This is a genomic window from Streptomyces sp. NBC_00820 (assembly GCF_036347055.1).
In the GTDB taxonomy this organism is placed as follows: Bacteria; Actinomycetota; Actinomycetes; order Streptomycetales; family Streptomycetaceae; genus Streptomyces.
In genome coordinates, this window is the sequence record NZ_CP108882.1 from 1,489,221 (window position 1) to 1,546,524 (window position 57,304).

The 57,304-nt window shown below is 72.6% G+C and carries 47 protein-coding genes, 1 pseudogene and 1 riboswitch (2 of these 49 only partly in view); of the genes and pseudogenes, 21 read left to right on the forward strand and 27 right to left on the reverse strand.

The annotated features are described in order from the left end of the window. The 5 genes from solA to OIB37_RS06860 form a co-directional block, all read left to right on the forward strand. Window positions 1–478: the final stretch of an N-methyl-L-tryptophan oxidase gene (solA, locus tag OIB37_RS06840; RefSeq protein WP_330456625.1), read on the forward strand. It extends 695 nt beyond the left edge of the window; the window shows 478 of its 1,173 coding nt (coding positions 696–1,173); its start codon lies beyond the left edge, outside the window; its stop codon occupies window positions 476–478. Continuing rightward, entirely contained in the window at window positions 475–1,623 is a 1,149-nt protein-coding gene (locus tag OIB37_RS06845) for an aromatic ring-hydroxylating oxygenase subunit alpha (RefSeq protein WP_330456626.1), read from the forward strand. Before solA ends, OIB37_RS06845 begins: the two co-directional genes overlap by 4 nt. Continuing rightward, window positions 1,616–3,082 (forward strand): aldehyde dehydrogenase family protein, encoded by a 1,467-nt coding sequence (locus OIB37_RS06850; RefSeq protein WP_330456627.1) that lies wholly within the window; start codon window positions 1,616–1,618, stop codon window positions 3,080–3,082. Before OIB37_RS06845 ends, OIB37_RS06850 begins: the two co-directional genes overlap by 8 nt. A gap of 91 nt (window positions 3,083–3,173) precedes the next feature. Beyond that, window positions 3,174–4,748, forward strand: a complete 1,575-nt coding sequence (locus OIB37_RS06855) for an APC family permease (RefSeq protein WP_330456628.1) — start codon at window positions 3,174–3,176, stop codon at window positions 4,746–4,748. 26 nt (window positions 4,749–4,774) lie between these two features. Beyond that, entirely contained in the window at window positions 4,775–6,352 is a 1,578-nt protein-coding gene (locus tag OIB37_RS06860) for a GMC family oxidoreductase (RefSeq protein WP_330456629.1), read from the forward strand. Window positions 6,353–6,464: 112 nt separating this feature from the next. On the opposite strand, the gene OIB37_RS06865 is transcribed toward OIB37_RS06860, so the two are convergent. From OIB37_RS06865 to OIB37_RS06880, 4 genes are all read right to left on the reverse strand, one after another. Next, entirely contained in the window at window positions 6,465–11,138 is a 4,674-nt protein-coding gene (locus OIB37_RS06865; RefSeq protein WP_330456630.1) for a hypothetical protein, read from the reverse strand. An 85-nt stretch (window positions 11,139–11,223) separates the two neighbouring features. Beyond that, entirely contained in the window at window positions 11,224–12,102 is an 879-nt protein-coding gene (locus OIB37_RS06870; RefSeq protein ID WP_330456631.1) for a hypothetical protein, read from the reverse strand. 133 nt (window positions 12,103–12,235) lie between these two features. Beyond that, a complete protein-coding gene (locus tag OIB37_RS06875) occupies window positions 12,236–13,762 on the reverse strand; it encodes a hypothetical protein (RefSeq protein WP_330456632.1) in 1,527 nt (508 codons plus the stop codon). Between the two features lie 123 nt (window positions 13,763–13,885). Next, window positions 13,886–14,593 (reverse strand): GntR family transcriptional regulator, encoded by a 708-nt coding sequence (locus OIB37_RS06880; protein ID WP_330456633.1) that lies wholly within the window; start codon window positions 14,591–14,593, stop codon window positions 13,886–13,888. Window positions 14,594–14,728: 135 nt separating this feature from the next. On the opposite strand from OIB37_RS06880, the gene OIB37_RS06885 reads away from it, so the two are divergent. From OIB37_RS06885 to OIB37_RS06905, 5 genes are all read left to right on the forward strand, one after another. Then, on the forward strand, window positions 14,729–16,048 hold the full coding sequence (locus OIB37_RS06885; RefSeq protein WP_330456634.1) for an MFS transporter: 1,320 nt from the start codon (window positions 14,729–14,731) through the stop codon (window positions 16,046–16,048). Then, entirely contained in the window at window positions 16,045–16,884 is an 840-nt protein-coding gene (locus OIB37_RS06890; protein WP_330456635.1) for a putative hydro-lyase, read from the forward strand. The genes OIB37_RS06885 and OIB37_RS06890 overlap by 4 nt, the downstream gene beginning before the upstream one ends. A 148-nt stretch (window positions 16,885–17,032) precedes the next feature. Beyond that, complete coding sequence (locus OIB37_RS06895; RefSeq protein ID WP_330456636.1) at window positions 17,033–17,791, forward strand: LamB/YcsF family protein; 759 nt, start codon at window positions 17,033–17,035, stop codon at window positions 17,789–17,791. Next, window positions 17,788–18,405 carry a 5-oxoprolinase subunit B family protein gene (locus OIB37_RS06900; RefSeq protein ID WP_330456637.1) on the forward strand — a complete coding sequence of 206 codons (618 nt, stop codon included), beginning with the start codon at window positions 17,788–17,790 and terminating at the stop codon, window positions 18,403–18,405. The genes OIB37_RS06895 and OIB37_RS06900 overlap by 4 nt, the downstream gene beginning before the upstream one ends. Before the next feature lie 217 nt (window positions 18,406–18,622). Then, window positions 18,623–19,492 (forward strand): biotin-dependent carboxyltransferase family protein, encoded by an 870-nt coding sequence (locus tag OIB37_RS06905; RefSeq protein ID WP_330456638.1) that lies wholly within the window; start codon window positions 18,623–18,625, stop codon window positions 19,490–19,492. A 130-nt stretch (window positions 19,493–19,622) separates the two neighbouring features. Here OIB37_RS06905 and OIB37_RS06910 read toward each other — a convergent pair. From OIB37_RS06910 to OIB37_RS06920, 3 genes and pseudogenes are all read right to left on the reverse strand, one after another. Next, window positions 19,623–20,232, reverse strand: a pseudogene (locus OIB37_RS06910) (glycosyltransferase). A 277-nt stretch (window positions 20,233–20,509) separates the two neighbouring features. Next, window positions 20,510–21,928, reverse strand: a complete 1,419-nt coding sequence (locus OIB37_RS06915; protein ID WP_330456639.1) for a HEAT repeat domain-containing protein — start codon at window positions 21,926–21,928, stop codon at window positions 20,510–20,512. Between the two features lie 321 nt (window positions 21,929–22,249). Continuing rightward, window positions 22,250–22,642, reverse strand: a complete 393-nt coding sequence (locus OIB37_RS06920) for an ankyrin repeat domain-containing protein (RefSeq protein WP_330456640.1) — start codon at window positions 22,640–22,642, stop codon at window positions 22,250–22,252. Window positions 22,643–22,906: 264 nt separating this feature from the next. Between OIB37_RS06920 and OIB37_RS06925 the strand changes: the two genes are divergently transcribed. Together OIB37_RS06925 and OIB37_RS06930 are read left to right on the forward strand one after the other, a co-directional pair. Further along, on the forward strand, window positions 22,907–23,101 hold the full coding sequence (locus tag OIB37_RS06925) for a hypothetical protein (protein ID WP_100825097.1): 195 nt from the start codon (window positions 22,907–22,909) through the stop codon (window positions 23,099–23,101). 91 nt (window positions 23,102–23,192) lie between these two features. Continuing rightward, a complete protein-coding gene (locus OIB37_RS06930) occupies window positions 23,193–24,824 on the forward strand; it encodes a hypothetical protein (RefSeq protein ID WP_330461783.1) in 1,632 nt (543 codons plus the stop codon). A gap of 217 nt (window positions 24,825–25,041) precedes the next feature. Here OIB37_RS06930 and OIB37_RS06935 read toward each other — a convergent pair whose 3' ends face one another. Continuing rightward, the gene (locus OIB37_RS06935) at window positions 25,042–26,550 is read right to left on the reverse strand and encodes an SCO1417 family MocR-like transcription factor (RefSeq protein ID WP_330456641.1); all 1,509 of its coding nucleotides are present in this window, start codon (window positions 26,548–26,550) and stop codon (window positions 25,042–25,044) included. A 101-nt stretch (window positions 26,551–26,651) separates the two neighbouring features. Here OIB37_RS06935 and yczE point away from each other — a divergent pair, with 101 nt between their 5' ends. The 4 genes from yczE (at window position 26,652) to OIB37_RS06955 (ending at window position 30,135) form a co-directional block, all read left to right on the forward strand. Continuing rightward, window positions 26,652–27,305, forward strand: a complete 654-nt coding sequence (yczE, locus tag OIB37_RS06940; RefSeq protein WP_330456642.1) for a membrane protein YczE — start codon at window positions 26,652–26,654, stop codon at window positions 27,303–27,305. A 5-nt stretch (window positions 27,306–27,310) separates the two neighbouring features. After that, on the forward strand, window positions 27,311–28,078 hold the full coding sequence (locus OIB37_RS06945) for a glycerophosphodiester phosphodiesterase (RefSeq protein WP_330456643.1): 768 nt from the start codon (window positions 27,311–27,313) through the stop codon (window positions 28,076–28,078). A 59-nt stretch (window positions 28,079–28,137) separates the two neighbouring features. Then, window positions 28,138–29,505 (forward strand): MFS transporter, encoded by a 1,368-nt coding sequence (locus tag OIB37_RS06950; protein ID WP_330456644.1) that lies wholly within the window; start codon window positions 28,138–28,140, stop codon window positions 29,503–29,505. 255 nt (window positions 29,506–29,760) lie between these two features. Then, window positions 29,761–30,135 (forward strand): RNA polymerase-binding protein RbpA, encoded by a 375-nt coding sequence (locus OIB37_RS06955; RefSeq protein WP_009187548.1) that lies wholly within the window; start codon window positions 29,761–29,763, stop codon window positions 30,133–30,135. A 172-nt stretch (window positions 30,136–30,307) separates the two neighbouring features. Here OIB37_RS06955 and fxsA read toward each other — a convergent pair whose 3' ends face one another. The 4 genes from fxsA to OIB37_RS06975 all read right to left on the reverse strand — a co-directional run bounded on the left by fxsA (window position 30,308) and on the right by OIB37_RS06975 (window position 34,430). After that, window positions 30,308–30,871, reverse strand: coding sequence for an FxsA family membrane protein (gene fxsA, locus OIB37_RS06960; protein ID WP_330456645.1), 564 nt, complete (start codon window positions 30,869–30,871; stop codon window positions 30,308–30,310). Between the two features lie 80 nt (window positions 30,872–30,951). Next, window positions 30,952–31,782 (reverse strand): polyprenol monophosphomannose synthase, encoded by an 831-nt coding sequence (locus tag OIB37_RS06965; RefSeq protein WP_330456646.1) that lies wholly within the window; start codon window positions 31,780–31,782, stop codon window positions 30,952–30,954. A gap of 497 nt (window positions 31,783–32,279) precedes the next feature. Further along, a complete protein-coding gene (locus tag OIB37_RS06970) occupies window positions 32,280–33,893 on the reverse strand; it encodes an amidohydrolase (protein WP_330456647.1) in 1,614 nt (537 codons plus the stop codon). Between the two features lie 96 nt (window positions 33,894–33,989). Further along, window positions 33,990–34,430, reverse strand: coding sequence for an Lrp/AsnC family transcriptional regulator (locus OIB37_RS06975; protein WP_076092236.1), 441 nt, complete (start codon window positions 34,428–34,430; stop codon window positions 33,990–33,992). Window positions 34,431–34,767: 337 nt separating this feature from the next. Here OIB37_RS06975 and OIB37_RS06980 point away from each other — a divergent pair, with 337 nt between their 5' ends. Beyond that, the gene (locus OIB37_RS06980) at window positions 34,768–35,214 is read left to right on the forward strand and encodes a hypothetical protein (RefSeq protein ID WP_330456648.1); all 447 of its coding nucleotides are present in this window, start codon (window positions 34,768–34,770) and stop codon (window positions 35,212–35,214) included. 564 nt (window positions 35,215–35,778) lie between these two features. Here OIB37_RS06980 and OIB37_RS06985 read toward each other — a convergent pair. The 5 genes from OIB37_RS06985 to OIB37_RS07005 form a co-directional block, all read right to left on the reverse strand. After that, entirely contained in the window at window positions 35,779–36,951 is a 1,173-nt protein-coding gene (locus tag OIB37_RS06985) for an acyl-CoA dehydrogenase (RefSeq protein WP_330456649.1), read from the reverse strand. Window positions 36,952–37,440: 489 nt separating this feature from the next. Further along, the gene (locus tag OIB37_RS06990) at window positions 37,441–38,094 is read right to left on the reverse strand and encodes a TetR/AcrR family transcriptional regulator (RefSeq protein WP_330456650.1); all 654 of its coding nucleotides are present in this window, start codon (window positions 38,092–38,094) and stop codon (window positions 37,441–37,443) included. Window positions 38,095–38,260: 166 nt separating this feature from the next. Continuing rightward, entirely contained in the window at window positions 38,261–39,628 is a 1,368-nt protein-coding gene (locus OIB37_RS06995) for a peptidase C39 family protein (RefSeq protein WP_330456651.1), read from the reverse strand. A gap of 349 nt (window positions 39,629–39,977) precedes the next feature. Next, a complete protein-coding gene (locus OIB37_RS07000) occupies window positions 39,978–41,519 on the reverse strand; it encodes an amino acid permease (RefSeq protein ID WP_330456652.1) in 1,542 nt (513 codons plus the stop codon). Window positions 41,520–41,559: 40 nt separating this feature from the next. Beyond that, window positions 41,560–42,516: a hypothetical protein gene (locus tag OIB37_RS07005; protein ID WP_330456653.1), complete on the reverse strand. Its 957-nt coding sequence runs from the start codon at window positions 42,514–42,516 to the stop codon at window positions 41,560–41,562. Window positions 42,517–42,720: 204 nt separating this feature from the next. Between OIB37_RS07005 and OIB37_RS07010 the strand changes: the two genes are divergently transcribed. Together OIB37_RS07010 and OIB37_RS07015 are read left to right on the forward strand one after the other, a co-directional pair. Beyond that, window positions 42,721–43,389 carry a uridine kinase family protein gene (locus OIB37_RS07010; protein ID WP_443058256.1) on the forward strand — a complete coding sequence of 223 codons (669 nt, stop codon included), beginning with the start codon at window positions 42,721–42,723 and terminating at the stop codon, window positions 43,387–43,389. Between the two features lie 432 nt (window positions 43,390–43,821). Next, window positions 43,822–45,690 carry an AAA family ATPase gene (locus tag OIB37_RS07015; protein ID WP_330456654.1) on the forward strand — a complete coding sequence of 623 codons (1,869 nt, stop codon included), beginning with the start codon at window positions 43,822–43,824 and terminating at the stop codon, window positions 45,688–45,690. Between the two features lie 177 nt (window positions 45,691–45,867). On the opposite strand, the gene OIB37_RS07020 is transcribed toward OIB37_RS07015, so the two are convergent. The 9 genes from OIB37_RS07020 to OIB37_RS07060 all read right to left on the reverse strand — a co-directional run bounded on the left by OIB37_RS07020 (window position 45,868) and on the right by OIB37_RS07060 (window position 53,460). Continuing rightward, window positions 45,868–46,953, reverse strand: coding sequence for a hemolysin family protein (locus tag OIB37_RS07020; protein WP_330456655.1), 1,086 nt, complete (start codon window positions 46,951–46,953; stop codon window positions 45,868–45,870). Then, window positions 46,950–48,284: a hemolysin family protein gene (locus OIB37_RS07025; RefSeq protein ID WP_330456656.1), complete on the reverse strand. Its 1,335-nt coding sequence runs from the start codon at window positions 48,282–48,284 to the stop codon at window positions 46,950–46,952. The genes OIB37_RS07020 and OIB37_RS07025 overlap by 4 nt, the downstream gene beginning before the upstream one ends. A 273-nt stretch (window positions 48,285–48,557) precedes the next feature. Further along, entirely contained in the window at window positions 48,558–49,040 is a 483-nt protein-coding gene (locus tag OIB37_RS07030) for a PH domain-containing protein (protein WP_330456657.1), read from the reverse strand. A gap of 15 nt (window positions 49,041–49,055) precedes the next feature. Further along, entirely contained in the window at window positions 49,056–49,913 is an 858-nt protein-coding gene (hisG, locus tag OIB37_RS07035; RefSeq protein WP_330456658.1) for an ATP phosphoribosyltransferase, read from the reverse strand. Between the two features lie 54 nt (window positions 49,914–49,967). Continuing rightward, the gene (locus OIB37_RS07040; RefSeq protein WP_031486114.1) at window positions 49,968–50,240 is read right to left on the reverse strand and encodes a phosphoribosyl-ATP diphosphatase; all 273 of its coding nucleotides are present in this window, start codon (window positions 50,238–50,240) and stop codon (window positions 49,968–49,970) included. A 33-nt stretch (window positions 50,241–50,273) separates the two neighbouring features. Further along, complete coding sequence (gene ribH / locus OIB37_RS07045) at window positions 50,274–50,759, reverse strand: 6,7-dimethyl-8-ribityllumazine synthase (RefSeq protein ID WP_330456659.1); 486 nt, start codon at window positions 50,757–50,759, stop codon at window positions 50,274–50,276. Between the two features lie 48 nt (window positions 50,760–50,807). Then, window positions 50,808–52,220, reverse strand: coding sequence for a bifunctional 3,4-dihydroxy-2-butanone-4-phosphate synthase/GTP cyclohydrolase II (locus OIB37_RS07050; protein WP_330456660.1), 1,413 nt, complete (start codon window positions 52,218–52,220; stop codon window positions 50,808–50,810). After that, window positions 52,217–52,858 (reverse strand): nicotinamide mononucleotide transporter family protein, encoded by a 642-nt coding sequence (locus OIB37_RS07055; RefSeq protein ID WP_330456661.1) that lies wholly within the window; start codon window positions 52,856–52,858, stop codon window positions 52,217–52,219. The genes OIB37_RS07050 and OIB37_RS07055 overlap by 4 nt, the downstream gene beginning before the upstream one ends. After that, complete coding sequence (locus OIB37_RS07060) at window positions 52,855–53,460, reverse strand: riboflavin synthase (protein WP_330456662.1); 606 nt, start codon at window positions 53,458–53,460, stop codon at window positions 52,855–52,857. The genes OIB37_RS07055 and OIB37_RS07060 overlap by 4 nt, the downstream gene beginning before the upstream one ends. Window positions 53,461–53,615: 155 nt before the next feature. Then, a riboswitch (FMN riboswitch) is annotated at window positions 53,616–53,746 on the reverse strand. Window positions 53,747–54,092: 346 nt separating this feature from the next. Between OIB37_RS07060 and OIB37_RS07065 the strand changes: the two genes are divergently transcribed. Next, the gene (locus OIB37_RS07065) at window positions 54,093–54,836 is read left to right on the forward strand and encodes an SDR family oxidoreductase (protein ID WP_330456663.1); all 744 of its coding nucleotides are present in this window, start codon (window positions 54,093–54,095) and stop codon (window positions 54,834–54,836) included. Window positions 54,837–54,928: 92 nt separating this feature from the next. Here the strand turns inward: OIB37_RS07065 and OIB37_RS07070 are convergent, their stop codons facing one another. After that, window positions 54,929–56,314 carry an ROK family transcriptional regulator gene (locus OIB37_RS07070; protein WP_330456664.1) on the reverse strand — a complete coding sequence of 462 codons (1,386 nt, stop codon included), beginning with the start codon at window positions 56,312–56,314 and terminating at the stop codon, window positions 54,929–54,931. A gap of 121 nt (window positions 56,315–56,435) precedes the next feature. On the opposite strand from OIB37_RS07070, the gene OIB37_RS07075 reads away from it, so the two are divergent. Then, window positions 56,436–57,304, forward strand: partial view of an MFS transporter gene (locus tag OIB37_RS07075; protein WP_330456665.1) — the 5' portion only. The gene runs 346 nt beyond the window's last position; 869 of the gene's 1,215 nt are visible here — the first part of the coding sequence; it begins with the start codon at window positions 56,436–56,438; the stop codon falls past the right edge of the window.

A 57,304-nucleotide genomic window follows, 5' to 3' on the forward strand; every position in this document is an offset into this window, starting at 1 on the left:
GGAGCCGTTCGAGCCGCGCAACCACCCGATCTATGTCTGGGAGGACGCCCGGGGCGTGCAGGTGTACGGCTTCCCGGCCATCGACGGCCCCGAACTGGGCGCCAAGGTCGCCTTCTTCCGCAAGGGTCAGGTCACCACCCCGGAGACCATCGACCGGACCGTGCACCCGCACGAGGTCCAGGCCATGGCGGACCACATGTCGCACTGCATCCCGGACCTGCCCGGCACCTTCCTCAAGGCCGCCACCTGCATGTACTCCAACACCCCTGACGAGCACTTCGTGATCTCCCGGCATCCCGCGCACCCGGAGTCGGTCACCGTGGCCTGCGGGTTCTCCGGGCACGGTTTCAAGTTCGTGCCCGTCGTCGGCGAGATTCTGGCCGACCTCGCGCTGACCGGTTCCTCCGCGCACCCGATCGGCCTGTTCGACCCCGCCCGCCCCACCGCCGCCGCGTCCGCCCGAGGAGCACGCCCGTGACGACGCACCCGATCTCCCCGGCGACCCCGCTCTCCCCCAGCCTGATCGCCACCCTCCCCGGTCACTACTACACCGACCCGGACGTCTTCCGGCGGGAGCAGGAGAAGCTCTTCGAGACGATGTGGTTCTGCGCCGTGCGCAGCGCCGACCTGGCCGGGCCGGGCGCGTTCCGCACGGTGCGGGTCGGCCGCGAGAGCGTCGTCGTCACCCGTGGCCGTACCGGCGAGCTGCGCGCGTTCCTCAACGTGTGCCGGCACCGCGGGGCACAGCTGTGCACCGAGGAGTCGGGCGAGGTGCGCCGCAGCCTGCAGTGCCCGTATCACGCGTGGACGTACGACCTCGACGGCAGGTTGATCGCCGCACCCAACTTGATCAAGATGCCGGACGTCGACCGGGTCGCGTACGGGTTGATCAAGGTGGCCCTGCGTGAATGGCTCGGCTACGCCTGGGTGTGCCTCGCCGACGAACCGCCCTCCTTCGAGGACACGGTGATGCACGCTGCCGTCGAACGGCTCGGCGACGCGGCCGCCATCGAGCACTACGGGACCGAGAGGCTGGCACTCGGCAGGCGCGTCACCTACGACGTACGGGCCAACTGGAAGCTGATCGTCGAGAACTTCATGGAGTGCTACCACTGCGCGACGATCCACCCCGAGCTCACCGAGGTGCTGCCGGAGTTCGCGGACGGGTACGCGGCCCAGTACTACGTGGGCCACGGAGCGGAGTTCGGGCAGGAGATCGAGGGCTTCACGGTCGACGGGAGCCCGGGCTTCCCGCGCCTCCCCGAGGTGAGCGCCGACCAGGACCGCCGCTACTACGCCATCACGGTCAAGCCGACCGTGTTCGTCAACCTCGTACCGGACCACGTCATCCTGCACCGCATGTTCCCGCTGGCCGAGGACCGCACGGTCGTGGAGTGCGACTGGCTGTACGCGCCGGAGGTGGTGGCCTCGGGGGCGGACGTGTCGAAGTCCGTGGAGCTGTTCCACCGCGTCAACGTCCAGGACTTCGAGGCCTGTGAGCGCACGCAGCCGGCGATGTCCTCGCGCGCGTACCGCGAGGGCGGCGTGCTGGTCCCGAACGAACACCACATCGCGCTCTTCCACGAGTGGCTCCTGGAGAGGCTGGGGGACGGCCATGCCTGACCTGTTCATCGACGGACGATGGCGGGGCGCCCTGGACGGACGCACCCGCGAGATCCGCTGTCCCGCCGACGGCTCACTGGTCGGCGTCGTGGACGAGGCGGGCGGCAAGGACACGGCGGAGGCGGTCGCCGCGGCCCGTCGCGCCTTCGACACGGGCCCCTGGCCGGGTACGGCCGCGCAGGAGCGCGGCGATCTGCTCCTGCGGGTGGCCGGCCTGCTGGCCCGCGACAAGGACGCCCTGGCCCGCGCCGAGTCCCTGGACACGGGGAAGCGGCTGGTGGAGAGCGCGTACGACATCGACGACGTCGTGAACTGCTTCCGCTACTTCGGGCGGCTGGTCGCGGGCGAGGCCGGGCGGGTGGTCGACACCGGCCGGAAGGACGTCGACAGCAGGGTGGTGCACGAACCGCTCGGTGTGTGCGCCCTGATCACCCCCTGGAACTACCCCCTGCTGCAGACCGCGTGGAAGGTCGCGCCGGCCCTCGCGGCGGGCGACACCTTCGTCCTGAAGCCGAGCGAGCTGACCCCGCACACCGCGATCCACCTGGTCCGGCTGCTGGCGGAGGCGGGTCTTCCACCGGGCGTGGCCAACCTGGTGCTGGGCGCCGGTCCGGAGGCGGGCGCCCCGCTGGCCGACCACCCCGACGTCGATCTGGTCTCCTTCACCGGCGGCCTCCACACGGGCCGCCGGCTGATGGCCGCCGCCGCCGGCACGGTGAAGAAGGTCGCGCTGGAACTCGGCGGGAAGAACCCGAACATCGTCTTCGCGGACGCCGATTTCGACACGGCCGTCGACATGGCCCTGACGGCCGTGTTCCTGCACTCCGGGCAGGTGTGCTCGGCCGGGGCCCGGCTGCTGGTCGAGGACGCGCTGCACGACCGGTTCGTGGACGAGGTCGTACGGCGGGCCACGCTGATCAGGCTCGGTGGCCCCTTCGACGAGCGGGCGCAGACCGGGCCGCTGATCTCGGCGGCGCACCGGGCGAAGATCGAGGCCCATGTCGCCAAGGGCCTGGCGGAGGGCGCGGTGCTGCGCTGCGGCGGAGCCCGGCCCTCCGGACCCGGCTACGACGAGGGCTTCTACTACCTGCCGACGGTCCTGGACGAGTGCGCGAGCGGCATGTCCGTGGTCCGGGAGGAGTCCTTCGGGCCGGTGCTGACCGTCGAGCGGTTCACGGCCGAGGAGGAGGCCGTCCGGCTCGCCAACGACACCGTGTACGGGCTCGCCGGTGCCGTGTGGACGCGCGACGAGGCCAGGGCAGCCCGCGTCGCGGCCCGGCTGCGGCTCGGCACCGTATGGATCAACGACTACCACCCGTACGTGCCGCAGGCCGAATGGGGTGGTTACAAGCAGTCCGGGTTCGGCCGCGAACTCGGGCTCTCGGGGCTCGCCGAGTACCGGGAGACGAAGCACATCTGGCGCAACACCGCGCCGGCACCGCAGGGTTGGTTCGACTGAGACCGCTCCACCCCGTCCGATGTCCTTGGCCCCCGGCACCCGCACGAGCAAGCCACTCCCTTCCCTCCGCAGGCCCACGAGGAGTCAGCTCATGACGACCACCGAGCAATCGCCAGGCCCGCACCACCCACGCGACGACGCCGAACTCGCCGAGTTCGGCTACAGGCCCGAACTCAAGCGCACGCTCGGCAACTTCCACACCTTCGCCGCCGGGATCAGCTACATCTCGATCCTGACCGGCACCTTCCAGCTGTTCTACTTCGGTTACGGCAGCGGCGGCCCCGCCTACTGGTGGTCCTGGCCGCTGGTGTTCGCCGGCCAGTTCGCGGTGGCCCTGTGCTTCGCCGAGCTGGCCGCCCGCTATCCGGTGGCGGGCTCGGTCTACAACTGGTCGAAGAAGATCGGCAATCCGCATCTCGGCTGGCTGGCCGGGTGGATGATGTTGATCGCGTCGATCGTGTCCATCTCGGCGGTCGCGCTCGCCTACCAGTTGACGCTGCCGCAGATCTCCTCCTTCTTCCAGTTCGTCGGTGACGGCACCGGCAAGTACGACGTGGCGACCAACGCCGTCGTCCTGGCGACCGTACTGATCCTGTTCACCACTCTGGTCAACGCGTTCGGCGTCAAGCTCATGGCCACGATCAACACAGCCGGCGTCTTCATCGAGCTGATCGCGACGGTTGTACTGATCACCCTGTTCGCCGTCCACATCACCCGTGGCCCTCAGGTCGTCATGCAGACGAACGGCACCGGATCCGGACACGGCACGGGGTACCTGGGCGCCTTCCTGGTGGCCTCGCTGGCGTCGGCGTACGTCATGTACGGCTTCGACACCGCGGCCTCGCTCGGCGAGGAGTCCCTGGACCCCTCCCGCAACGCCCCGCGCGCCATCGTCCGCGCGATCGCCGCCTCCTTCGTCCTGGGCGGACTGGTGCTGCTGCTGGGGCTGATGAGCGTCTCCAGCCTCAAGGGCGACAAGCTGTCCACGGACGGTCTGCAGTACATCGTGCTCGACGTCCTCGGCCCGACGGCCGGCAAGGCGATGCTGTGGTGCGTGCTGATCGCGGTGACGGTGTGCGCGCTGGCCGTGCACACGGCGGCGATCCGGCTGGCGTTCGCGATGGCGCGGGACAACAACCTGCCCGCCTCCTCGCTGATCGCCCGGGTCAGCCCGCGCTTCCGGACCCCCGTGCTGCCGGCCGTGATCATCGGTGTGCTGGCGCTGGCGATCCTCGTGGTCAACATCCGCCAGCCGCAGATCTTCACGGTCGTCACCAGTATCGGCATCATCATGATCTACCTCGCCTACCTGGGTGTCACCGCGCCCATGCTGGTGGCGCGGCTGCGCGGCACGTGGCGGCCGGCGGGCGACGGCAGGTTCTCGCTGGGCCGCTGGGGGCTGCCCGTCAACGTCGTCGCGGTGGTGTGGGGCGCGGCCATGACGGTCAACCTGATCTGGCCCCGGTCCGCCGTGTACAACGCGAGCGCGCCGTACCACTGGTACCTGCGCTGGGGCGCGGTGCTGTTCGTGGCCGTCATCGCGGGCGGCGGGTTCGCCTACTACTGGTTCGTCCAGCGCCACCGGACCGGTGTGCTCGCCGAGCACCGCCTGGAGACCGAGTCCGCCGGCCCGACCGCTCCCCTCGCCGCCCCCGCGGCCGACTGATCCCGGCTCCCAGGAGGGAACTGCTCATGAACACCGATGAGTTCGACGATCCCGGCGAGTTCGACGAGTTCGACTACGTCGTGGTGGGCGGCGGCACCGCGGGCAACGTCGTGGCGGCGCGGCTGTCCGAGGACCCGGCCGTGACGGTGTGCGTCCTGGAGGCGGGCCCGAGCGACGCCGGCGACGAGAACGTGCTCAGGCTGGAGCGCTGGATGGGCCTGCTGGAGTCCGGCTACGACTGGGACTACCCGGTCGAGCCCCAGGCCAGCGGGAACAGTTTCATGCGGCACGCGCGCGCGAAGGTGCTGGGCGGCTGTTCCTCGCACAACTCCTGCATCGCCTTCTGGGCGCCCGCGGAGGATCTGGACGACTGGGCGGCCCGGGGCTGTACGGGCTGGAGTGCGGCCGACCTGTTCCCGCTGTACCGGCGGCTGGAGAACAACGACGCGCCGGGCGACCACCACGGCCGCGGCGGCCCGGTGAAGCTGCGCACGCTCAAGGACGAGGACCCGTGCGGCACCGCCCTGCTGGAGGCGTGCGCGCAGGCGGGGATACCCACGGTCCCGTTCAACACCGGCAGGACGGTGGTGCGCGGGGCCAACTGGTTCCAGATCAACTCCGACGAGAACAACATCCGCCAGTCCTCGTCCGTGGCCTACCTGCACCCGGTGATGGGCAAGCGGCCGAACCTGGACGTGCGCACCGGGGTGCGGGCCAGGAAGCTGGTGCTGGAGGGCCGCCGGTGCGTGGGCGCCGAGTACCTGGACCCGGATCTGGTGCACACCCGTACCGTACGGGCCCGGCGCGAGGTGATCGTCTCGTGCGGGTCCATCGACTCGCCGAAGCTGCTGATGCTGTCGGGCATCGGCCCGGCCGGGCATCTGCGCGAGGTCGGGGTCGAGGTCGCCGTCGACGCGGCGGGCGTCGGCGAGAACCTCCAGGACCACCCCGAGGGCGTCATCATGTGGGAGGCGAGGCAGCCGATGACCACCACGTCCAGCCAGTGGTGGGAAGCGGGCGTCTTCTACGACACGGAACCGGGCCTGGACCGCCCCGACCTGATGTTCCACTACGGCAGCGTGCCGTTCGACATGAACACCGCGCGGTGGGGCTATCCGACCTCGGAGAACGCGTTCTGTCTGACGCCCAACGTGACGAGGGCGAAGTCGCGCGGCACGGTGCGGCTGCGCACGCGGGACTACCGGGACAAGCCGATGGTCGATCCGCGGTACTTCACGCACGAGCACGACGTGCGGGTGATGACGTACGGGCTGAAACTGGCGCGCCGCATCGCCGCGCAGCCCGCGCTGAGCGGCTGGGCGGGGGCCGAACTGGCCCCGGGGCCTGATGTCCGCACCGACGGCGAACTCCTCGACTACATCCGCCGGACGCACAACACGGTCTATCACCCGTCCTGCACGGTGAGGATGGGCGCCGACGACGACCCCTCGGCCCCGCTCGACGCGCGGCTGCGGGTCAAGGGGGTCGAGGGGCTGCGGGTGGCCGACGGGTCGGTGATGCCGGACCTGATCGCCGTCAACCCGTGCATCACGACCATGGTGATCGGCGAGAAGTGCGCCGACTTGATCAAGGAGGATTCCTGACCGACGGGTTGGTCAACCTATTGATCAACCCGTCGGCCAACCCGCCGGGGCAACCCGTCGGGTCAACCCGCCGATCAATCTGTCGGGTCAACCCGTCGGGTCAATCCGTCGGTCAGCTGGTGGCCGGTGCCGGCCTCTTGAACATCCGTGTCGCCGTGATCTCGCTGCGCACCGCCTCGCCGTCCTGGGGCTGCTGCGGCAGTCCGGGCCGGAGGTGTTCCTCCACGCTGATGTACTTGAGGCCGGCCCTGAGGTCGGCGTCGTTGCGCAGCCGGATGACCAGCGGGAACTCGGCGAGCGCGGTCGTGTCGAACAGGCCTGTGGTGTACAGCAGCTGCACACCGAGGGCGTCGGACACGGCCCGCTGGAGCTCCAGCAGGTACGTCGCGTTGGCGCGGCCGATGGGGTTGTCCAGGAACAGCGTGCCCGCGTGCCGGTGCTTGTCGCGTCCGCGGTCGTTGGAGCGCAGGGCGGCCATCGTGCAGTACAGGGCGATGGCCGCGGTGAGCAGCTGGCCGCCGGAGAAGACGTCGCCCATCTGTCCGACCGGGACGCGTTCGGCGCGCAGCACGGCGTCGGGCTTGAGGATCTCCACGGCGATGCCCTTGGGCTGCAGCGCGGCCGCGACGCCCCGCAGCAGCAGGGACATGCCGTCGCGCCGCAGGTCGGAGTTCTTCTTCACGGCGGCCCGGGTCGCCTCGTCGATGACCTCGCCGAGGCGTTCGGTCAGGGTCGCCTGGTCGGGCTCCTCGAAGCGGATGCGCAGGAACTCCTGCCCGGACCACTCGCCGAGCCCCTCCGGCAGCCTGGACAGCCGCTGGGCGGACCGCAGGGTGGCCAGCGAGGACTCGACGAGCCCGCGCAGCCGGTCGACGATCGAGTCGCGGTTGCGCTCCAGCTGGGCCAGTTCGTCGGTGAGGACACGCAGTCGTGGCGCGAAGGCGTCCGCCCACTTCTGGGCGTGCTCGGGGAGCGCGGAGGCGGGCAGCTCCCGGATCTGCTGGCGGGCGGGGGTGCGCACCTGCTCGTAGCGGGTGGAGTTGGCGTGCCGGACGAGGACGTCGCTCGCCTCGCGCACGGCTCCCTCGGCGGCGGACAGGTCGGCGGCGCAGCCGCGCAGCGAGCGGCGGGCCTCGGCGGCCGACTGCCGGGCCTCCTCCGGGCTGCCCGGGTACGGTTCCGCCTGCTCCTGGTCGTCCTCGGCGGCGGGCTCGCGCAGCAGGTCGCGGAGCATCGCGGCGATCTCGTCGAAGCCGCCGGCCGCGTCCTCGGCGGCCCCGTGGGCCGCCAGCAGTTCGGCGTGCGCGTCGCGGGCCTCTGCCAGCGCCGCGGTGCGGGAGCCGAGTTCGGCCGTGGCCGTGCGCAGCAGGGCCTGGGCGTGCTCGGCGTCGCGCGGGAGCAGTTCCTCGGGCAGCGTGGTGTGCGCCTCGCCGTCCTCGGGGGCGTGCCGCTCGGCCTCGCCGCGCAGCCGGCCCAGCTGCTCGCTCGCGGTGGACATGCGGGTCTCCAGGAGCTGCACCAGCTCCTCCGCGCGGGCGGCGGCCGCCTGGCGGGACGGTCCGTCGGCGCCGTCGGGAGACTCCAGCAGCAGCTCGGCACGCGCGCGGACCTTGTTGCTCAGCCGGTCCAGCTCGGTTCGTGCCGCGCTCTCGTCGCTCTCCGCGCGGGCCTGCTCGGCGCGCAGGTCGGCGTCGACGCCGACCTTCTCGTACACCTGGGAGGCGGCCCGGTAGGCCTCGCGGAGCGCGGGCAGGGACACCTTGGGGGCGTCCGCGTCGTCCTCCGGTACGTCGTCGGGGGCGCCCGCGATCTCGGAGCGCTCGGCGCGCAGCGCACGCGCGGTACGGCGGGCGTCGTCGGCGGCGCGCTGGGTGGCGCGGCGGTCCTCGTCGGCGACGCGGGCGCGGTCCAGGCAGGACTGGGCGCGGGCCTCCGACTCGGTGGCCTCGTCGGCGAGTTCGCGCAGGCGGGCCTGCCAGCCCGCGCGCTCACGCAGCCGGTAGGCAAGTCCGGCGAGGGCGTCGGCGGCACGGCGCGCCTTCTGCGCGGCCTCCTGCCGTTCGTCGCGGACCTGCGTGGCCTCGGCCGCGGTCTCGTCGGCCTCCGCGCGCGCGGTGCGCGCCTCGGCGAGTTCGGCCTCGCTCTCCTCCGCGAACGCGCGTGCCTCCTCGGCGGCCTGGGCGAGTTCGGCGAGCCGGCCGGCCGGGCAGCCGGTGCGCCAGGAGACGAGCCGTGCGGCCAGTTCGCGGTCCTTGCCGAGCCGGGCGGCGAGGGCGCGGATCTCCTCGTCGCGCGCGGTGGCCCGGGTCCGCAGGGCCTGCCGCTCCTCGTCGGCCGCGTGTTCGTCGTGCATGGCCGGGTTCGGGGGCACGAGGAAGACGTCCGTGGCGACGGCGCCGGACGCCGTGCCGGGGGCGAGCAGGGCGGCGGCCGTGCCGACGGCCACGGTGGAGCGCGGCAGCAGGGCGGCGGCGCCGAGCGCCTCGCGGGCACGCGCGTGCGTGTCAGGGTCGGTGATGATCACACCGTCGACCAGTTCGGGGCGCGCGGCGAGCACGCGCGCGTGGTCGGCGGGGTCGACCGACTGGGCGAGGTAGCGCCAGCCGGGCTGGGCGGGGATGCCGTGCTCGCCGAGGAACTCCACGGTGGCCAGCACGTCCGGTCCGGGCGGCAGCAGACCGCCGTCGCCGAGGGCGCCGAGGATGCGGGCGTCGTCGGCGGCGGCGGTGCGCAGCTCGAAGAGGTTCCGTTCGGCGGCCGACACGGCGTCGTCGAGGAGGGCGCGCAGCTCGTCGGCGAAGCGGTCGAGCTCCTCGGAGGTGAGCGGGCCTCCGCCGCCGTCGACGCGGGTGCCCTCCTCGAGGTCGTCGTCGCGCGCGGCCGTGCCGTCGGCCTCCGCCGCCCTGGGGGCGGGGACACCGGCCCGGACGGTCGCGGGCGCGCCGGGCAGGCTCAGCAGTTCGGCGAGCCGCTCCTCGGCGGCCAGGGCCTCGGCGAGCCGCCGTTCAGCGTCGTGGGAGCGTCCGGCTGCGGTCGCGGCGTCCGCCGCGCGGGCCGCGGTCAGCTCGGCGCGGGACTCGGCGGCGGCAGCCTCGCGGGCGTACTCGGTCGCCTTGCGGGCGGCCTCGCGGGCCGTGTCCCAGGCGGCCACGGTGGTCTTCTCGGCCTCGCTGGCCGCGAGCGCCGCGCGTGCCGGGTCGGTGTCGGGGGCGCTGTCGTCGATCCAGCCCGCGCGCACGGCCTCGGCCGTCTCCTGCTCGACCTCGGCGAGGCGCTGACGCAGGTGCCCCAACTCACTGCGGGCGCGCTGCGCCTCGGTGGCGGCGCCGGTGGAGTCGCGGTAGGCGGCGTCGCTGACCTCCTGGAGGGCGGCGGAGCGCTCCTCTCCCTCGTTGGCGAGGTCCTCGGCGCTCGCGGCGGCCGAGTGCAGGGCCCGTACGAGGTCCACGGCGGCCTTGGCGCGGGCGGCGAGCGCGGGAGCGGCGTCCCGTTCGGCCTCCTGGATCGCGGTGGACACGCGGGCGACGCGGTCGGCGGCGGCGCGGTGGCGCAGCGCGACCTCGGCGGCCTGCCAGGCGGAGTGCAGGGTGCGCGCGTCGGCCAGCTCGCGCTTCTGCGCGGCGGCGGACTTCTCGGCGGCGGTCAGGGCCAGGGAGGCGTGCCGGTAGGCGAGTTCGGCGGCGATCAGGGAGCTGCGCTCCCGGGCGCCCTCGGAGTGGGTGACGGCGTAGGCGGCTGCCGTGACCCGCTGGGCGAGGTCGGTGGCCCGCACGCGCTCGCGGACCGCCCGCGCGGACAGCCGCCGGGCCAGTGTGCGGGTACGGCGTTCGGCGCCGGCGTGGACGTCACGCGCGCGTGAACGCGTCTCGGCGGCCTCGACGATCCGGCCGAGCAGGTCGACGGAGTTCGCGGTGAAGTCACGCTCGGCGATCAGCTCGGCGCGCCGGCCCAGCTTGTTGCCGAAGCCGCTGACGAGGTCGGCGAGGCCGTCGGTGTCACGGGTGTCGGTGACCGCGCGCAGCAGCAGGTCGGTGAAGTCGGAGTCCTTCTTGACGGCGAAGAGGCCGGCCGCCTCACCCTCGTCGGCGTTCATCTCCCGCTGGTAGCGGAAGAGTTCGGGGTCGAGGCCGAGTTCGCCGAGGTGGTCGGTCCAGCGTTCGTGGGTCTCCTCCCAGTGCACCTCCAGGTGCGGGTAGGCCTTCCCGGCCTCGGTGAGGGCGTCGCGGAAGCCCTTCATGGTGCGGCGGCGGCCCTGAGCGCCGGAGGCTCCCTCGACGGGCGCCCGTACGGCGGTGGACTCGGCGACGGGGAGGTTGTCCAGGCGCAGACCGGGTCCGGGCCGGAAGGAGTACCAGGCCTCGGCGAACTTGCGCGGGTCGTTGGAGACCTGGCGTCCGCGCCACTCGCTGGCCTTGCCGACCACCACGCACTCACCGGTGAGCACGTGCTGCCATTCCAGCACCACGTGCCCGCAGTCGTCGGCGAGCAGGAACTTGCGCAGCACACCGGAGCTCGCGCCGCCGAGGGTGTTGCGGTGGCCGGGCAGCATGACCGAGAAGATCAGCTTGAGGAGGACGGACTTGCCGCCGCCGTTCTCCAGGAACAGCACGCCTGCGGGGGCCGGTCGGCGCGGCGGGCCGACCGGCTCCTCCTCGAAGAACTCCGCCTGCATGGGTGCCGGGTCGGGCACGGGTGCGCCCACGCCCCGCAGGTCAAGCACGGTGTCGGCATAGCGCGCACCGGCGGGCCCGATGGAGTAGAGGCGGACCCGGGACAGCTCGTACATGGCGGACTCTCGCGTTAAGTCTTCGGAAAGGTGCGGTGGTTCAGGACGTGCGGTGGTTCAGGGTGCCGGGGGCTTCCGGGAAGCGTCAGGAGTGGAACGGCAGTCCGGCGTCGGCGACCAGCTCCAGGTCGTCGGTGTCCTCGGCGGGCATCAGGCTGGCCGTGCCGTCGGTGACGGGTACGACGCCCAGTTCCAGCAGCTCGGCCATCGCGGCGGTGCCGGCCATGTCGCGTACCTGGAGCTGGTAGCGGGCCGTGGTGCGGTAGGTGCCGCCGCTGTCGTCGCCCGTGCGCTGCAGGAAACCCGAGTCGGTGAGGAACGCCATCGCCTTGGCCACCATGCCCGTGGTGGAGGCGGCCGGCCGGCGCGAGTCCTTGGTGGCGCCGGTGGCGCTGCGCCTGGCCCAGATGCGCCACGCGGTCTCCAGGCCGGGCGCGTCGGTGGCCGGGTCGGTGTTCTCGCCCAGTTCCTCCGCGCGCTCCTCCAGGCGGCGGCAGGCCTGCCGTACGAAGGCGTCGACGCCGTTGACGCTGACGCGGCCGATGTAGGTGTCGTCGGCCAGGTCCTCGGGGCGCGGGAACGCCAGCGCGGCGACGGCGAGATGGGCGAGGCCGTGCAGGAAGCGGTCGCCGGAGTCGGCGGCGGTGCGCCGTGCGTAGTCGCCCATGCGGACGGCGAACACCGAGTCCTCGGCGGCCGTCACGGCCATCCCCGCGCGCGGGGACACCTCCAGCACGACGAGTCCGAGGCCGGTGGCGACGGCGTCGGCGAGCCGCGCGAACGCCGGGTCGTCGCGGTAGCGGCGCAGCAGCTCGGTGTACTCCTGGTCGCGGGCGGGCTGCAGTTTGGGCTGCAGGCCGAAGGCGACGAGCCGCGCGGCGTCGGCGGCGTCGGCGGGGGTGACGGCGGTGGCCGCCGGCGGGGCGGGGGTCTCCGCCTCGCTCCACTCGACGTGCTCGCTCACGGACACAACTCCTTGCGCTGGGGACTGAGGAAGGGTGCGCCCCGTCGGGGGGCGCGGGACTGTATCGGTCGGCGGCCGCGCCGCGGGGCGCGGCCGGCCGCGGACGGCCTGCACACGGCGACCGGCGAAACCATCACGCGGCCTCGGCCCGGTCCGCGGCCATTCCCGCCGAGTCCAGCAGGGCGGTTCCCACGACCAGGTCGGCGCCGCCGAACTCGGGGTCGTCCAGTTCCGTCCCGTCGTCCACGGCGAACAGCAGTTTCTCCTCGCCCTGGCGGTAGGCGGTGCCCACAGCGGGGCTCGCCGCGTGCACCGCCAGCAGCGCGACCAGATACGGCAGCTCCGGGTCCTGTCCGCGTGCCTCGGCGAGCAGCCCGGACAGTCTGCGCGGCGCGTCGGCGGGCAGGTCCAGCAGTTCCATCGCGGCGGCGAGCTGTTCCTCGCTGAACCGGCTGTCGTCGGGGGTCGCGATGAGGTCGGGCTCGGGCATCTCCGCGCCCAGGTGCTCCCGTTCCACCGGCGGGGTCAGCAGGATGTCCACGAGGTCGGCCACCCGTACGGACACCGGTGTGCGCAGTCCCGTGCCGCGCGCGAAGAACGCGTCGGTGACCTTGGTCGCGTCCTCCAGGGGCAGCGGCAGCACCGGAGCGACCAGATGGCCGTAGAGGTCGATCCCGGACGTGCTGGTGGGGGTGGCGAAGGCCTGCCGGTCCTGTTCGGCGCGGAAGAGCGGGCCCGCCTCCAGCAGACGCGACTGGAGCTGGGTGTGGCGCCGGATGCAGTCCTTGACGATGTCGACGAGTTCGGCGGCGCGCCGCTTGTGCTCGGGCTCCTCGGTCTCGTCGCGGGCCTTGCGGATGTTGGTGAGGATCGCGTTCTCGTGGCGGTAGCGCTCGGCCACGTGGTCCAGGGCCTCGGCGATCATGTCGGGTACGGCGTTGAGCCAGTCGACCGCGCGGACGTTGCGCCGGGTGGCGTCCAGGGCCCGGCGCAGGGTCTCGGCGTACTGCACGGTCCGGTACCTGGCCTGCTCGGCGGCGAGCTGGGCGTCGGCGAGCCGGCCCCGGTTGATCAGCACCTCGAGCTTGACCTCGGCCGCGATCTGGGCGCTGGTGACATCGGTGTCCAGGGCGCCGACCAGGACGTTGACCGCCTCGTCGGTGGTGCGCAGGTAGACGGTGCCGCCGGGGCCGGGGACCTCTTCGATCAGCTTGAAGTCGTAGTCGCGGCGGACGTAGGTGCCGTCCGGCGCGAAGGTGCCGTACACCGCGCGGAAGCCGCGGTCCACGCTGCCGACGTTGATCAGGTTCTCCAGGACCCAGCGGGCCACGCGCTCGTGCTCGGGCGTGGGCCGGTGCGGGGCCTGGGCGGCGATGCGCGGGATCAGCCGGGCGACGATCTGCTCGTGGTCGGCGCCCGTGTCGAAGTCCATGTTCAGGGTGACCAGGTCGATGGAGGCCAGGGCCACCTCGGCCATGCCGTACACCGAGTACTCGCCGGTCAGGTTGGCCTTGCGCGCGTCCAGGTCGTGCAGCGGCGCGGTGCAGGCGAGCGCGCGCAGCCGCCGCGCCAGCCCCTCGTCGGCGGCCGGGCCCGGCGCCGGGCGCGGCGCCGCGCTGAGCTGGGGCGGAACGCTGTCCGTCGATACAGGCGAAGTCACGGTGCACAGATTAGGTCCTCGATCAGACATCAGCCCAAACGACCCAGAAGCGACGACCGTCACAACAGCGCGAGAACCCCGCGAGAGGGGCGGGACAGCACCACGGAACCCGGCTCCGCGGCGTCAGTCCGTCCCGGGTCCGTCCTCCCCGACCCGCCGCCGGTACACCTCCACGACCCGCTCCAGGGAGTCCGCGAGGTAGGTCTCCAGCAGTCGCTCCGCCTCGTGCCGGTCCCCGGCCTGGAGGGCCTGCAGGATGCGGCGGTTGCGCATGAGGTAGGGCTCGTGCAGCCGGCGCGGGTCGTCGACGACGTGGAAGGCGAGGCGCAGCTCGGCGAAGACGCTGCGCATCAGCTCGTCGGTGCGCTCGCTGCCGGCCAGGGCGACCAGTTCCCGGTGGAAGTGGATGTTGGCGGTGCCCAGCGATTTCCAGTCGTTCTCGTGCGCGGCCAACTGCCCCTCGGTGACGGCCGCGGCCAGTCGGTCGAGCGCGTACGGCGGTTCGCCGAGACCCCGGACGACGGCGCACTCGACCAGGGTCCGGGTGCGGTAGATGTCCTCGACGTCGTCCACGGTGAGCACGCGGACGAAGACGCCCCGGTTGAGTTCGTGGACCAGCAGGCGCTCGTGGGTGAGCAGCCGGAACGCCTCGCGCAGTGTGTTGCGCGACACCCCGAGAGCGCCGCCGATGCTGTCCTCCGACAGGCGGGTGCCTGGCGGGAAGTAGCCCTCGGCGATACGGCTTCTGAGGATGTCGGAAACGCGTTCGGCGGTGCTGGTACGCCCCAGGAGGACACGGTCGTCGGCCAGTCCGGACAGCTGCTCTGCCATGCCCGGAATTGAATCGCAGACCGGGGAACGAAACAACAGGGGTATTGAAGGATCGTTGAACGATCCTCTACGGTGCTCCGCACGGCACGGCCTCCGCACTGCTCAGACCCTCCGTCCCCTCTCTGCGAGGTGCCCATGAGCACGACTCCCCCACCCCAGCCCGTGACACCGGACCTGCGGCCGGCACACGGCGAACACACGACCGAGGACGGCGCGTTCGGCTGGCTCCGCGCTCTCGGCCCGCAGGGCAGGCGCGCGTTCGCCGGTGCTTTCGGCGGATATGCCCTGGATTCCTACGACTACTTCACGCTGCCGCTGAGCATGGTGGCGCTCGCGGCGTACTTCGGTCTGGACAGCGGCCAGACCGGCCTGTTCACCACCGTCACGCTGGTGGTCTCCGCGATCGGCGGTGCCGTGGCCGGCGTGGTCGCGGACCGGGTGGGCCGGGTCCGGGCGCTGATGCTGACCGTGGTCACCTACGCGGTCTTCACCGTGGCCTGCGGGTTCGCGCCCAACTACGAGACGCTGCTGGTCTTCCGGGCGCTCCAGGGGCTCGGTTTCGGCGGCGAGTGGGCGGTCGGGGCGATCCTGGTCGCCGAGTACGCCGGCGCGCGCCACCGCGGCCGTACGCTCGGGGCGGTCCAGAGTTCGTGGGCGGCCGGCTGGGCGCTGGCCGCGATCGTCTACACGCTGGTGTTCTCCTTCGCGGGCGACGACCTGGCCTGGCGGATCATGTTCTGGACCGGGGCGCTGCCCGCGCTCCTGGTGGTGTGGGTGCGCCGCCGGGTGCACGACGCTCCGGAGGCGACGGCGGCGCGTGAACAGAGCCCGCGGCGCGGCTCGTTCGCGGCGATCTTCCGGCCGGGCACGGACGGCGGTCCCGGCCTGCTGCGCACCACGCTCTTCGCGTGCCTGCTGTCGACGGGCGTGCAGGGCGGCTACTACACGCTGGCGACGTGGGTCCCGACGTACCTGAAGTCCGAGCGGGGCCTGTCGGTCGTCGGCACCGGCGGCTATCTGACGTTCCTGATCTCCGGGGCCTTCCTCGGCTACCTGACCGGCGGCTACCTCACCGACCGGCTCGGCCGGCGGCGCAACATCTGGCTGTTCGCGCTCCTGTCGGCGGTGTGCGTCCTGGCGTACGCGAACATCCCGCACGGCGCCGACACCCTGCTGCTGGTGCTGGGTTTCCCGCTCGGGTTCTGCATGTCGGCCATCTTCAGCGGCTTCGGCTCGTACCTGAGCGAGCTCTACCCGACGGAGGTGCGCGGCACCGGACAGGGTTTCACCTACAACACGGGCCGCGCGGTCGGCGCGGTCTTCCCGACCCTGGTGGGTTTCCTGGCCGACAGCTGGGGTGTGGGCGGCGCGCTGGTCTTCGGCGCGGTCGGCTACGGCATCGCGGCGCTGGCCCTGCTCGGGCTGCCCGAGACGCGCGGGAGGGAACTCGCATGACGCGGCCGAGCCGTATCGAGGACCGTCCCGTGACCCTCGTCGACGAGCACGCGCGCGCGTGGCGGCCGAAAACCGCGCGGGCCCGCTTCCGGGACGGCCTGACCGGGCCCACGGCGGGCGTCGCGGCGGGCCACACGCAGGCCAACCTGATCTCGGTGCCGGCCGACTGGGCGTACGACATGCTGCTGTTCTGTCAGCGCAATCCGAAGCCCTGTCCGGTGCTGGACGTCACCGACGCGGGTTCCGCCACGACCGTCCTCGCTCAGGGCGCGGACCTGCGCACCGACCTGCCGCGCTACCGGGTGTGGCAGGACGGCGAGCTGGTCGAGGAGCCGACGGACGTGCGGGCGCACTGGCGGGACGACCTGGTGTCGTTCCTGCTCGGCTGCAGCTTCACCTTCGAGTGGGCCCTGGCCGCGGCGGGCGTTCCGATCCGGCACGTCGAGCAGGGCCGCAACGTGCCGATGTACGTGACGGACAGGCAGTGCCGTCCGGCGGGCCGGCTGCGCGGACCGATGGTGGTGTCCATGCGCCCGGTGCCGCCGGAGCACCTGCGCGCCGCGATCCGGGAGAGCAGCCTGCTGCCTGCCGTGCACGGTGGCCCCGTGTACTGCGGCGAACCCTCGGCCCTCGGCATCGCGGACCTCTCCCGGCCGGACTTCGGCGACCCGGTGGCCGCCGATCCCGAGGACATCCCGGTGTTCTGGGCCTGCGGAGTCACCCCGCAGGCGGCGGTAATGGCCTCCCGGCCGCCGTTCGCGATCACCCACGCGCCGGGCCAGATGTTCCTGACCGACGCGCGCGACGAGCAGTACCGCGTGGCGGGCGTCGACTGACACCGGCAGGCCGGCACGGACCGGCACGGCGGGCGGGCACCAGGCGCACGGGACACGCGAGACACACCAGACACACCAGACGCGCGGGCAGGCGAGACGCGCGAGGCGGGCGGCACACACCGCACGAGGACCGGAGAGACGGAAGACCATGACCGTGATCGATCTGAACGCCGACCTCGGCGAGGGCTTCGGCCGCTGGCGGCTGACCGACGACGAACAACTGCTGTCCGTCGTCACCAGCGCCAACGTGGCCTGCGGGTTCCACGCCGGGGACGCGGCCACCATGCGCCGCGTGTGCGAACTGGCGGCCGAACGCGGGGTGACGATCGGCGCACAGGTCTCCTACCGGGACCTCGCCGGGTTCGGGCGGCGCGCGATGGACGTACCGCCCGTCGAGCTGGCGGCCGAAGTCGCCTACCAGATCGGCGCGTTGGAGGTGTTCGCCCGGGCTGCGGGCGCGCGGGTGGCATACGTCAAGCCGCACGGCGCGCTCTACAACCGGGTCGTACGCGACGCGGAGCAGGCCCGCGCGGTGGTCGACGGCGTACTCCTCGCGGACGCCTCACTGCCGGTGCTGGGGCTGCCCGGGTCGCGCCTGCTGGAGCTGGCCGGGAAGGCGGGGCTGCCGGCCGTCACGGAGGCGTTCGCCGACCGCGCCTACACCGACGAGGGCGCGCTGGTGCCGCGCGGCCGGGACGGCGCCGTGCTGACCGACCCGGACACCGTCGTGGAGCGCTCGGTGAGCCTCGCGCGATCCGGCGCGGTCACCGCGCACTCCGGCAGGCGCGTCCAGGTGCGCGCCCGCTCGCTGTGCCTGCACGGCGACACGCCCGGCGCGGTGGGGCTGGCGCGCCTGGTGCGCGACCGGCTGGTCGCGGCGGGGGTGCGGGTGGAGGCCTTCGCGTGAGGGCGCTGCCGGTCGGCGAGGACGCGCTGCTCGTGGAGGTCTCCTCGGGCGAGGAGGCGCGGGCCCTGCACGCGGAACTGCTGCGCCGCCGCGCGGAGGGCTCGCTGACCGTCCGCGAGATCGTCCCGGCGGCACGCACGGTCCTGCTCGACGGCCTGGACGATCCGGTCCGCCGGGCGGCCGAACTGACCTCCTCCGAGGTGCCGTCCGCCCCTCCACGCGCGCGTGCGCTCGTGGAGCTGTCCGTGCGCTACGACGGCCCGGACCTCGCCGAGGTCGCCGCCCACTGGAAGGTGTCCGCGCGCGAGGTGGCCCGGATCCACGCGGGCACCGAGTTCGAGGTGGCCTTCTGCGGGTTCGCGCCCGGCTTCGGCTACCTCACCGGACTGCCCGCCCGCTACGACGTCCCGCGCCGGGCCACTCCGCGCACGGCGGTACCGGCCGGTGCGGTGGCGCTGGCGGGGCCGTACACCGGCGTGTACCCGCGTTCCTCGCCGGGCGGCTGGCAGCTCATCGGCACCACGGACGCGGTGCTGTGGGACCACACGCGGGTACCGGCCGCGCTGCTGTCACCGGGCACGCGCGTGCGCTTCGTACCGGCGGAGGAGACATGACGGACGCGGCGCCGTGCTCCGCGAGGCGCCCACGCGCGCGGGGTTCACGGGCGCGTGGGGCAGACATTCGGCCGCCGTATCCCCCGTGCGCACCCGCGCCTCGTACCCGTGAGGAACTCATGAACGGCCACAGGACCGAGTCCCACCCGGCCCACCCGCGCGCGTGCCCCGTGCCCGTGTGCCCCGTACCCGTCGGGGCCGTGCCTGTGAGGGCCGTATGACCGACCGCGCGCTCGTCGTCGTACGGGCAGGGGCGCTGACCACGGTGCAGGATCGGGGGCGGCCCGGGTACGCGCACCTCGGCGTGCCCCGCTCCGGGGCGCTCGACGCGCCCGCGGCGGCGCTCGTCAACCGGCTGGTCGGCAACGCGGCGGACGCGGCCGTCCTGGAGACCACCCTCGACGGCTGTGCGCTGCGGCCGCGTTCGGCCGTGACCCTCGCGGTGGGCGGCGCGCCCTGCGCCGTCTCCGTGAACGGCCGCCCGGCGCCCTGGGGCGCCCCGGTCGGTGTGGCCGCCGGCGAACTGCTGGAAGTGGGCCGCGCTGTGGCCGGGGTACGTTCCTACGTGGCTGTCTCGGGTGGTGTCGCCGTGGAGCCGGTGCTCGGCAGCCGCGCCACGGACCTGCTGTCCGGGCTCGGTCCGGCACCGCTCGCGAACGGCACGGTGCTGCCGGTCGGCGTCCCGGCCGGGCCCCCCGCGCGCGTGGACGCCGTCCCGCAGCCGCGTCCGCCGGCCGAACTCGTGCTGCGGGTGACGCCGGGGCCGCGCGCGGACTGGTTCACGGCGCGGGCGCACCGCGATCTGGCCACGCGCGCGTACCGGGTGTCTCCGGCGAGCAACCGCATCGGCCTGCGTACCGAGGGGCCCGCGCTGGAGCGGGCCCGAACCGGCGAACTCCCCAGCGAGGGCATGGTCCTCGGCGCGGTGCAGGTCCCGCCGGACGGCCGCCCGGTGGTCTTCCTGGCCGACCACCCGACCACCGGGGGTTACCCCGTGATCGCCGTGGTCCGCGCCCGCGACCTCCCGGCGGCCGCGCAGGCCGTCCCGGGCACCCCCGTCCGGTTCGTCGCCGTACGACGCCGCTGAGTCCCCGCCCCGCGGGTACGAGGCTTGCGTGAACTCGGCAAGGGCCACCGGGCGGCGGGGGCGGTGATCAGGCCGCCGGAGGCCGGGGTGACGAAGTCGGCGAGCCGGACGATGCGCGGCGACCGGCCGGTCATGCCGCCACCGCCGTTCTCCGTGCGGCGAGCACGTCCTCGTAGTGCGCGATGAGCCGGTCGCCGACGGCGGCCCAGGTACGCCCCTCGACCCTGGCCCGCCCGGCGGTCCCGTACGCCGCTCTCAGGTCCGCGTCGGCGGCCAGCGTGCGGACGGCGTCCCGTACGGCATCCGAGTCCCGCGGCGGGACGAGCAGTCCGGTGCGGCCGTGGTCGACCAGGTCGAGCGGGCCGCCGGCGGCGGGCGCGATCACCGGCACGCCGGAGGCCATCGCCTCCTGGACGGTCTGGCAGAAGGTCTCGAAGGGGCCGGTGTGCGCGAACACGTCCAGTGAGGCGAAGGCGCGGGCGAGGTCGTGGCCGGTGCGGCGGCCGAGGAAGACCGCGCCGGGGAGCGCCTCGGACAGGTGCGCGCGGCTGGGTCCGTCGCCCACGACCACGACCTTGACGCCCGCCGACCCGCAGACTCCGGGTGCCGGGCGCGGAGGCCGGGGCGACGACGAGCGGATGATGACCGCGGGCCATGAGGTGCCGGGCGGTCTGGAACGCGCAGTGGGCGACGCCGTTCACGTCGGGGGGAAAGGACTCGGTCACGATGACGACACGCATACGGGTGTTGTCGCCATGCTGGACGTGGCCGCGTCGACGTCGATCTTTCCGGCCGGGGAACATCCCATGAGCGTTGGCCCGCGCCCCCGGGCAGACCGGACGGTGTCCATGCCCGGCCGACGTCCGGGTCACCCGCTGTTCACGCGACGGGCGGGTCTGCCGCCCGATTCACGTGCGCAGGGCGGTCCCCCGCCCGTTGCACGTGCGTACGCGTCGCCCCGGCAGGGGGCGTACGGCACCGCTCGGTGACGTGTCCGCGGCGATGCCCGGCGCGGGGTCACATGGCCGGCATGTCCGGTCCGAAGCGGCTGCGCACCGCCGTCTGCACCTCGTCCTCCTCGGCCGGGTCGGCGGCGAGGCGACGGAGGCGCTCGACCACGCGGGCGTCACCGGTCTCGGCGTGCCGGGCGGCGAGTTCGCGGGTGGTCTCCTCGCAGTCCCACAGGCATTCCACGGCGAAGCCGGCGGCGAAGGACGGGTCGGTGGCGGTGAGGGCGCGGGCGGCGCGGCCGCGGAGATGGGAGGAGGCCGTCTCGCGGTAGATGTGGCGCAGTACGGGTGCCGCGCAGGCGATACCGAGGCGTCCGGTGCCGTCCACGAGGGTCCACAGGGTCGCCGCGTCGGGGCCGTCGCCACGCACGGCCTCGCGCAGGGCGCCGAGGACGAGGTCGCTGTCCTGGGCTCCGCCGCTGCAGGCGAGCATGCGCGCGGCGGCGGCGCCGAGCGCGTCGGGGCGCTGGGCCCAGCCGCGCGCGCGGTCCACGGCGGCGATGCCGCGCATCCGCTCGAAGGCGTCGACGGCGGCCTCGACGACGGGCGTCGGCCCGTCGGCGACCGCGGCCTCGACCAGGTCGAGGGCGTCGGGGTCCTCGCTGTCGGCGAGGTAGCGCAGGGCCGTGCAGCGGGCGCCCTCGGTGCCGGTCCGCGCGGCCTGGAGGATCTCGGGCCGGTCCCCGGGACCGGCCACGGCGGCCAGACACCGGGCGGCCGGGACGTGGAGCGCGGCACCGCGTTCGATGCCCTGCTGAGCCCATTCGAAGACGGCGCTCACGCTCCAGCCGGGGCGGGGTCCGGTGGGCCGCATCTGCCTCTGCCAGCGGTCGAAGGACCCGGCCTCCTGGGCGGCACGCACGCGCGTGGCGATCGGTTCGCGCGGGTCCTCGGCCCACAGCCGCCAGGGCCGCGGTTCGAAGGCGTCGCGCACGGTGGCGGCCAGCTCGGCCTCGCCCTGCGGGTCGGTGGAGAACCGGGCCAGGACGGGGGCGGCGAGGGCGCGCAGGCCCGCGTCGTCGTCCCTGAGGGCCAGCTCGTCCAGGGCCCACGCCCAGTTGGAGCCGTGGGCGGCGTACCTGCGCAGCAGCCGGAGCGCGTCGAGCCTGTCGTAGGAGGCGAGGTGCCCGAGCACGGCCAGGGCGAGACCGGTGCGGGACTCCTCGGTGTCGAGGACGTCCTCGGGGTCGAAGAGGTGCGCCTCGATGGCGTCCAGCTCGCCGTTCAGGTCGAGGTAGAGCCGGGCGTAGTACAGGGAGCGGTTCTCGACCTGCCAGTCGTGGCGGGGGTCGTGGAGCACACAGTGGTCGAGGGCCGCGAGCGCTTCCGCTCGCGGGGCGGTGAGCGCGTGCAGCGTGCCGTCGCCGCGACCGCGCTGGAGCAGCCCGAGCAGCGTACCGCTGGGCGCTATGACCGGATCGAACATGGGAAACAGCCTCACATCAAGCGTCGACGCAACCGGGGAACACGCACTACCTGGCCGCGTGACACAACGTCGGAGCGCCCGCCGTCTCTTGCTTGCTGTAGACCATTTCTCTCTGCCTCTCGTCGGTGGCCCATGCGGACCGCGTCACGGCCCACGCGGTGCGGCAACACCTGCCCAGCCATCGCGTCCGTGAATCACGTCGTCATGATGACCCGCGGTGTGTGCTGCCGCGACCGTATTTCCGGCGGCCCTTTACCGCCTCCCCCGTTTTCGTTGTCGCACCTGGCCGGTGCCCGGCCAGTTCCTGGTCAGAACGTCGGATCAGCGCGCACCGAACAGTTCCAGAAGCTCTGTCCTGCCGAACATGCGCGCCGTGTCCACGGCCGACGGGGTGCCCGCGGCGGGATCGGCGCCGCCCTCCACGAGGGCCTTGATCACCTCGGTCTCCCCCTTGAACACGGCACCCGCGAGCGGGGTCTGTCCCCGGTCGTTGATCTGGTTCGCCTCGGCGCCCCGGGCGAGCAGTTCACGGACGGCGTCGGCGTGCCCGTGGTAGGCGGCGAGCATCACCAGAGAGTCACCGCGGTCGTTGGTGAGGCCGGCCGGCACGCCCGCGTCGACGTACGCCATGAGCGCCTCGGTGCGACCCTGGCGGGCCAGATCGAAGATCTTGGTCGCCAGCTCCACGACCTCGGGGTCGGGGGCTTCACTCATCGGCCGGACCGCCTCTCACTACAACCGTTCAGGTGAATCGCAAGGGTACTGGCTCGCGCCGCACATGACCGGATGTGCCCGAGGTAAAGATCACTGCACACGCCGCCGGACGCAGGAACCTGCACGACCGGCTCATCGGCGACTCCACCACCCGGAGGAAAAACGCCGAAATTCACCTACTTGCACCTTTTATCGTATGGATACATCCTGTGATCCTGGAAGTACTCACGGTGACTGTCCCCCCTCGACACCAGGAGGTCTCAAATGATCCTCTCCATGTCCGGCGTCGTCCTGCTCGGAATCATCGTCTTTCTCTTCTTCCGCAAGGACGGACTCAAGGGCTCCCACGCCTGCATCTCGGCACTCTTCGGCTTCTACCTCGCCAGCACGGCCATCGCCCCCAGCATCAAGGCCGGTGGCGAGAGTCTGGCGAGCCTCCTCGGCGGCATCAAGTTCTGACCCCTATCCCGCCCGTACGCACCAACAGGAGACAGCAGTGGCCAGGCCTCTCCCCCGCATTCTGAGCAAAGACAGCGCGCAGATCGCCCGGATGCAGATCGCCCGGAGCCGGGAGCTGGCCCGGACGGCGGCCGACAGCGCCACCGACGTCCTCCACCCGCTGATCACCATCTCGCGCGGGCTGCGCCGGCTGGCCACGGCCGGGCGGCGCAAATGGGCCGAGACACCCAAGGACAAACGAGGGCCGCTGATGTTCCTGGCGGCCTCCGTGATCCTGGTCGTGGTACTGGTGCCCTACGGACCCCTGCTGGCCGCCATCACCCTGATGGGGGCGGCGGCCTGGCAGGGGCGCGACCACACCCCGCCGGCACCCGAAGGGCCCGACGAGTCGCAGACCAAGCGGCTCCAGTCCCTGTACGAGGCCCTGGTGCCGTACTTCTCCACCGCCGACGACCCAGCGCCGCTGTACACGCACGGCGGTGAGTGGGACAAGGCCTTCGCCACACACGACTTCGATGACGGCGGGCGCGTCGGACACCTCGTGATCCGCTACCCCGCCTACTTCCCCGACGGCGACCCCGAGGCCCGTGCGCGGATCGAGCAGCTGCTCACCGCGAAGGCCGGGCGTGGCCGCGAGTACCACTTCGCGTGGGAGGAGGAGGGCAACCAGCTCACGGTGACCGTCCTCGCCCCGCTGCCCACCGACATCGCCGCCCAGCGATTCGTCACCGCGCCGGGCGAGACGGTCCTCGGCTTCACCGATCCCAGCGAGGTCCAGCGCACGCTCCCCCTTTCCTACGGGGAGGAGCAGCGCGATGTCCCGCCGGTCGTCTGGCGCACCGGCGTCCGTTCCACCGAGCCGCACCTGCTGGCCCTGGGCCAGCCCGGCAGCGGCACCTCGACCCTGCTGCGGTCCATCGCCCTCCAGGCCCTCCAGCACGGCGACGTCCTCGTCGTCGACGGGGGCGGCACGGGCGAGTACGCGTGCCTGACCGGCCGCGACGGCGTGCTGGGCGTGGAGTGCGCCCCGGCCGGCGCGGTGGCGAGCCTGGAGTGGGCCGCGCACGAGACCGAGCGCCGGCTCATCGCCGTCAACCGGGCCCGGCAGGCGGGTGATCCGCCACCCGAGGACACCAGGCGTCCGCTGTGGATCCTGCTGGACCGCCCGACCGTCTTCACCCACCTGGCCGAGGCCGACCACCGCACCGATCCGCAGGCCCTGCTGCAGGTCCCGCTCCGGCACGGCCGTGCGGCGAACGTCACCGTGGTCGTGGCGGAGCAGTTCGACGGCGCCGAGAACCTGAGCGAGGCGGTACGGCAGCACACGCGCGCGCGTGTCGTGCTCGGACCGGCCGCGCCTCAGCAGGTGGAAGCCGTGCTGGGCATGCCGCCGTACTCGAGTCCACCGGCCCAGGTCCCCGTGGGCCGCGGGTACGCGCGCCTGGGTTCCGGTCCGGTGCACCGGCTTCAGGTGCCGTCCACGCCCGATCCGTACGACGACGCGACCAGCGACGCCGACCGGCAGGCGGTGCTGGCGTTGCTGCCGGCGCGCACGACCCCCGCGGACGCGGAGCCGACGCAGACCGGCGAGGCGGCCAAGGCTGTCGAGGTGAGCAAGGCCGTCGAGGCGGGCAAGTCCGTCGAGATGAGCAAGGCCGTCGAAACCGTGGAAGCTGTCGAAGCGGCACCGGTGGCGGCGGAGGCCGTGGCCGCGGAGAGCTAGCGGTCGAACCGCCGGGACCCACCCTCCGGAGGGTGGGTCCCGGCGGTTCGACCGCGCACGACCGCGCACGGCCGCAGACGGTGCGTGCGCGGCAGAAGGCGTGGCACTCCCCGCAGGCACGTGGGCAGCCGCTCGGCCGAGCCCTCCCGTACCCGCGACCGAAGCACCCTCCCCGACCGGCCCACGGCCGCACCCGCACCCGCACCCGCACCCGCGTCTACGCGACGAACATACGAGGCGCCTCCGTGCCCCCCGTCGCCCCTGCCTCCACCAGGCGGGCCGCGGCGGCCAGCCGGACCGCCGCCTCCTGGGCCACCGCTCCCCCGACGGTGAACGGCAGGCGCACATACCCCTCGAAGGCGCCGTCGACGCCGAAGCGGGGGCCTGACGGGACGCGGACGCCCACCCGTTCGCCCGCTTCCGCGAGCCGGGACCCCGAGAGGCCGCCCGCGCGGACCCACAGCGTCAGCCCACCCTTGGGGACCTCGAACTCCCAGTCGGGCAGTTCGCGCCGCACCGCGGCCACCAGGGCGTCACGGTTCTCCCGGGCCTGGCTGCGGCGCAGCTCCACGGCCTGCTCCCAACCCCCCGTGCTGAACAGCCAGTTCACAGCCAGCTGCTCCACGACGGGGGTCCCGAGGTCGGCGTAGGCCCGCGCCGAGACCAGGCTGCGGATGACGTCCGGGGCCGCGCGCACCCAGCCGATGCGCATCCCGGCCCAGAATGCCTTGCTCGCCGAGCCGACGGTGATGACGGTCGAGCCGGCCGGGTCGAAGCCGCAGACCGGGCGGGGCATCGCGCCCTTCTCGAAGTCGTCGTCGAGCCACAGCTCGCTCATCGTCTCGTCGGCGACGAGGACGGTCCCGGCCGATCGGGCCGCGTCCACCAGCCGGCGCCGCTGGTCCTCGTCGGCCAGCGCGCCGGTCGGGTTGTGGAAGTCGGCGACGACGTAGGCGAGCCGGGGCGCCGCCTCGCGCAGGACCTGGCGCCAGCGGTCCAGGTCCCAGCCGGTCAGCCCCTCGGCCATCGCGACCGGGACCAGCCGCGCGCCCGCCTCGCGCATCAGCTGGAGGATGTTGGCGTAGGACGGGGACTCGACGGCGATGCGTTCGCCGCGGCCCGCGAAGAGGTGGCAGATCGCGTCGATGGCGCCCATGGCCCCGGTCGTCACCATGATCTGCTCGGGCATCGTGGGGATACCGCGCGCGGTGTAGCGCTCGGCGATCATCGCGCGCAGGGCGGGCAGTCCGGCCGGGTAGTCGCCGTGGGTGTGGGCGTACGGGGCCAGCTCCTCCAGCGCACCCTGCACGGCCCGGGTGAGCCACGGCTCGGGGGCGGTGAGGGACGCGCAGCCGAGATCGATCACCGACCCGAGCGCCTCGGGCGGCAGGGGTTCCAGACCGCGCGCGGGCAGCGGGTTGCCGGCCGGGACGGCCGTCCAGCTCCCCGCGCCGCGCCGGGACTCCAGGAAGCCCTCGCTGCGCAGCGCCTCGTAGGCGGCGGCGACGGTGGTGCGGCTGACGGAGAGGGCGAGGGCCAGCTCGCGTTCGGCGGGCAGCCGGGCGGCGACCGGGACGCGCCCTTCGAGGACGAGGAGCCGGATGCCGTCGGCGAGGGCGCGATAGGCGGGCGGCCGGCGCGTACCGGGGCCCGCGGGGCGCTCCTGCTGGGAGTTGAGGAGCCGGGCGAGCTGCGCGGCACCCACCGCCGAGGTCCAATGCGCCACGAAGATCAGTCCACCTTCCCTGAATTGGCCATGGATACCGTTTCGTACCAAGCCACAGAGTGTCACGAGTCAGTCCACTGTCACCACCCAGGGGGTACGTCGTGTCCACTCCCAGCCGTCTCGGACGACGGTTGATCCAGCTGTACGCCGGGCTCACGCTCTACGGCGTGAGTTCCGCGCTGCTCGTCGAGGCGAACCTGGGCCTGGAACCGTGGAACGTGCTGCACGAGGGGCTCGCGAAGCTCACCGGCCTGAGCATCGGCACGGTCCTGATCATCGTCGGCGCCGCGGTGCTGCTGCTGTGGATCCCGCTGCGTCAGCGGCCGGGACTCGGGACCGTCTCCAACGTCTTCGTCATCGGCCTCGCCCTCGACGGCACGCTCGCCCTGGTCCCGGACGCCCACGGCCTCGCCGCGCGAATCCCCCTGATGGTGGCCGGCATCGTGCTGAACGGCGCGGCGACGGGTCTGTACATCGCTGCGAACTTCGGGCCGGGGCCGCGCGACGGGCTGATGACGGGCCTGCACCAGCGCTCCGGCCGCTCGATCCGGCTGATACGCACGGCCCTCGAACTCGTCGTGGTGGTCACCGGATTCGCCCTGGGCGGTTCCATCGGCGTCGGCACCGTGCTCTACGCGGTGTGCATCGGACCGCTGGCCCAGCTGTTCCTGAGGGTGTTCGCCGTCCGCGCGGCGCCGGGTGACTCCTCGGCCGTTGCCGAGGAGTCACCCGAACGGGTGATACTGCGACAGTGACCTCCGTGACGCCGTCCCTCCGCCACCCGTACCTGGACCACCCCGGCCCGATCCCGTTCGCCCACCGGGGCGGGGCCGCCGACGGGCTGGAGAACACCGTGGCGCAGTTCCGGCGCGCGGTCGAGCTGGGTTACCGGTACATGGAGACCGACGTGCACGCGACGGCGGACGGCAGGCTGGTCGCCTTCCACGACGCGACCCTGGACCGCGTCACCGACGGGGCCGGCCGCATCGCCGAACTGCCCTGGGAAGAGGTGCGGCACGCGCGCGTGGGCGGCCGGGAACCGGTGCCGCTCTTCGAGGAACTGCTGGACACCTTCCCCGAGACCCGCTGGAACGTGGACATCAAGGCGGAGGCCGCCCTGCGGCCCCTGCTGGAGCTGATCGAGCGCAGGAACATCTGGGACCGGGTCTGTCTGGGCTCGTTCTCGGAGGCCCGGGTGCTCAGGGCGCAGCGGCTGGGCGGCCCGCGCCTGGCCACGTCCTTCGGCACGCGCGGGGTGGTCAGCCTGCGGCTGCGTTCCTGGGGGCTGCCGGCCGCCGTGCGCCGGTCCGCCGTCGCCGCGCAGGTGCCCGAGGCCCAGTCGGGCGTCCACGTGGTCGACCAGCGCTTCGTCCGCGCCGCCCACGCGCGCGGGCTCCAGGTGCACGTGTGGACGATCAACGAGGCGGATCGGATGCACCGCCTCCTGGACCTGGGTGTCGATGGCATCATGACCGATCACATCGACACGTTGCGCAAGGTCATGGAGGACCGCGGCGTCTGGGCCTGAACCGCCCGGCCGCGGTGCACCGCCCCGGCGCGGCACTGCGGCGGGGAAGCGAGGCGCGGGTGGAGACGGGGACCGTCCCGGTGGAGGTGGCCGAGGAGGCCGCCGGACTGCGGCGCGAACAGCGCGGCTGGTACTTCTACGACTGGGCGTGCTCGGTCTACTCGACGACCGTCCTGACCGTGTTCCTCGGTCCCTATCTGACCGCGGTCGCCGAGCACGCGGCCGACGCCGGGGGCTACGTCCATCCGCTGGGCCTCCCGGTCCGCGCGGGTTCCTTCTTCGCGTACGCGGTGTCCCTGTCGGTGATCGTCGCGGTCGTGGTGATGCCCCTGGTGGGCAGCGCGGCCGACCGCACGGGCCGCAAGAAGCCGCTGCTCGCGGCCGCCGCGTACACCGGGGCTGCCGCGACGACGGGCATGTTCTTCCTGGACGGCGACCGGTACCTGCTCGGCGGGGCACTCCTCGTGGTGGCCAACGCGGCGCAGTCCGTGGGGATGATGCTCTACAACTCGTACCTGCCGCAGATAGCCCCGCCCGAGGAGCGCGACGCGGTCTCCTCGCGCGGCTGGGCCTTCGGCTACGCGGCCGGGTCCCTCGTCCTCGTCGCCAACCTCGTCCTGTACTCGGCGCACGACTCCTTCGGACTGTCGCAGACGGCGGCCGTCCGCGTCTGCCTGGCCTCGGCCGGGCTGTGGTGGGGCGCCTTCACACTCATACCGCTGCGCCGGCTGCGCGACCGGCACGCGCGCGAGGAGGGCGCCGGCGCACGCGAGGGGGCCACCACCGCGCCCGGACTGCGGCAGCTGGTGACGACCGTCCGGGACATGCGCCGCTACCCGCTGACGCTGGGCTTCCTGCTCGCGTATCTGATCTACAACGACGGCATCCAGACAGTGATCTCCCAGGCCTCGGTCTACGGCTCCGAGGAGCTGGGACTCGGGCAGTCGACACTGATCGCAGCGGTGCTGCTGGTGCAGGTGCTGGCCGTCGCGGGAGCGCTCGCGATGGGGCGGCTCGCGAGGACGTACGGTGCGAAGCGCACGATCCTCGGCTCGCTGGTGGCGTGGACGGTCACCCTGGGCGCCGGCTATTTCCTGCCCGCCGGGGTCCCGGTGTACTTCTTCGTCCTGGCCGCCGGGATCGGGCTGGTCCTCGGCGGCAGCCAGGCGCTGTCGCGGTCGCTGTTCTCGCACCTGGTGCCGCCGGGCAAGGAGGCCGAGTACTTCTCCGCGTACGAGATGAGCGACCGCGGGATGAGCTGGCTCGGGCCGCTGCTGTTCGGCATCACCTACCAGGTGACCGGAAGCTACCGCTCCGCGATCATCTCCCTGGTGATCTTCTTCGTCATCGGCTTCTTCCTGCTCGCCCGGGTGCCGGTGCGGCGTGCGATCGGCGAGGCGGGGAATCCGGTGCCGGAGAGGATTTAGCGTTCAACACGAAAGGGCGGTAGTGTACGCGTTTGGCCTGCCAGGCGTACCGTTACTGCGCGTCAAAGATGGCGAAACGCTGGGTGACATCTGCTAGCAGATGTGACAAACCGGGCGCCTGTGGGTAGAACAAGGGGCGGCTACGACGGCGACGCATGACCCTGAACGGGAATCTTTACCGCCGACCGGACGTTGACCGGATGACGACGACAGCGACACCTGTCCTGTGGGCGACAAGCCCGGGAGGCACGATTCATGAGTGAGCGAGCTCTTCGCGGTACGCGCCTCGTAGTGACCAGCTACGAGACGGACCGCGGCATCGACCTGGCCCCGCGCCAGGCCGTGGAGTACGCATGCGAGAAGGGGCATCGATTTGAGATGCCCTTCTCGGTCGAGGCGGAGATTCCGCCGGAGTGGGAGTGCAAGGTCTGCGGGGCCCCGGCACTCCTTGTGGACGGCGACGGCCCGGAAGAGAAGAAGGCCAAGCCCGCGCGTACCCACTGGGACATGCTGATGGAGCGGCGCACCCGAGAGGAACTCGAAGAGGTCCTCGAGGAGCGCCTGGCGGTTCTGCGTTCGGGAGCGATGAACATCGCGGTACACCCCCGAGACAGCCGCAAGTCCGCCTAGTCCCTGCGGGGACCGGCGGGAGCAACAAACGCACGTAAGCGAGACCGCGGGCGCCGGACGTCGATTCTGACGTCCGGCGCCCGCGGTCTTTTGTCTGTGGCCCCTCAGGGGGTCGGCAAGGGCACGCCGGTCAGTGGATCTGCGAGGGCCCACCGCTCCGTGGGCCAGTGGGTCAGTGGGTCAGTGGAGGGCGCTGTTCCCGGGACGTGCCGCCCGGCTCGCCCCGGTCCTCCCTGATGACCTCTCCCTGCACCACCTTGCCGTCCGGCCGGTGCATACGGGCCTGCTGGAAGGCGTTGCCGAGGCTGCCGGGGGCGGAGCGGCGGAGCCTGCCCTCCAGGGCGCGCTCCGCGAGGCGGCTCACGGCCTTCTGGACCGGGGGAAGCAGCAGGAGCACGCCGGCCGCGTCGGAGACCAGGCCGGGGATCATCAGCAGCAGGCCGGCGAGCATCATCAGGCCGTTGCCGCCGCCCCGGGACGGGGAGCCGCCACGCTGGAGTGTCTCGTTCAGGCTCTGGAAGGCGCGGCGTCCCGCGCGCTTGATGACCACCGAGCCGGCGACGAAGCCCGCCACCAGCAGCAGGAAGACGGTGAGGCCGCCCGCCGCGTCCGCGACGAGGACGAGCAGCCAGATCTCCAGCGCCAGCCACGCGGCCACGCCCAGCGGCAGATACCTGCGCAGCCGGGAGCGCCGGGGCCGGTCGGTCTGCGAAGAGGTGGGAGCGCCAGTCGTCATGCTCCCAGTGTGCCTGGGCGCGGCTCAGTGCGGGATAAGGGGTTGATCAGCGGGAGCCGTGCGGGGGCGGCGCGCCCGGGTCAGGCCTTGCCACCCTTGCCGGTGATCTTGTTGAAGCGTTCTCCCACGCCCCAGGCGGTGACCCGCCAAAGCGCCTCCACGAGGATGTCCTTGCTCATCTTGGAGTCACCGAGCTCGCGCTCGACGAAGGTGATGGGGACCTCGACGACGTGGTAGCCGGCCTTGACCGCGCGCCTGGCCAGGTCGACCTGGAAGCAGTAGCCCTGAGAGGCGACCTCGTCCAGGCCCAGACCCTCCAGGGTCTCGCGGCGGAAGGCCCGGTAGCCGCCGGTGATGTCGCGCAGCGGCAGGTCGAGGGCGAGCCGGGAGTAGAGGCTTCCGCCGCGGGAGATGAACTCGCGGGACTTGGGCCAGTTCACCACCCGGCCGCCGGGCACCCAGCGGGAGCCGAGCACCAGGTCGGCGCCCTTGAGGGCGGTGAGCAGGCGGGGCAGTTCCTCGGGCTGGTGGGAGCCGTCGGCGTCCATCTCGACCAGGACGCCGTAGCCGTGCTCGATGCCCCAGCGGAAGCCCGCGAGGTAGGCGGCGCCCAGGCCCTCCTTGCCCTTGCGGTGCAGCACCTGGACGTGGTCGTCCGCGGCGGCGAGTTCGTCGGCGAGCTTGCCGGTGCCGTCGGGGCTGTTGTCGTCCGCCACCAGCACGTGTGCGTCGGGGACTGCCCGGCGCACCCGGCCGACGATGCTCTTGATGTTCTCCGCCTCGTTGTAGGTCGGAATGATCACCAAGGCGGTGCCGAGCGGACCGAACTGTCTACCCTGAGCCTTGGCCGCGAGGGTCCCGTCGCCGTCGTTCACTGCTGCCCCTTCATGTCGTACGCAGGCGTCCACCATAGTGGCCACGGCCTGGGGTGACGCGACGGCACGTTCGTACGGTGGTGTCGATTCCGCAAGAGCGGGGTAAGAGTGTGCATTTAGGCCCCTGTGTCCGCGGCGGATGGGGGCCCGGCGCTCTTCGGGCCGACCTGGGACCCGCCGGCTGCGGGTCGACCTGAAGCCGTTGTCTACTGAGCGTCCGGGCCCCACCCGGGTCACACCCAGCCGACCGGCCGGAACGTTCCCTCGTCGGCGCGGGCACTGAGCCTGGCTCCCAGCGACGGTGCCCCGTGCGGCACACCGTCCCTGACTCAGCGGCGCTGCGACGAGTGCGCGAACACTCCCCGGTCGGGCGTCCGGTGGTGGACTCGGACGAACCTACCGGCCTCCTGCCGTCGACTGTCAACAGCCCTCTGACCTGCGTGAACGCAATCCCCTTCGCGGTGAGTGCGGAGGATGCGCAGGTGGGGCGACGGAGCGGAGCCGGACGGGCCGGTCCCGGCCGCCCCCGTAGATCACTCGCCCGGCCGTACGAACACCGTCCGTCCGCCGACCACCGTGCGCAGGCAGACCGGCAGAGCACGGCCCGGGGTCAGGTCCGGCAGTCCCGGGGTGCCCGAGCGCGGGTCGGTGGACCAGCGGGCGACACGGTCGTCGGGGGCCTGGACGACGAGTTCGTCGGTGCGCCAGACGGCGTAGTCGGCGGGTGCGCCGGGCACCAGGACGCCCGCGTCGTCGCGGCCGATGGCCCGCCAGCCGCCGCGCGTGTGGGCGGTGAACGCGGCGCGCACCGACACCCGGTGCTCGGGGGTGCGGTGGAAGGCGGCGGCTCGCACGGTGCCCCAGGGGTCGAGCGGGGTGACCGGGCTGTCCGAGCCGAAGGCCAGGGGTACGCCGGCGCGCAGCAGGGCCGCGAACGGGTTGAGGGTGCGGGCCCGCTCGGCGCCGAGCCGCTCGGCGTACATGCCGTCCTCGCCGCCCCACAGTGCGTCGAAGGCGGGCTGTACGGAGGCGATCAGGCCCAGCTCGGCGAAGGCGGCGACGGTCTCGGGGGTGAGCATCTCGGCGTGCTCGACGCGGTGCCTGGCGGCGCGGACGCGGCCGAGGCCGGTCTTGTCGGCGGCGGCGCGCACACCCTCCACCACAGCCGTCACGGCGGCGTCCCCGATCGCGTGGAAGCCCGCCTGGATGCCCGCCTCGGTGCAGGCGATGACGTGGCCGGCGACCGCGGCGGCGTCCAGGTAGGCGGTACCGGTGTGGGCGGCGTCGGCGTACGGGTGGTGCAGGCAGGCGGTGTGCGAGCCGAGGGCACCGTCGACGAAGAGGTCGCCGGCGGCGCCGGCCGCGCCGAGTTCGCGGGCCCTCGCCACGCCCTCCTCTCCCCCTTCGGCCCAGTAGCCCACGACTCGCGGCCCGGGCAGTCCGGCGGCGAGACTCAGCAGCTCCGTGAAGTCGTCCTCGGAGGAGATCTGCGGCCCGCCGCACTCGTGTACGGAGCCGATGCCGAGGGAAGCGGCGTGGGCGAGGGCGGTGCGCTGGGCCTCGGCGCGCTGGGCCGGGGTGACGGCGGCGAGGGCCGCCTGCCGGACGGCGTGGTGGGCGTCGCGGGTGAGCGGCGCGTCGTCCCGGGGGAGGTCGCCGCGGACCAGGTCCAGCAGGGCGGTGCTGACGACCGCGGAATGGACGTCGATGCGGGACAGGTACAGGGGGCGGCCGCCGGTGGCCGCGTCGAGTTCCGCGCGGGTCGGCGGGCGGCCGCCGGGCCAGCGGGCGGCGTCCCAGCCGTGGCCCAGCAGGACGCGGTCGTCCGGACGGGCCGCGGCGAAGTCGCGGACGAGGGCGAGGGCCGCCTCCAGGGACGGCGCGCCGGACAGGTCGAGGCCGGTCAGGGCGAGGCCCGTGGCGGTGGTGTGCACATGGGCGTCGGTGAAGGCGGGGGTGACCAGGGCACCGTCGAGGTCGATCACCTCGTCGACGCCGTCGGCGAAGGCGTCGGCGGCGCCCTCGGAGCCGACCCAGGCGACCTGGCCGCGCTCCACCACCATCGCGGTGGCGAAGGGGTCGGCGGGGCTGTGGACCTCTCCTCGGCGCAGGAGGACGGTCTTGGGGTCGGCGGACTGCTCACTCATGTCGGCAAGTCTCTCGCGTACGCGGGGAACACCGGGCACCGGGGCTCCCGGTGCCCCTCGCGTGCGCGGGTCGCGCCGGACGGCGGGGCGGCTGGGTCAGATCCTCGGCGGGCGTGCCTCGTACGGCGTGGACAGCACGACCGTGGTCCGGGTGGACACCCCGGCCAGGGAGCGCAGTCGGGCCAGGAGTTCCTCCAGTTCGTGCGGCGTGGCGACGCGCACCTTGAGGATGTAGTTCTCGTCGCCGGCGACGCTGTGGCAGGCCTCGATCTCGGGGACGTCGGCGAGACGGTCCGCGATGTCGTCGGGGGCGCTGGGGTCGAACGGTTTCACCGAGATGAAGGCGGTGAGCGGCAGCCCGACGGCCTCCGGGTCGACGACCGCGGCATAGCCGCGGATGACGCCGCGCTGTTCGAGCCGGCGCACCCGCTGGTGCACGGCCGAGGTGGACAGGCCCGTGGCCTTGCCCAGATCTGTGTAGCTCATCCGCCCGTCCTTGACGAGCAGCTGCACGATTTGACGGTCCAGCTCCTCCATGCCGCCAAAACCTACAGGGCGCTGGATCTTCTCGGATACCCGAGCGGCGCAGGTCATCCCCGGTCCACGCGGTGGACGGGGGCGCCGCGTGGGCCGTCCGGGGGCGTGAGGGGCCTGACGGACACGGGTAGGAGTGCGGGTGCGAGGGCGGCGGCGGGGGCGTCCGGGGCGGACAAAAAGCGGCGCACCGGGCACCTGCGCGGAGCATGTGACGAACGCCACAGCATCCGGACGCGCTGCGTGATGCTCTCGCGATTACCGCCGAGACGGGACGGGAAGTGCTTGGTGTGGTCGAGGCCGCAGTGCCTTCACGGCCCAGCCTTAGGGGGAGAATCCCATGCAGAGTGTCAAGCGCCCTGGTCGTCCCGTGTCCAAGCGGCCGCAGCCGGTCGTCGCGCCCGAGCCGGAGGGCGTCGAATTCGACGCCTACGAGACCGACGATCTCGACGGCGACGACGCCTACGACACCTTCGAGATGTACCGGGTGATCTGCCCGGACTGCGCGCAGCCGATCGCGCTGCTGGCGGACGAGGAGATCCTGCCGGAGCACGCGCTGTGCGCCTCGCCGTGGAACCCGTTCGGGCTCACGGTCTGCGCGGGTACCGGCCGGGAGGCCACCGAGGCCCGTCCCGCGGACGAGTCCTTCACGCCGCAGGAGCAGGACACCGCGCTGCTGCTGACGCTCCCCCAGGGTCTGAACTGGCGGACGCAGCCCTTCTCGCACGTCGGCGGCCCGGGCTCACGTCCGATGGCCGTGCCGACGATGCGCCGACAGGCCGCCTGACCTTCGCCGGGCGATCCGCCCGGATTCCCGTGACCGCCCCCGCGCCATGAGGCCCAGGCCGACGTGGTGCGGGATCGGGGTGTCCGGGGTCGGTGCGTCCGGGGCCGGTGCGTCCGGGGCCGGTGCGTCCGGGGCCGGTGCGTCCGGGGCCGGTGCGTCCGGGGCCGGTGTGTCCGGATCGGTGCATGCGGCATCGGTGCATGCAGGATCAGCGTGTCCGGGGCCGGTGTGTCCAGGGCCGGTGTGTCCGGGCCCCAGGACATCGGTGGCGCCGAGGGCGCCCGGAGGCGGACGCGCGTGAACTCACGCTCGATTCCGCCCGGCGGTGACCTGCGCGGGCACCCCGGCGTTGCTCAGTCATGACCCCCACGTACACGGCCACCGGGCGTCAGCGCCGCATCTTCGTCCCCCGGCCGGCAGAATCGCTTCCGCCGCCACAGCCGCAGGACCCGCCCATCTACCGCGAGCTGATGCGCGTCTGGGCCGACCGGGGCCGCACCCTGCCGGGCCGCCACGACCCGGAGTGGATCAGGCTGGCGGCCCCGACAGTCCTCAGGGGGCAGTTCAGCGACCCTCCGGTCCCGCCACGTGACGTGCGATGACCATCCGCTGGATCTGGTTCGTCCCCTCGACGATCTGCAGCACCTTCGCCTCGCGCATGTAGCGCTCGGCCGGGAAGTCGGCGGTGTAGCCGTAGCCGCCGAGGATCTGCACGGCGTCCGTGGTGACCCGCATGGCCGTGTCGGTGCAGTGCAGCTTGGCCATGGCGGCCTGCTTGGAGAACGGCCTGCCCGCGTCGCGCAGCCGGGCGGCGGCGAGGTAGAGCGCCCGGCCGGCCTCGATCTGGGTGGCCATGTCGGCGATCATGAAGCGCAGGCCCTGGAAGTCCGAGATCGGGTGACCGAACTGGCGGCGCTCGGTGGCGTAGCGGACCGCCTCGTCGAGGGCGGCCTGGGCCACGCCGATCGCGCAGGCGGCGATGCCGAGCCGGCCGGAGTCGAGGGCGGAGAGCGCGATGGAGAATCCCTGCCCCTCCTCGCCGAGGCGCCGCTCGTCCGGGACACGGACGCCGTCGAAGTGGACCTGGGCGGTGGGGCTGCCCTTCATCCCCATCTTCTTCTCGGGCGCCGCGCTGCTCAGGCCCTCGGCGTCGCCGGGCACCAGGAAGGCGGTGATCCCGCGCGGGCCGTCCTCGCCGGTGCGGGCCATCACGGTGTAGAAGTCGGCGATGCCGCCGTGCGTGATCCAGGCCTTCGTGCCGGTGAGCACCCAGTGGTCGCCGTCGCGGACGGCCTTGGTGCGCAGGGAGGCCGCGTCCGAGCCCGACGACGGTTCGGAGAGGCAGTAGGCGCCGAGCAGGCCGCCGCCGAGCATGGCGGGCAGGTGCTCGACCTGCTGCTGCTTGGTGCCGTGGGCGGCGAGCGCGTAGGAGGCGAGCGTGTGCACGCTGACGCCGAGGCCGACGGTGAGCCGGGCCGCGGCGAGTTCCTCGAGCACCTGGAGGTAGACCTCGTAGGGCTGCTCACCGCCGCCGTACTCGGCGTCGTACGGCAGGCCCAGCAGGCCCGATTCCGAGAGCAGGGTGAAGACCTCGCGCGGGAAGCGTCCGGCGTCCTCCTCCTCGGCCGCCTTGGGCGCTATCTCGCGCTGTGCGATCTCACGGACGAGTGCGAGCAGATCGCTCGCCTCTTCCGTGGGCAGTTGACGCTCCACCGGCTGCGGGTCGCGGTCGGACATGGCGTCGCTCTCCTCCCTGTTCGGGCACATCGGCGGGCGTACGCCTTGGGTGGGGCGGCTCCGCCAGATCGTTCCGGTTCCGCCGAAGGGTCCCGCTTCCGGGTCGCGGAAGCTGCTGACCAGCGGCTCTGTGCGGTGAGTATGCCCGATGGGGAACCTCACGTCACCAGTTAACGACCGCTCACTTCAACATTCCAGCCGGAGTCGTCCATGCCGCCGAAACCGGCCCGGACGACGGGCGAATCCGGGAGCCGGGAAGCGGAGCGCCGACCGGGCCCGGGGCATGCGCAGCCGTCCACCGCGGGATGGCACCCGCGAGCCGTGGTGCCACCGGCCATGGGGGCACCCAGCCCCGGAGCGTGGGGTGCCCGGTGCCCGGCCGTGGGGCGCCAGTCCTGGAGCGTGGGGTGCCCGGCCGTGAGGGCGCGGGCCCCGGGGCGCGGGGCACCGGGGCGCGGGGCACCGGCCGTGGGGCGCCGGCCCGGGGAATCAGCCGTCGCGGCGGGCCGGTGGCGGGGCCGGGTAGGACGGGTCCAGCTCCTCGATGGCCCGCAGGGCTCCGCCGAGGCTCTTCACCAGCAGCTCGCGCATGGTGTCCCGGGAGAGTCCGGGGCGGTCGATCCAGTCGAGGGTGGCCCCCTCGACGCCGCACACCCAGGCGATCAGGCCCATGCGGGCCAGCGGGGCGATGCCGGAGCGGCCGTACGCCCCTTCGGCGATGGTCGCGACGATCGCCTCGCGCACTCCGTCACGGATGGCCTGCACCTCGGCGTCGAAGCCGACGCCGCCGCTGATGATGGTGCGGTAGGCGGCCTGGTGGTCCTCGGCGAAGCGGAGGTAACCGTCGATGGTGCGGTGGACGCGATCCACGGCGGGACGTTCGAGGCCGCTGGCCGCGAAGGTGACCAGGTCGGCCACGGAGTCCTGGACGATCGCCAGGTAGTAGCCGCGCTTGGACTGGAAGTAGTAGTAGATCAGCCCTTTGGCGACGTGCGCCTGCCGGGCGATGTCGTCCATGGACAGGGCGTCGTAGGACGTGTCGGCGAACAACTTCCGCCCAATGGCGATGAGTTCGGCGCGGCGCGCCGCGGAGCGCTCGGTGCCGCGCGTCCGTGAGGTGACATCGGCACTCTGCTGACGCATAGTCAATTTCGACCCTGGTCTGGGAGTCGGCGGGACAGCCGCAGTATGCCAGAGCGTGCGAGCCGGACAACCGGGCGTATCAGGACGGCCGGGCCCGGGCACGGGCGTGGCGGTCGCCACGGCCCGTACCCGGAGCGGTACTTGGCGCCCGGGGCCTCTCACACGGTCAGCGCACGCCCACCGCGGCGAGCGCCTTGCGCTGACGCGCGGTGGGGTGGGCCGGGAAGTACAGGTAGCAGACACCGCCCGTGCCGGAGGAGACGCCGCCCGAGGCGTTGTACCGCTTGGTCCTGAGCCAGATGTTCTCGAACTCCCGCCTGAGGTACACCCTGCGCACGGCCGGATCGCTGGGCGAGGCGGGGTCGTTGGCGATCACGTCGCCGTCCGCGGTGAAGCCGATCACCGTCATCAGGTGGCCGGAGGTGCCGTAACCGGCCCCGGTCAGCTCGGTCTTCAGGAAGGACTGGGACGTTATGGCCGGGATGCCGGCCGCGACCAGGGTCTCCAGTTCGCTGAGCGAGGCGAGCCGCGTCACCACGCCCTGCAGGCCCGGGTACGTGGCGGCGTAGGCGGCGTTGAACGGCCAGTTGCCGCAGCCGGTGTACTGGTAGTCGTAGGTGAACCGGGCCGCGTTGTCGACCTGCGGGTCGGCGTACGTCGGGTCCACCCAGGACAGCTGCTCGGGGGTGAGCCGGCCGCCCCAGTACTCGATGATCATCTGCGAGGAGGTGGGGCTGCACCAGGCCTCGCCGCCGTTGTCGTACTGCGGGTACTGGCCCTTGTGGATCTCCTGCGAGTAGCGCGGGACGGCCAGTTCCTGGGCGAGGCCGGGGGTGGAGGCGGGGACGGTGAAGCGGTCCGGGATATCGGAGCCGATGGCGCCGAGCCGCCAGACGGTCGGGGTGAGACGGGTTCCGGGCTTGCGGTAGAGGGTCAGCCGCAGCCGGTACGACACCAGGCGCAGACCGGTGCTCGCGTCATCGATGGCGAAGGTGTCGGTCCAGATGGTGCTCTTGCCGTCGGTCTGGTCGTCGACCGAGGTCCGCTTGATGTCCTGGTCGCCGGCGGCCCAGCGGCCCATCACGTACCAGGGGGTGGCGGTGCCGTCGGTGTACGTGCCCTGCAGCTCGACCTGGAGCCAGGTGCCGTCGGGGGTGTGCGCGTTCCAGGAGGCGATGACCTCGGTGGCGGGCACGCGCAGCGTGTGGGCCGGGGAGGTCCAGGTGGCGTAGTCCCAGGCGGCGGTGGTGCCGGTGTGCGGGTCGGTGTAGTCGGTGCGGCCCGCGGCGGCGCCGATCACGACACCGGGGCGGGAGCCGGAGACCGCCCGCACGCCCCGGGCCGCACCGCGGCGCCAGTCGTGGTGCGTGGTCCAGGCGTGGTAGTCGATGGGGCGGGCCGGTGCCGGGCCGGGATGACCGGTGGCGGGCGCCTCGGCGCCGGCGGCGGCCGCGGGGACCGCTCCTCCCGCCATCGCGGCGGCGACCACGGCGGCGAGGACGGTTCTACGGGACGGCTGTTGGGCTCTGCTCATGGGCGCGACTACCCCCAGGTGTCCGAGTCGGGACTGATCCGCTGCACGGTTGTGGGCCAACTATGGAACAGGTGCCATGGCCCTGCCAGCACTTCGGCACATGCCGCGCCACGAATATTGGTCTTGGCCACTGAAGGGACCCGGCCCACGGGCCGGCGGGGGAATCCCGGGAACGGGACGGCCCCGGCGCGGGCGGGATGCCACACGCCGGGGCCGTCACCGGGACGAACCGGAGCCGTCGTCCGTGCGAGCCGGGACTGTCGTCCGTGTGGGCCGGGTGCCGGCGCGCGGGCCGGCGGTCGGTGCCGGATCACGCGCGCCGGACCCGTCGGGCGAGGTCCGCGACCGTTCAGACGAGGTCCATCGCCGCGATCTCGTCGGGGCGGCCGTAGCTGACCGGGCCCTGGAAGCGGCGGCGGGCGGTGGCGAACCACCACACCGTGGCCACGAGGAGGACGGCGGCCAGCGCGATCGGCGCGTAGTTGAAGGAGTCGACGGTGATCGGGGAGGCCTGCGGCAGCATGAACAGGACGCTGCTGAGCACCGTCCAGATCACCGCGACCCATCCGATGGGGACGCCCCAGCGGCCCAGGTTCCACGGGCCGGGCTCGAAGGCGCTCCCGAGCCGCAGCCGCAGGAAGATCGGGATGGCGTAGGCGAGGAAGAGTCCGACCACGTTGACGCTGACGATGGCGGTGAACGCCGTGTGCGACCACCAGCCCGGCACCACCAGCGCGAGCGAGCAGGCCACCGCCAGCCACACCGCCTTCACCGGCGTACGGGTGCGCGTCGAGACCGAGTGCCACCAGCGGGAGCCGGGCATGGCGCCGTCCCGGGAGAAGGCGAAGATCTGCCGCGTGTTGCTGGTGAGGTTGGCCAGACCGCAGAAGAGCATGGCGCCGATGATGATGAACAGCATCGCCTTGGCGGTGCCGAGGCCGAGGCCGTCGATGAGAATCTGGACGGGCGGTGCGGAGGAACCGGCCACCTTGTCGTAGTTGCCGATGCTGTAGACCAGCGCCAGCATCAGGATGAGGCCGGTGATCGCCGAATAGGCGATGGAACGGGTGATCCCCTTCGGGGCGTTGACCGTGGCCTGGACCGTTTCCTCGGACATGTGGAAGCTGCCGTCGAACCCGGTGAACGTCCAGCTGGTGACGAGCAGGCCGAGCATGCCGCCGTAAAGGCCGTTCGTGAAGCCGGTGTTGTTCTCGAAATGCGTCACGAAGGACGCCGACTGATGATGATCGGGCATCACGATGAGTGCGGTCACGATCACCACGAGTCCGACCAGCAGCCACCACACGGAAATGCGGTTCAGCAGGGCGACGAGCTGCACGGTGTAGGTATTGGCGAGCCCCTGCAGCACGATGATCAGGGCGGTGATCATGACCGTCTGGTGCACGGTCGGCTGGTAGGAGGTCCACTGCAGGGCGACGAACGCCTGGATGAAGGTGGCGGCCGCGTAGCCGGTGGCGGCGGTACCGCCGATCTGGCCGACGAAGTTCAGCCAGCCGGTGAACCAGGACCAGGCGCCCTTGTGCCGCTTGGCGAGTTTGCCCGCCGAGAAGTACAGCGCGCCGCTCGTGGGATAGGCCGAGGCGACCTCCGCCATGGCGGCGCCGATGAACAGCACCATGACGGACACGCCGATCCAGCCGAATACGAGAATGCGGGGGCCACCCGCGTTCATTCCGTACCCGAAGGACGAGAAGATACCCGAAAGAATGTTGATGATGGTGAAGGAGATCGCGAAATTGTCGAACGCCTTGAAGCGTCGCGTGAGTTTCCGCGGATAACCCATCTCGTGCAGGGTGGCGTCATCGTCCAGCACCACGGTGCCTTCTTCTCCGCGGGCCTTCGCCCATGGCGCCGATATCCGTTCCGACACTGATCGACCTTTCTCTAGGAGGGGCAGAGCACGTGCGGGGTCAGGCGGGTCCGGGAACGGGCAGCCCGCAGGCGCGCCGGGCCCGGGAGAGCTGTTCGGCGGGGTCGCCGAAGGCACTCCAGGGCATGCGCGAGGCGTACGGGCCCATCGCCGCGAAGACCGCCCGGGCCTCGAACTCGCGCTGGCCCATGACCAGCGCGTGCGCGAGGTAGGCCAGGTCGAGCACCGGGGTGAAGCGGTAACCGGCCACCGCGGGCAGCCAGTTGTGGTAGTTCGCCAGCGCGGCGGAGCGCCACTGGGGCTGCTCCCAGACGCGGTCGGCGAGCAGTTGGGTGGGGTTGTAGCTCTCCACCAGCGCCACCAGGGGCAGCAGCCGCAGGTCGGAGTCGGCGGGCGCCCGCTGACTGAGGAACGCGGCCACGTCCCAGGCCGCGTTGACCGAGCCGCCGTGGCGCGTGAAGAAGAAGGACAGGAAGCGGTGGTGTCCCTCCCGGTGCCAGGGGTCGAGGGAGAGGATGTGCGCGAACAGCCGCCAGGGCCCGGGCGGGCCGGTGAGCAGCCCCTTCGGCGCGGGTTCGCGCAACCGGTGCAGCCGGGCCATGGTCAGTTTGGCGACCCAGGGCGTCGGATCCTCGGGCGCCAGGGCGGCGGCCCGGGCACAGGCGGTCAGCGCGATCCGCTCCAGCGCCTCGGCGCGCTCGTCGCGCGCGTCGGCGGCCCGCATCGCACGCTGGACCGCGACCCGGGCCCACATCAGCGCCGCCTCGGGCGACGGCTCCTCGGCCAGCCAGCGCTCGACCAGATCGGTGCCGGCCGCCTCGGAGGCCAGCACCAGCGAGCGGTGGGAGCGCAGGGCGAAGTCGGCACGCGTCTCGGCAAGGGCTTCGCAGGCGTATCGATAACGGCCCGCGCGCACATCGACGCATACGCTCGCCAGGACACGGTCGTCGGCCGCCGGATGCCACACGTAGTGCCCTTCGAATAACCCCGCGGCCATGTTCTCCTGTCCATCCCCGTACGGCGCGCCACAGTTGCGCAGGAGGCACCTTACTCAGGGGTCGGCACACCGGGAACGCCGAGTTTCACAAATCGGTCAGCCGATTCGGAATGTTTATCGGTTCGATTGACCGGCCGTCGGCCAGTGGTTCAAGAAGTGACGTTCCCGTGCCCGCCGCCGCGTCCGCTATGGGCCACTACTAGACTGTTTCCGGAGAACTCCCCCACACCGCATCACACCTCAGGAATCACCATTCACGACCTCGCCGCCCGGCTGCGCGCCCTCCCCCCGTCCCTGGGGCAGGTCAGGCTGATCGGCGTCGACGGGCACGCCGGCTCCGGAAAATCCACGTTCGCCGCCCGGCTGGCCGCCGCGCTGGGCGGGGCTCCGGTGCTGCACCTCGACGACATCGCCGACCACGAGCGGCTCTTCGGCTGGACCGGCCGGCTGATGGCGCAGGTGATCGAGCCCCTCGGCCGGGGCGAGACCGCGCGGTACACCCCGTACGACTGGACGGTCCGCGCCTTCGGCCCGCCGCGCCCGCTGCCGCCCGCTCCCGTGGTCGTGATCGAGGGGGTCGGCGCGGGCCGCCGGGCGCTGCGGCCGCATCTGGCGCGGTTGCTGTGGATGGAGCTGCCCCGGGAGGAGTCCTGGGCGCGCGGGCGGTCGCGGGACGGCGCGGGGCAGCGCGAGTTCTGGGACGAATGGGTCCGGGCCGAGCGCGCGCACTTCGCCGCCGACCCCTCGCGCCCCCGTGCCGATCTCCTGGTACGCCAGACTTTTGAGGGGTACGAGGTGCTGCCGGGGCCCGCGGTGACCCCTGTTCCGCCCTCGAACATCACTCACCGTGACGGACCATCCGCAATGTGCTGAACCTGTGAAGACGCTCGCAACCGAACTTCTCCGAGTGCCTCAACTCCGCTTGACCGGGGGGCCGTACAGGACTTACGTTCTGAATGTGCGGCCTATCGGAGCCGCCTGCAGACGCGAAGCCCCCGGTTGTTCCCCCGTGATCGGGGGCTTCGTTCTGCCCTCGGCCCGTTTTCACGGCCGCCCCGCGCACCTGTTCGCTCACCCTCGGTCACCGAACTTCGGTGCGCCCCGTCTGCTCCCACCTCGTCGAACGACCCGTACGGCACCCTTCGGTGCGAGGTGGTACCGCGGGTACGATGCCCTCGGTGCGACCTTCGAGCGGCTGCTTCGCGCACCTGCAACTCCGGTCCGCGGCACAGCGGTTCGACCGCGGCGGCCGTCGGGCGCCTGCTCGGTGGTGAACCAACGGGGGCACGGTCTGTGGGGGACGTGATGGACTTCGGCACGCGGGGCCCCGAGGCCCCGGCCGACCTCGCCTGGCTGCGAGGTGTGGACGCCTACACGATGGGTGCCTATCCGCAGGCGGAGGAGGAGTTCCGCGCCGCGGCGCGGATCGATCCGGGGATGGCGGACGCCTGGCTCGGACTGCACGCGCTGCGCGTCGACACGACGACCGCGCTGCTCAGGATGTTCCGGCACAGAGACCGGTTCGGGGAGCAGCGCGCCCGGCACGGCCGGTCCCTGAACTCCTGGTACTGGCTGGGCTGGTGGGTGCAGCCGGTGCTGGAGAGCCCCCGGGACCTGCTGCTGGCGCACGCCTCTCACTGGCTGGACGGCCGGCACGTGCCGGAGCTGGACCGGGCCCTGGCCGGGCTGCCGCCGGTGGACACCGACCCGCAGGTCCGCTTCCTGCACGCCTGCCGCGCCTACCTCGTCAAGGACTGGGACCAGCTGGTCCGGAACACCGACCCGCTGCTCGACGACCCCCTGCTCGGCATCGAGGCCGGCCTCTTCGGCGGTATGGCCCGGGTCCGGCTGGAGACGTTCGGGCAGGCCGAGCCGCTGCTGTCGGCGGCGCTGATGCGGTGCCGCAGCGAGCAGCCGCAGCGCAAGGAGCTGCGGTACTGGCTGGCGCGGGCGCACGAGGGCACCGGCCGCAGTGCCGCGGCGCTCCCCCTGTACCGGGCCGTGCACCGGGTGGACCCGGCCTTCATGGACACCTCCGCGCGGCTCGCGGCGATCGCCGAGGGGGACGGGTACGACGATCCGGCCGACTTCGCGGCGATCACGCTGACCGGCGCCGGGCAGGACGTGGTGGACGGCCCGGACGGTCTCGATCCCTTCTTCGGCACCGAGGGCCGCGATCTGCGGATGCCGGAACCGGACGTGCCGGCGGGTCCGCTGTCCTCGGTCTCCGGTCCGCCGGTGCGCGCGAAGAGCGGGATGCCGTCACCCTCCTCACCGTTGCCCGCGGGGCCGACCGATCCCGGGCTGCTGGAGGAGGCGCTCGCCGAACTGGAGCGCATGGTCGGACTCGAACCGGTCAAGCGCCAGGTCAAGGCGTTGTCGGCGCAGCTGAACATGGCACGGCTGCGGGCCGGGCAGGGACTGCCGGTGCAGCCGCCGAAGCGGCACTTCGTCTTCTCCGGCCCGTCGGGCACCGGGAAGACCACGGTCGCCCGCATCCTCGGCCGCGTCTTCTACGCCCTCGGGCTGCTCGGCGGCGACCATCTCGTGGAGGCCCAGCGGGCCGATCTGGTCGGCGAGTACCTGGGGCAGACGGCCGTGAAGGCCAACGAGCTGATCGACTCCGCCATCGGCGGGGTGCTGTTCGTGGACGAGGCGTACTCGCTGTCCAACTCCGGGTACGGCAAGGGGGACGCGTACGGCGACGAGGCGCTGCAGGTGCTGCTCAAGCGGGCCGAGGACAACCGCGACCACCTCGTGGTGATCCTGGCCGGCTATCCCGAGGGAATGGACCGGCTGCTGGCCGCCAACCCCGGTCTCTCCTCCCGCTTCACCACTCGCGTGGACTTCCCCTCCTACCGGCCACAGGAGCTCACCGAGATCGGCAGGGTGCTCGCCGCCGAGAACGGGGACCGGTGGGACGACGAGGCCCTGGAGGAGCTGCGGTCCGTCGCCGGGCACGTCGTCGACCAGGGGTGGATCGACGAACTGGGCAACGGCCGCTTCCTGCGCACGCTGTACGAGAAGAGCTGCGCGTACCGGGATCTGCGGCTGTCGGTGTACCCGGGTGCCCTGTCGCGGGACGACCTCGCCACACTGCGCCTGCCGGATCTGATGCAGGCGTACGGGGAGGTGCTGTCGGGGCGGGGGCCGCACGATCCGTCGGACGTGTAGGTGCCGTGGGCCGTTGCCGGGCGCGGCAGGGGACGGTGCCGTCGCGGCGTACGGCACCGCGATTGCCCAGGAGCGCGGGGAACTGCGCGACCAGCCCCCCGCACTCCCGCGGCCGGAGTGCGCCGCTGGGCTCAGCGGCGCACCCTGTACGCCCCTGAGCCCAGCGGCGCGACACCGCTAGCCGGCCAGCGCTCCCTCGGGCTCACCGCTCGCCCTCGGTTCGGAGAACGCCTGCTCGGGGATGTCCCGGTGGGCCGGATCGCGTACCTCGCCGACGAGCAGCTCCAGTACGTCCTCCAGCGCGACCAGACCCAGCACCTTGCCGAAGGGATCGGCCACCTGGGCCAGATGGGTGGCGGCCCGCCGCATGACGGTCAGCGCGTCGTCCAGCGGCAGCTCCGCGCGGAGCGTGGCCATCGGGCGCCAGAGGTGCTGGGGGACGGCACGCTCGGAGTCCTCCAGGTCGAGGACGTCCTTGACGTGCACGAACCCCATGAAGGGACCCGTCTCCGCGGCGACCGGGAAGCGGGAGTAACCCGTACGGGCCGTCAGCTCGACGATCTCCCCCGGCGTCACCGACGGAGCCACCGTGACCAGCGATTCGCGCTTGAGCAGGACGTCGGTGACGGGGCGGGAACCCAGCTCCAGGGCGTCCTCGAGGCGCTCCTGCTCCTCGGGGTCGAGCAGGCCCGCCTGTCCGGAGTCCTCCAGCAGGCGGTTGAGCTGTTCACTGGTGACGACGGCCTCGACCTCGTCCTTGGGCTCCACGCGGAAGAGCCGCAGGATGCCCTGGGCGCAGGCGCCGAGGACCACGGTGATCGGCCCGCACACCCGGGCGAAGTACACCAGGCCGGGGCTGAGCCACAGCGCGACCTTCTCGGGTGCGGCCATGGCGAGGTTCTTCGGCACCATCTCGCCGATGACGAGGTGGAAGAAGACCACCGCGGCCAAGGCGATCACGTAGCCCAGCGGGTGGATCACGCCCTCCGGGAGGCGGATCGCCTCGAACAGCGGTTCCAGCAGATGGGCCACCGTCGGTTCGGCGACCGCGCCCAGTGTCAGCGAACACACGGTGATGCCGAACTGGGCGGCGGCCATCATCTGCGGCAGCCGTTCCAGGCCGTACAGCACCTGGCGGGCCCGTGCGGTGCCGAGCGGTTCGATCTGGCTGCGGCGCACGGAGACGAGCGCGAACTCGGCGCCGACGAAGAATCCGTTGGCGAGCACGAGCAGCGCGGCGAGGACCAGTTGGAGGACGCTCATCGCACGGCCTCCACGGGGGTCGCGGCCGGGGCCGTACGGACCAGGCGGACCCGTTCGGCGCGGTAGTGGCCGACCTGGCGGACGGCCAGCCGCCAGCCGGGCAGTTCGGTCCTGTCCCCGGGGGCCGGGATCCGGCCGAGCAGATCGGCGACCAGGCCGGCGACGGTCTCGTACGGCCCCTCGGGCACGTCGAGGCCGATGCGCCGCAGGATGTCGACGCGGCAGCCGCCGGACACGTCCCAGGCGGCCCTGCCGTCCTCGGGCGGGGCCGGGGCGAGTTCGGGCATGTCCTGGCGGTCGTGCTCGTCGCGGACCTCGCCGACGAGTTCCTCGACGATGTCCTCCAGGGTGACCACGCCCGCCGTGCCGCCGTACTCGTCGACGACGACCGCGATGGGCTGCTCGCTGCGCAGCCGCGTGAGCAGGGGCTGGACCGGCAGGGTCTCGGGGACGAGCAGCGCCTTGCGGGCGATGCGGCCGACCGGGGTGCGCAGGCGCTCGTGCGCCGGGACCGCCAGGGCGTCCTTGAGGTGGGCCATGCCGACGATCTCGTCGATCTTCTCCCGGTAGACGGGGAAGCGGGACAGACCGGTGGCGCGGGTGAGGTTGACCACGTCCTCGGCGGTGGCCGAGGCCTGCAGGGCGCTGACCTTCACGCGCGGGGTCATGACGTGCTGCGCGGTGAGGCCGCCGAGGGACAGGGTGCGGACGAACAGGTCGGCCGTGTCCTGTTCCAGGGCGCCTGCCTGTGCGGAGTGGCGGGCCAGGGAGACCAGCTCGCCCGGGGTGCGGGCGGAGGCCAGTTCATCGGCGGGTTCGACGCCGAGGGCACGCACCAGCCGGTTGGCGACCGTGTTGAGCGCGGCGATCACCGGCCGGAACAGGCGGGAGAAGTGGTGCTGCGGTCCGGCGACGACGCGCGCGACCTGGAGCGGCTTGGACACCGCCCAGTTCTTGGGCACGAGTTCGCCGATCACCATCTGGACCGCCGAGGCGAGCAGCATGCCGACGACCACGGCGACGCCGGAGACGGCGCCCTCGGGGACGCCGAGGGCGGCGAAGGGGCCGCTCAGCAGTTCGGCCAGGGCCGGTTCGGCGAGCATGCCGACGACCAGGGAGGTGATGGTGATGCCGAGCTGGGTGCCGGAGAGCTGGAAGGAGAGCTCCTTCAGCGACTCCACCACCGTACGGGCGCGCTTGTCGCCCTCGGTGGCCGCCTTCTCGGCGTCCGGGCGCTCGACCGTCACCAGGCCGAACTCGGCCGCCACGAAGAATCCGTTGGCGAGAATCAGCAGGAACGCCGCTCCGAGGAGCAGCAGGGAGTTGGTCATGATGCCGCCGCCTCCGCAAGGCCGCGGACGGGGTCCGCGGTATGTCGGGAGAGGGCGGCGCAGGTACTACAGGACGATCCGTCCATCGCCGGAGAGGGTCACTCCTCGGGTAGCAGGAACCCCTGTGCGCCGGGCGTGGCACTCCAGGGGTGGGGGCGCGACGAAAAAAGCCTCCGCCCCCAGGTTAATCAAGACCGGGGCCGGTGCGGCAGGGTGGACAACCCTGAGCCGACCCCGAACCGGGCCCCGAGAGGGCCCGGACGCGGTCCCGGCTCAGCCCTGACGCCGCTCCGGATCCCTGAGGGACCGCTGCTCCACGAGAGTGCGCAGGGCCCGTGCGTCGGCGATGGCGTGCTGCCTGTCGATGCCCGGCTGGATGCCGAGCGCGGGCAGGCTGGTGCCGTCGCTGAGGTCCAGGAACACCCAGGGGTCTCCCGCGCGGAGATTGACCCTGAGGATCTCGGCCCAGTCCAGCCGGCGCCTGCTGACGATGTTGACGACGGTGACGCCGGACTCGTCGGCGACGACCTTCACCCGGGCGAGCTGGGCGAGCGCCCAGAAGCTCAGTGCCCCGGTGAGGACGAAGGTGAGCCGGTCGCCCGGGCCGAAATCCTCCAGCAGCATCGAGACCCCGGCGAGCACCAGGAAGATCACGACACCGGCGGTGAGCAGGATGGCCCGGGTGCGGCCCGGCCGGAAGGTGACGGGAAGGGCGGGGGCGGGGACGGCGGGAGTGCCGGAAGGAGCGTCGGGCATCGGGCTGCTGTTCCCTCAGAGACGGCAGGCGTGGATGGCCGTGGTGAGAATGGCGCGGGCGCCGATCTCGTACAGGTCGTCCATGATCTGCTGGGCTTCCTTGGTCGGGACCATGGCGCGGACCGCGACCCAGCCCTCGTTGTGCAGCGGGGAGACGGTCGGGGACTCCAGGCCGGGGGTGAGGGCCACGGCCTTCTCCAGCTGCTCGACCCGGCAGTCGTAGTCCATCATCACGTACGTCCGCGCGACCAGGACGCCCTGGAGGCGGCGCAGGAACTGCTGGACCTTCGCCTCCGCGGCCTCGTCGGTGTCCGCGCCGGTGCGGCGGATGACGACGGCCTCGGAGGTCATGATCGGGTCGCCGAAGACCTCCAGGCCCGCGTTGCGCAGCGAGGTGCCGGTCTCGACGACGTCGGCGATGACCTCGGCGACGCCCAGCTCGATGGCCGTCTCGACGGCGCCGTCGAGGTGGACGACGGAGGCGTCCACGCGGCGGTCGGCGAGGTGGCCCGCGACGATCCCCTCGTAGGAGGTGGCGACCGTCCTGCCCTTGAGGTCCTCGACGCTCTCCGCGGTGCCGGGCTTGGCGGCGAAGCGGAAGGTGGAGCGGGCGAAGCCGAGCGGGAGGATCTCCTCGGCCTCGGCGCCGGAGTCGACCAGCAGGTCACGGCCGGTGATGCCGATGTCGAGGCGGCCGGAGGAGACGTAGATCGCGATGTCGCGGGGGCGGAGGTAGAAGAACTCGACCTCGTTCACCGGGTCCACGACGCGCAGTTCCTTGGTCTCCCTGCGCTGCCGGTAGCCGGCCTCATGCAGCATCTCCCCCGCAGGTCCGGACAGGGAACCCTTGTTGGGGAGGGCGATGCGCAGCATGAGGTCGGCTTCCTTCGTGTGACGGGTGGTGACGCGGTTCTTGCGGAGAACGGCTCAGAGGTGGGCGTAGACGTCGTCGAGGGAGATCCCACGGGCGACCATCATCACCTGGACGTGGTAGAGCAGCTGCGAGATCTCCTCGGCGGCCGCTTCCTTGCCCTCGTACTCGGCGGCCATCCAGACTTCGGCGGCCTCCTCCACGACCTTCTTGCCGATGGCATGGACACCCTTGCCTACCAGCTCTGCGGTGCGGGAGGTGGCGGGGTCGCCGTTCGCGGCCTTGTGCTGGAGCTCGGTGAAGAGCTCCTCGAAAGTCTTCTTGGACATGGTGGTCCTAACCCTACGCGCTCCGGCCGTGCCTCAGTGCCAGGGCTCGGACACCGAGCGGAGGGTGGCGGCGGTCGCGACCGCCGCGGTCACCGCCTCGTGGCCCTTGTCCTCGGTGGATCCCTCGATGCCGGCCCGGTCCAGGGCCTGCTGCTCGTCGTCACAGGTGAGCACGCCGAAGCCGACGGGCACGCCGGTCTCGACGGCGACCTGGGTGAGGCCCTGGGCGACGCCCTGGCACACGTAGTCGAAGTGCGGGGTGCCGCCTCGGATGACGACGCCGAGGGCGACGACCGCGTCGTAGCCGCGGCCGGCGAGGACCTTGGCGGCGACCGGCAGTTCGAAGGCGCCGGGGACCCGGATCAGGGTCGGCTCGTCGATGCCCAGCTCGTGCAGGGCGCGCAGGGCGCCGTCCACCAGACCGTCCATCACCTTCTCGTGCCACTGCGCCGCGATGACGGCGACCCTGAGGTCGCTCGCGTTGCGTACGGACAGTTCCGGTGCACCCTTGCCGCTCACGTCTCTCCTAAGTGCTTTTCGCTTACTGGTTGCCGCAGGTGGACACGACTACTGGTGGCCGCGGGCGGCCGCGGGGGCCGCTCCGGCGGGCGTGTCCAGCCAGGGCAGATCGTGTCCCATCCGGTCCCGCTTGGTGCGCAGGTACCGGAGGTTGTGTTCGCCCGCCTGTACGGGCATCGGCTCGCGGCCGGTGACCTTGAGGCCGTGCCGCAGCAGTGCGTCGGTCTTCTCGGGGTTGTTGGTCATCAGGCGTACGCCGCGCACGCCGAGGTCGGCGAGGATCTCCGCGCCGGCGCCGTAGTCGCGGGCGTCGGCGGGCAGGCCGAGTTCGAGGTTGGCGTCGAGCGTGTCGTGGCCCTGTTCCTGGAGTTCGTAGGCGCGCAGCTTGGACAGCAGTCCGATGCCGCGGCCCTCGTGTCCGCGCAGGTAGACGACGACGCCCCGGCCCTCGGCCTGGATGCGTGCGAGCGAGGCGTCCAGCTGGGGGCCGCAGTCGCAGCGCAGCGATCCGAAGACGTCGCCGGTGAGGCATTCGGAGTGGACGCGGACCAGGACGTCCTCGCCGTCGCCGATCTCGCCGTGGACGAGGGCGACGTGCTCGACGCCGTCGGCGGTGGACCGGTAGCCGTAGGCGGTGAAGGTGCCGTGCCGGGTCGGCAGCACGGTCTCGGCCTCGCGGCGGACGGCCGGCTCCCGCACGGGGGTCTCCTTCACGGAGGTCCCCTGCGCGGGGGTCTCCTTCGCGCCCTGGGCCGTGAGCTCGCGGGAGCGGCGGTAGGCGATCAGGTCCTCGATGGAGATGATCGTCAGGCCGTGCTTACGGGCGAACGGGATCAGCTCGGGCAGGCGCAGCATGCGGCCGTCCTCGCCGGCGATCTCCACGATGGCGCCGGCGGGCTTCAGGCCCGCGAGCCGGGCGAGGTCGACGGCGGCCTCGGTGTGGCCGTCGCGGACCAGGACGCCGCCGGGCCTGGCGCGCAGCGGGAAGATGTGGCCGGGGCGGACGAAGTCGGTGGGTTCGGCGGTGCCGGTGGCCAGCAGCTGGAGCGTGGTGGCGCGGTCGGAGGCCGAGATGCCGGTGGTCACGCCGTGCGCGGCGGAGGCGTCCACGGTCACGGTGAACGCGGTCTTCATCGACTCGGTGTTGTCCGCGACCATCTGCGGCAGCTGGAGCCGGTCGAGTTCGTCGCCCTCCATGGGGGCGCAGATCAGGCCGCGGCACTCGGTCATCATGAAGGCGACGATCTCGGGGGTCGCCTTCTCGGCGGCGATGACGAGGTCGCCCTCGTTCTCCCGGTCCTCGTCGTCCACGACCACGATCGGGCGGCCGGCCGCGATGTCGGCGACGGCGCGCTCGACCGGGTCGAGCCGGAAGGTGTCGAAGGCGTCGATGGTGTCGTTGGCGGCGACGGTGTCGATGGCGGCGCCGTCGGTGCCGTACAGCAGGGGGGCCGAGGTCATGCCGGGGCTCCTTCCAGGACGGGCTGCGAACCCCTGCGGGAGCGCAGCCACCAGTCGCGCATGCCCCACAGGACGAGCGCGCCGTAGATGACGTAGACGAAGCCGGAGAAGGCGTAGCCGTTGGCGAAGTTGAGGGGCACGCCGACGAGGTCGACGAGCAGCCAGGCGAACCAGAACTCGACCATGCCCTTGGCCTGGGCGTACATGGCGACGATGGTGCCGACGAAGATGTAGGCGTCCGGCCAGGGGTCCCAGGACAGGTTCGGGTAGGCCTTGAAGAGCAGGGCCACGGCGACGGTTCCGGCGGCGGCCGCGGCGAGCATCGCGGCCCGCTCGCGCCAGGTGGCGAACCGGGGGGCGATGTGGCCGTCGGCGCCCTGGCCCTTGCCGCGGTTCCACTGCCAGAAGCCGTAGACGGCGACGGCCATGACGACCGCCTGCTTGCCGGCGCTGCCGGTCAGGTGGCCGTAGAAGGCGGCGAAGAGGACGAGGCCGGAGACGAACTGCACCGGCCAGGTCCACAGGGAGCGCCGCCAGCCGAGGGCGAGGGCGACCAGGCCGAAGATGTTGCCGGTCATGTCCGACCAGAGGATGTGCTGGCCGAACAGGGTGAACGCCTCGGAGTTGAGCGAGTTCACCGTCGGTCCCCCTGTCCGGCCGCGAGCAGCCGCTCCACGTACTTGGCGATGACGTCGACCTCGAGGTTGACCGGGTCGCCGGGCTGCTTGTGGCCGAGCGTGGTCAGGGCGAGGGTGGTCGGGATGAGGCTGACGGTGAAGTGGTCCGGGCCCGCTTCCACGACCGTGAGGCTGATGCCGTCGACGGTGATGGAGCCCTTCTCCACGACGTAGCGGGAGAGGTCAGCCGGCAGCGAGATCTTGACGATCTCCCAGTTCTCGGACGGCCGGCGTTCCAGCACCTGTCCGGTGCCGTCGACGTGGCCCTGCACGATGTGGCCGCCGAGGCGCGCGCCCACGGCGGTGGGGCGTTCCAGGTTGACGCGGGAGCCGACGGCGAGGGCGCCCAGGCTGGAGCGCTGGAGGGTCTCGGCCATGACGTCGGCGGTGAACTCGTCGCCCTCGTGGTCCACGACGGTGAGACAGACGCCGTTCACGGCGATGGAGTCACCGTGCCGCGCGCCCTCGGTCACGACGGGGCCGCGGAGCCGGAAACGGGAGGCGTCGTCGAGTACCTCGACGGCGGTGATCTCACCAAGCTCTTCGACGATTCCGGTGAACACTTCCCGGGTCCTCCTGCCTCATGGGGCACGGACTCCGGGGCCTGTCGATGACGACAGATGGAACGGGTGAGCCACACCGGGTACGACGCCGAAAGGACCCGTCCGCGTACGGACGTGACCGGAATCGGCGGCGCGCACACAGGCGTGCCCGCCCGCCGCGCACTGCCTCCCATCCGGACTTTAACCGTCGGTCCAGGAATTTCACCTGGTCAACCGGCCGCTGGAAGCGACCGGGTCGCGGACTGTAACCGCCGGTTCGGACTTTCACCGACCCCGGAGTGCGCTGCTTCTGGTACGTGGTCAGTCTGCCACGCCCACCCCTCGGCCATACAGGTGAACCGTGTGGATTGCCTCACACTCCGCACCCCAGGACTTGCGCTGCGCAGTCATGCCGGTCAACTCCCCTACTGGGGACGGGTGTTGATTTTGGTCCGTACTAATTGACCATACTGGTCTAGTCCTTTAGGGTGCGGACGGGCCCGGTGGCGGTGACGACGGCCCTTGCCCGCCGCCGGGCCGCCAGGTCCACGGCGGCCGCCCGCGGCATGTCACATTTCCGGGGGCTCGCACGGTCTCAGCGGTGAAGGGCACTCCGACCGGGGGCGCCCGGGTCCGGAGGGACGGAACGCAGCATGACCACGATCCTGGTGACCGGCGGGACCGGCACGCTCGGACGGCTCGTCACGGAGCGGCTGGCAGCGGCCGGCCACGAGGTGCGGGTGCTCAGCCGGCACGCACACCCCCACGCCGTCGACCTGCGCGAGGGCGGACCCGCCCTGGACAAGGCACTCGCGGGCGTGGAGACGGTCGTGCACTGCGCGAGCAGCCCGCGCGGCGGCGACGAGCAAGCGGCCGAGCATCTCGTCGACGCGGCACGGCGGGCCGGGGTGGGCCACCTCGTGTACATCTCCATCGTCGGTGTCGACCGGGTGCCGTTCGGCTACTACCGGTCCAAGCTCGCGGTGGAACGGCGGATCGAGGAGTCCGGGCTCGGCTGGACCGTGCTCCGGACGACCCAGTTCCACGACCTGCTGTTCACCTTGTTCGCGGGCCTGGCCAAGCCGCCCGTCCTGGCGGTTCCCGCCGGGGTCCGCGACCAGCCGGTGGAGGTGGCCGAAGTCGCGGACCGCCTGGCCGAGTACGCCCTCGCGGCACCGGCGGGCCGGGTGCCGGACATGGGCGGCCCCGAGGTCCGGTCCCTCGACTCCCTGGCCCGGGCGTACGTCCGGGCGACAGGACGGCACCGGCCCGTCGTGAACGTCCCCCTGTTCGGAAAGACCTACCGCGCCTTCCGGGCGGGCGGCCACCTGACGCCCGAGCGGGCGGTGGGGAAGGGGACGTTCGAGGAGTACTTGGGACGGCGGTTCGGGGGCTGACCGCCGGTTCCGTGCGGGGTGCGGTCCGAGCGCGGGTGATTCGCTGTGCCGTGCGGGGCGCGGAGAGTACGCCTTGCATCGGACGGTGGAACCTAGCGTGCTGCCGGTGCGAACAACTCGTCCTGCGCCCGGTCGCGGGCCGTCAGCAGGGCGCCGCGCAGGACCGCGGCGCCGCCGAGCGTGCTCCCCCGCACCTCGGTGACCAGCGGCGACATCCGGCGCAGCCGCTCCTCGACGAGCCCCGCCAGCACCACTCCCCCGGCCTGCCCGATCTCCCCGCCCAGCACCACACAGCCAGGGTCGAGGATGGCGGTGACGGAGGCGGCCCCTACGGCGATCCGGTCGGCGAGGGCGCCCAGGAAGCGGGCGGCGGCGGTGGTGCCGGTGGCCACCGCCTGCGTCGCCGCCTGCGCCTCCGCCTCCACCTGCGCCGGTGGCCTCGCCGCGTCCGCCGCGGACCCCGCCGGCCCTGCCGGCCCCGCGGCCTGCCCACTCTCCCCAGCGTGCCCGGCCCGTATGGCCTCCCCGGTCGCCTCCTCCCTCACCGCCCGGACCGCCGCGGTCACCACGCCCGCCGCGCCGGGCCCGTCCATCAGCCCCGCCACCGGCAGTCCGCACCCCTCGGCGAGGGCCCCGATCGCGGCCGCCCCGGCCAGCGAGTGGAAGCCTCCGTCGCAGTCCGTGGCGGAGGGCAGGGACGTCGTCCCCGGTACCGGCAGGAAGCCGATCTCGCCGGTGCCGCCGGAGGCGCCGCGGCGCAGGCGGCCGTCGAGGACGACGGCGGCGCCGACGCCGTGGCCCAGCCAGAGGAGGACGAAGGTGTCGCGGTCACGGGCGGCACCCTCGCGCTGTTCGGCCAGAGCGGCGAGGTTGGTCTCGTTCTCCACGGTGACCCGGGCCTGCGGCAGCCGCTCCTGGAGGGCGGCGGCCAGGCGGCGGTGCCAGGCGGGCAGGCCGCTGGAGTCGCGGAGGTCTCCGGTGGCCGGGTCGACGAGGCCGGGCGCACCGATGCCGACGGTGTGCAGGCTTCCCCACCCCCGGACGTCCTCGCGCGGCGGCGCCCCCGTCGCGCCGGCCTCCTTCACCGCCCGCTCCACCGCCGCGACCGCCTGTTCCACGGCCGGCTCGGTCCCGAGGTCGTCGCCGATGGGCACGGACGCCTCGGCGAGCACCCGCCCGACCAGGTCCGACACCAGCACGAAGACGCTCTCGGTGCGTACGTCGAGCGCGGCCAGGCGGGCCCGGTCGGCCACGATGCCGTAGAGCCGGGCGTTCGGGCCGCGGCGCTGCTCGCCGGACTCCCCGACCACGGTGATCAGGCCGGAGGCGGTGAGCCGTTCGACGAGGTCGGCGACGGTCGGCCGGGACAGTCCGGTCAGTTGCTTCAGCCGTCCTGCCGTCAGCGGGCCTTCCTGCTGCAGCAGTCGCAGGGCGAGCCGGTCGTTGATGGCCCGGGCGGTGCTCGGTGATGCGGGCATGACGGGGATTCTCCCAGCAGGAGGCGGGCGTACGGCCCTCTGTCTATCAGGCAGGGTTCCTGATAATTTACGGCCGGTACGACGCGGGCAAGGCGGGCAACTCCCGGGAAGGGACCGGAACATGGGTGACGTGGGCCGCACGTGGAACGAGGTGAGGCGCGCCCGGTACGCCGTGGCGGCCGTGTTCGCCGTGCACGGCGCCGTGACCGGCTCCTTCGCGACCCGCGTGCCGTGGGTCCGGGAGCACGCCTCGCTGAGCGCGGGTCAGCTGGGGTTCGCGCTGGCGTTCACCGCGTTCGGCGCATCCTGCGCGATGCCGCTGGCGGGCCGGATCAGTCACCGCTACGGCAGCCGTAAGGCGCTGCGCGGGCTGCTCGCCCTGTGGACGCTGTCCCTGGTCCTGCCGTCGCTGGCGCCGAACCTGTACACGCTGTGCCTGGCGATGTTCGCGTACGGCGCGGCCTCCGGCATGGCGGACGTCGCCATGAACGCGCTCGGCGTCGAGATCGAGAAGCGGCTGGGCAGGTCGATCATGTCGGGGCTGCACGGCATGTGGAGCACGGGCGCGCTGCTCGGCGCGGCCGGCGGCACGCTCGCCGCCCATCTCGGTGCGGACGCGCGCGTGCACTTCGCGCTCGCCGCCGCCGTACTCACCGTCCTCGGTGTGGTGGCCTGCTCCTGGGTGCTCGACGTGCAGCCGGCCGAGGACGAGGAGCCGCCCCCGCGGTTCGCGCTGCCGCCGCGCTCGGCGCTGCTGATCGGCGCGGTCGGCTTCTGCGCGGTGTTCGCGGAAGGGGCGAGCCTGGACTGGTCGGCGGTGTTCCTGCGGGACCGGCTGGACACCTCGGCCGGGCTGGCGGCGGCCTCCACGACCGGGTTCATGCTGACCATGGCGGTGGCCCGGATCGCCGGGGACGCGGTGGTGAACCGCTTCGGCGCGGTGCGCACCGTACGGGCCGGAGGCGTGCTGGCCGGGCTGGGCGGCGTGCT

Coding starts and splice junctions, on each gene's coding strand:
- OIB37_RS07040 (WP_031486114.1), bottom strand. CDS start 50,240: ATGTCCAAGAAGACTTTCGAGGAGCTCTTCACCGAGCTCCAGCACAAG.
- OIB37_RS07005 (WP_330456653.1), bottom strand. CDS start 42,516: ATGGCCGCGGGGTTATTCGAAGGGCACTACGTGTGGCATCCGGCGGCC.
- OIB37_RS07020 (WP_330456655.1), bottom strand. CDS start 46,953: ATGAGCGTCCTCCAACTGGTCCTCGCCGCGCTGCTCGTGCTCGCCAAC.
- fxsA (WP_330456645.1), bottom strand. CDS start 30,871: ATGACGACTGGCGCTCCCACCTCTTCGCAGACCGACCGGCCCCGGCGC.
- OIB37_RS07025 (WP_330456656.1), bottom strand. CDS start 48,284: ATGACCAACTCCCTGCTGCTCCTCGGAGCGGCGTTCCTGCTGATTCTC.
- OIB37_RS06850 (WP_330456627.1), top strand. CDS start 1,616: ATGCCTGACCTGTTCATCGACGGACGATGGCGGGGCGCCCTGGACGGA.
- OIB37_RS07030 (WP_330456657.1), bottom strand. CDS start 49,040: ATGCCCGACGCTCCTTCCGGCACTCCCGCCGTCCCCGCCCCCGCCCTT.
- OIB37_RS06895 (WP_330456636.1), top strand. CDS start 17,033: ATGACCGTGATCGATCTGAACGCCGACCTCGGCGAGGGCTTCGGCCGC.
- OIB37_RS06925 (WP_100825097.1), top strand. CDS start 22,907: ATGATCCTCTCCATGTCCGGCGTCGTCCTGCTCGGAATCATCGTCTTT.
- OIB37_RS06975 (WP_076092236.1), bottom strand. CDS start 34,430: ATGGAGGAGCTGGACCGTCAAATCGTGCAGCTGCTCGTCAAGGACGGG.
- OIB37_RS06930 (WP_330461783.1), top strand. CDS start 23,193: ATGCAGATCGCCCGGAGCCGGGAGCTGGCCCGGACGGCGGCCGACAGC.
- OIB37_RS06885 (WP_330456634.1), top strand. CDS start 14,729: ATGAGCACGACTCCCCCACCCCAGCCCGTGACACCGGACCTGCGGCCG.
- OIB37_RS07070 (WP_330456664.1), bottom strand. CDS start 56,314: ATGCCCGCATCACCGAGCACCGCCCGGGCCATCAACGACCGGCTCGCC.
- OIB37_RS06915 (WP_330456639.1), bottom strand. CDS start 21,928: ATGTTCGATCCGGTCATAGCGCCCAGCGGTACGCTGCTCGGGCTGCTC.
- OIB37_RS06865 (WP_330456630.1), bottom strand. CDS start 11,138: ATGTACGAGCTGTCCCGGGTCCGCCTCTACTCCATCGGGCCCGCCGGT.
- OIB37_RS06890 (WP_330456635.1), top strand. CDS start 16,045: ATGACGCGGCCGAGCCGTATCGAGGACCGTCCCGTGACCCTCGTCGAC.
- OIB37_RS07050 (WP_330456660.1), bottom strand. CDS start 52,220: ATGACCTCGGCCCCCCTGCTGTACGGCACCGACGGCGCCGCCATCGAC.
- OIB37_RS06980 (WP_330456648.1), top strand. CDS start 34,768: ATGCAGAGTGTCAAGCGCCCTGGTCGTCCCGTGTCCAAGCGGCCGCAG.
- OIB37_RS06955 (WP_009187548.1), top strand. CDS start 29,761: ATGAGTGAGCGAGCTCTTCGCGGTACGCGCCTCGTAGTGACCAGCTAC.
- OIB37_RS06965 (WP_330456646.1), bottom strand. CDS start 31,782: ATGGTGGACGCCTGCGTACGACATGAAGGGGCAGCAGTGAACGACGGC.
- OIB37_RS06970 (WP_330456647.1), bottom strand. CDS start 33,893: ATGAGTGAGCAGTCCGCCGACCCCAAGACCGTCCTCCTGCGCCGAGGA.
- hisG (WP_330456658.1), bottom strand. CDS start 49,913: ATGCTGCGCATCGCCCTCCCCAACAAGGGTTCCCTGTCCGGACCTGCG.
- OIB37_RS06990 (WP_330456650.1), bottom strand. CDS start 38,094: ATGCGTCAGCAGAGTGCCGATGTCACCTCACGGACGCGCGGCACCGAG.
- OIB37_RS06855 (WP_330456628.1), top strand. CDS start 3,174: ATGACGACCACCGAGCAATCGCCAGGCCCGCACCACCCACGCGACGAC.
- OIB37_RS06985 (WP_330456649.1), bottom strand. CDS start 36,951: ATGTCCGACCGCGACCCGCAGCCGGTGGAGCGTCAACTGCCCACGGAA.
- OIB37_RS06880 (WP_330456633.1), bottom strand. CDS start 14,593: ATGGCAGAGCAGCTGTCCGGACTGGCCGACGACCGTGTCCTCCTGGGG.
- OIB37_RS06995 (WP_330456651.1), bottom strand. CDS start 39,628: ATGAGCAGAGCCCAACAGCCGTCCCGTAGAACCGTCCTCGCCGCCGTG.
- OIB37_RS06905 (WP_330456638.1), top strand. CDS start 18,623: ATGACCGACCGCGCGCTCGTCGTCGTACGGGCAGGGGCGCTGACCACG.
- OIB37_RS06920 (WP_330456640.1), bottom strand. CDS start 22,642: ATGAGTGAAGCCCCCGACCCCGAGGTCGTGGAGCTGGCGACCAAGATC.
- OIB37_RS06860 (WP_330456629.1), top strand. CDS start 4,775: ATGAACACCGATGAGTTCGACGATCCCGGCGAGTTCGACGAGTTCGAC.
- OIB37_RS07065 (WP_330456663.1), top strand. CDS start 54,093: ATGACCACGATCCTGGTGACCGGCGGGACCGGCACGCTCGGACGGCTC.
- OIB37_RS07015 (WP_330456654.1), top strand. CDS start 43,822: ATGGACTTCGGCACGCGGGGCCCCGAGGCCCCGGCCGACCTCGCCTGG.